We start from the raw sequence: 55,600 nt of genomic DNA on the forward strand, positions 1-55,600 counted from the left end.
GCGCTTCGCGCGCCCCGGAACGACGGAGGGAGGAAATCGCGCTGCCGGTCAGGCTTCGGCGCATCCCGGAATGACGGCTGACCTTGCATGCAATGACGGCGACTACGCTCCCTGCCGCAGCCGGGCCAGCACCTTCAGCCCCGCGTAGCCATCCGCAGGCAGCAGTCCCGTTTTGGTCTGGAAATCCTTGACCGCCTTCATGGTGTCGTTGCCGACACGGCCATCGGTGCCGCCGGTGTCGAATCCGGCTTTGGTCAGGCGAGTCTGCACTTCCTGGATTTCCGCGAGCGTGAGTGCGCGTTCCGATCCGGGGAAGGGCTGCACGAATGGCCCGCCGCCGAGAATGCGATCGCCGAGATGCACGATGGCGAGCGCGTAGTTCATCGACGGGTTGTAGCTTTTCACCGCGTAGAAGTTCGGGCCCAGCAGGAACGACGGGCCGCCCTGCACGGGCACCCACAATTGCGCCATGTCGTTGGGGCGCGGAAACGGCTGGCCGTCGGCGCGGGTCACGCCTGAAGCCGCCCATTTCGCATAAGACTGGTTGCCGCTTTTGGATGCTGTCGCGCCTTTCACCTCGTAGCCCCAATGCTCGCCCCGGCGGTACTTGCCGCGGTTGACGAGATAGCGCGCGCTGGAGCCGAGGGCGTCGTCAGGGCGGCCAAACGGCGAGACCCGTCCATCGCCGTCATAGTCGAAGCCAACATTGAGCCAGACTTCCGGCATCCACTGGGTATGACCCATCGCGCCGGCCCATGAGCCGCGCATTTCCTCCGGCGTGCTCCAGTGCTTGTCGACGATGCGCAGCGCGTTGATCAGTTCGGTTTCCCAATAGGCCTTGCGGCGAGGCTCGTTCCACGCCAGCGCCACCAGCGACGGAAACACCGGGCGCATATGGTTCTGCTGCACCAGCGGATCGCCGTATGCGGTCTCGACCCCCCACAGCGCCAGCAGCGTACCGCGTTCGACGCCAAAATCCTTTTCAATGCGTGCGAACAGCGCGCTGTATTTCTGAAGCGCCACCTTTCCGGCGGCCAGACGCCAGTCCGAAACGCGGCGGTTGATATACTGCCAGAGCTGTTCGTTGAACTCCGGCTGCTTGCGCATTTTCGCGAACACGCTCATGTCGGGCTCGATGCGGCTCAGCACGCGAATGTAGGTGCCCTCTGAAATCCCGCGCGCCAGGGCGCGGGCGCGAAAGCCCTCGCGCCATTGATCGAAACCGGGAGGGGCCGCGAGCGCGCGGAGCGGACTGGCCATCAGCGCGCCGGCGCCAATTGCGGAGCCGAGCAGCGTTCGTCGTGTGAGGGAGATTGCGTCCGGAGAATCTTTCTGCGTCATGCGGCCAGTCTAGCGCGGCTTTGCTGATGGGGCCAAAGGCCAATCTGCCGCGGAACGTCCGGGCATGATCTTTTCCGAAAACTGGTTCCCACTTTGCGCTAACGCGGCCCTTCGGGTCGGATCATGCCTTAGCGGCCTTCGCCTTCCTTGACGGCATTTGCCGGAAGCTCCGCAGGCGGCAGGGCATGCGCCATCGCCGGTGCTTCGGGCGGCGGCTGGATATATTCGCGGCCACGCCCGCCGATCAGGCGCTCGTAGGACGAGATCAGCGTGACGTAGGGATTGACCCAGAGCCAGCCGTCGCGCGTGAACACCTGCACGTCGAAATGCAGATGGTTCGTCGTTCCGCCAGCGCGATCCTGATAGTTCGAGACCACGCCGATCTTTTCGCCTTCGGTGACCCGCCGTCCGTGAAGGACGCCGTCCGCATCGAGGCGGGCCGGGTTCATGTGCATGTAACGAAAACGGATGTGTTCATTGCGCGTGTTCACCAGCAGGAACGCAGCCTGTTGCCTGGGCGACCTGATCAGCACACCGTCGCGGACCGCGACAGTCGCATACAGATCGGGAACGCAGCGGTCGGCGCCATCGTTGCGCAGGTGACAGGACGAGGGGCGGATATCCTGTCCCTGATGACCCATGCCGTTCGCGCACTGTCCGACTTCGAAGTCGCGTGTCTCGCAAAAATTATCCTGCCAGGGATAGCTGTAGTTTTCCCTGGCTGATTCATCGAACACGAGCGGCTTGTCATTGCGCTTGCAGCGGTACTGGTCGCCCTTGGTTGGTGCAAATGAGACGCGGCCTGTGAGATTGCAGTCGCCCCAGTTCATGAATGATTGCGAATTGGCGAACGCCGGAGCCTTTTCAATCGGAAATCGGATCTGCGAGTAAACGGTAAAGTCCTGATAGCCGCCTTGCCCGCGATAGCCGCTGTTGGCGATGATCTCGCCCGGCGGCCGATAGGTGAAATTGCCATCGTATTCGATCGGACGCTCCGAGGCATATGAGGCGATGTTCGGGCGGGAATCGCGGGGCGTGCCGCCGGCCACCCGCAATGCCTTCAGGAATTGTTCGGCGACCGGCGAGGCCTCACGGCAGGAGAGGCGTCTGCTGCGCGCAACGCTGTCGAGACATTGAATGGAAACCACGTAGGGGACGCCGAAGCGCGTGAACGCGTAACGCACGTAGCCTTCGCGGATCACGCGACGCAGGTTCGGATATTGCGTGGCCAGTGATTTGACCGGCTCGCCTTTTCCAGCGAGCGGATCCCTGATGTCGTAGGTCAGCAGCGATGCGGTGATCTGGACCTCGACGGGCTCCAGATAGACTCGAGACGGCATGTTGTCGCCTGCGCCCCGGTCAAGCAGGAAGACGGCGTCGTAGCCTGCTGATCCGGCTTCGAACATGCTGGCGGCGCGAAACCCGGCTTGATACCGCGGGATGAGAAGATTGATCGCGCCGCTTTGGCGATCGGCCAGGTAGAGGGCGCTGTCGAACGGCAACAGCACCGGGACGGGGCTGATTTCAATTCCGGAGAAAATCGGCGATGTCACCGCATTGATCTGCGAGACCGCCGTGATGCGCCGCGCGTTGTATCGGGATAGCTGGTTCCGGGACGGGAAGTTGAAATTGCCCGCAGCCAGCGGCTGCGAATCGATTTCGGTTCGGAGCTGATTGACGGCGGCGGGCCAGTCCGGTGTGACGGCCGAAATCGCCGGTGTCCTGAATTCGGCGGCGCGAGCAGGCTGGGCGAGGAGGCACAGCGAGGCAACGGACAGGAAACAGCACCAGAGCTTCGCCGATGCCTTCCTTCTGCCGTTAGCTGCCCGCGCTGCCCTCAATATATCCTCGCGAGATATGCCCTTAGTCCTTGGCGCGCTCGACGTAAGAACCGTCTTCCGTCAGGACGACGATGCGCGTTCCCGTGCCGATGTGCGGCGGAACGCCGGTGCGGACGCCATTGGAAAGAATCGCGGGCTTGTAAGACGAGGACGCGGTCTGGCCCTTGGTCACCGGCTCGGTCTCGACGACCTCAAGCGTGACACGCTGCGGCAGCACAATCGCGACAGCGTTGCCCTCGAAGATCGAAAGCTTCACGGTCATGTTTTCCTGCAGATAGGGAGCCTGCGTGCCGACCACGTCCTTCGGAACCAGGAGCTGGTCGTAGTTCTCGTTGTTCATGAAATGGAAGCCGTCGCCGTCTTCGTAAAGATAATTGAAGTCACGGTCTTCGACGAACGCGCGCTCGACCTGATCGGTGGTCTTGTAGCGCTCGGAGACCTTGGTGCCGTCGCTGATTCGGCGCATTTCGATCTGGCTGACCGGGGTTCCCTTGCCGGGATGGATGTTCTCCGCGCTCAGAACGACATATAGCTTGCCGTCCTGCTCAATGATGTTGCCCTTGCGGATCGAACTGGCGATGACTTTCACAGATAGGTTTCCTAATGTTCAGGGCCGGTCGCGGCGCCGATACGGCGCTTCGGGGTCCGGCAAGGCAGTTTCGGGCCGCAACATAACGATTTGGACCGGTAAAGCCAGCATTTTGCTGCTGAATCGGGCTTTTCGCCCATGAGTATGGACCAGGATTTCTCGCCCTGGTGGACGCCTGGCCGCCATACGGACCGCAAGCCGTTTTTGCAGGCGCGGAGCGCGATTTCCCGTGCCTTGCGGGACTGGTTCGAGGACGAGGGATTCGTGGAGGTCGAAACCGGAATCCTGCAAAAATCGCCCGGGAACGAGACCCATCTTCATGCCCCGGCAGCCGATCTGACCTCGGCGTCCGGCGAGAAGTCCAGGTACTTCCTTCGGACGTCGCCCGAATTCGCCTGCAAGAAGCTGCTGGCGGCGGGGGAGAAGCAGATCGTGGAGTTCGCCCGGGTGTTCCGGGATCGCGAGCGCGGTCCGCTGCATCTGCCGGAATTCACCATGCTGGAATGGTACCGCGCCAATGAAGGCTATGAGGCGGTGATGGCCGACACCGTGGTCGTCATCGCGCATGCTGCCCAAACCACCGGGATCGGGACGTTCTCGTTCAGGGGAAAGGTGGTCGACCCGTTTGCCGAACCGGATCTGCTCACCGTCGCCGATGCGTTTGCGCGCTTTGCCTCCATCGATCTGCTTGCGACGATTCCGGAGGGACGAGCCGACCGCGAGGCGCTTGCAGCGGCAGCGGCGGGCTGCGTCCGTGTCACCGATGACGACACCTGGTCCGACATCTTCAGCAAGGTTCTGGTCGAACACGTCGAGCCAAATCTGGGGCAGGGCCGTTTGACCATTCTCTATGAGTATCCTGCGCCGGAATCCGCGCTGGCGCGCGCCAAGCCGTCGGACCCGCGCGTCGCGGAGCGATTTGAGGTTTATGCCTGTGGTGTGGAGCTGGCGAACGGCTTCGGCGAACTGATCGATGCGCAGGAGCAGCGATTGCGATTCACACAGGCGATGGATGAGAAGGAGCGGCGCTACGGCGAACGCTATCCGCTCGATGAGGAGTTTCTGGCCGCGATGACGCAGATGCCGGAGGCTTGCGGCGTGGCGCTGGGCTTCGATCGCCTGGTGATGCTGGCGAGCGGGGCAACCCGGATCGATCAGGTGGTGTGGACGCCGCGGGAAGGTGACGCATGACCCGGCGCGCTACCGCGACATTGCGAACTCCCGTCGAATTGCTCGGGCATGGCCTTGCGTTGCCCGAAAATCTTTCCGTGCTGGAAAAAGTTGCCGCGCGTTACGCGATCGCAGTGACACCCGATGTCGCCGCGCTGATTGACGCCTCGGACCCGAACGATCCCATCGCGCGCCAGTATGTTCCGTCCGCCGATGAACTGGTCAGGCACCCGAGCGAAAACGCCGATCCGATCGGCGATCATGCGCATTCGCCGGTCAGCGGCATCGTGCATCGCTATCCGGATCGGGTGCTGTTCAAGCTGGTGCATGTCTGCGCGGTCTACTGCCGGTTCTGCTTCCGCCGCGAAATGGTGGGGCCGGGGAAGGAGACCGCTCTTTCCGATGAGGTTTATTCAAAGGCGCTGGATTACATCCGTGCCCATCCGGAGGTCTGGGAGGTGATCCTGACCGGCGGTGATCCGCTGATGCTGTCGGCGCGGCGGCTGAAGGAAATCATGGCCGATCTCGCTGCCATCGATCACGTCAAGATCATCCGCCTTCACACCCGCGTGCCGGTCGCCGATCCGGCAAGGGTGACCGATGAGACAGTTGCTGCGCTGAGGGTGACGGGCGCGACGACATGGGTGGCGCTGCATGCCAATCATCCGCGTGAACTGACGGCGGATGCGCGCGCTGCCTGCGCGCGAATGATCGACGCCGGCATTCCGATGGTCAGCCAGTCGGTCCTGTTGCGCGGTGTGAACGACGATACGGCGACGCTGGAGGCGCTGATGCGGGGCTTTGTCGAATGCCGCATCAAGCCATATTACCTGCATCACGGCGATCTTGCGCCGGGAACGGCTCATCTTCGCACCACACTTGAAGAAGGGCAGAAGCTGATGCTGTCGCTGCGGGGGCGCGTGTCGGGTTTATGTCAGCCCGACTACGTCCTCGATATTCCCGGCGGTCACGGCAAGGCGCCGATAGGACCACAATACCTGTCACGGACAGATGAAGGCGGGCACGACCAGCGGTATCGTATCGCCGATTACTGCGGCGACGTTCACCTCTATCCGCCAGCGGAATAGAATCTCCGGCGATGACCGAGCCTGCCCCCCCGGCAATCGCGCCGTCGAAAACGCGGTGATGCTCGGCTTTTTCGTCGTGCTGGTGGCCGCAGGTATCTGGCTGCTAGTGATCCGGTTCTGACATTCGTATCATATCTTTCGCAGGCACTTTTACGAATGTCAGAACCAAAGGATCACTAGAATTATAATTTTCTAGTGTCCTTTCGTATCCGACGTTCGCTCGGAAGGCGCTGCAAAGTAAAGCGAACGTCGGATACGGGACACTAGGATCGATGGCGGACGTTCGCAAGACACAGGATTGTGCAGCGCAGGGCAGACGTAACTGCGGAACGATAGAAAACCCGGGCAGTTCCCGCTAGACTACGCGCACGCCGAGGAATCGTACTGGTGGAGGTGTGACATGAAAAAATCCATCCCAATTGCAATGATGGTTGTTCTGCTGAGCGCGTCAGGTGTACTGGCTCAGAGCAAGAGCGGCACGTCAGGTCCGTCCAATCCGTCAGCGACGACGAATTCAGGCAACATTCCCAACGCGCCGGTCGGACACCGTCAGCCGCGGGCCAGCGATGTTCCGTCCGCGCAGGAAAAAAACTATACGGAATCGGCCGAAGACAAGGCGCTCGATCGCAAGATCAGGAGCATTTGCAGAGGCTGCTGAACTCAGCAGCCCCAAAAAGCATCACGTATTTTTCGCGGCGAGCGCCATCCCGATCAGGGATGTGCCGCCGAAGACGAGATTGATGCCAACCAGCAGTCCGATCGCCCATGCGGCCGAGCCGGGAAGCCCGGCGATGATCAGCGCGGCGACCACCAGATCAACGATACCCGATACAAGCAGCCATCCCCAGCGCCCGGACAATTCCTGCCGGTGGGCGAGGGCATACATGATGGTGGTGATGCCCTCTGCGATGAAATAGGCGCTGACCACGAGAGTAAGTGTCAGCGTTCCTGCGATGGGCTGAACAATCAGGATGATGCCCGCGACAAGCGCAAGGACCGCGGACAGCAGCGACCACCAGAAGCCGGGCATGTCGCGTGTGGTGAGCGTCATATAAAGACCCACGGCGCCGCTGATCAAAAACAGCCAGCCAAGGAAGATCGTGACTGCGATGCTGGCGATAAGCGGGATCGCTATCGCCGCCATTCCCAAAATCACCAGCACGATGCCTTCGATCAGGAAGGCTTTCCAGTTCGCTTTGACGGCTTCCCTCATCTGCGATTGGAGCCGGGCGGCGTCTTGAGGCATCGTCATTGATGATCTCCATTTCCTGATCCGGCATTGCCGGTTCGCGTGAGACTAGTCCCGCGGCGGGCTGGTTGTTAAGAGCCTTTCGTTTCAATCAATTCAGAATAGCCACCGCGCGCGTCCAGCCAGCGGATGCGCGTTCGATTTTCACCGGGAAGCAGGACACGGTGAACCCTGTCGCGGGCAATTGTTCTAAATTGTGAAGTTTTTCGATGTGACAATAGCCGATGTGGCGGCCTGCCTTGTGGCCTTCCCAGATCAGGCTGGCATCCTTTGTCTCGGCGTATTTCTTCGCGGTGTAGACGAACGGCGCATCCCAGCTCCAGCCGTCGATGCCGGTGAGGCGCACGCCGCGTTCCAGCAGGTACATCGTCGCCTCGTAGCCCATCCCGCAGCCCGACGTGACGTAATCCTGCTGTCCGTACTTCACACCCGCGCTGGTGTTGACCACGACGATCTCAAGCGGCTTCAGGGTGTGCCCGATGCGTTTCAGTTCGTTCTCGACATCGGCCGCGGTGGCGACATAGCCGTCGGGGAGATGCCGGAAATCGAGTTTGACGCCGGGCTGAAAGCACCATTCCAGCGGCACCTCATCGATGGTCCACGAGCGTTCGCCGCGGTTCATGGTGGGATGAAAGTGATAGGGCGCGTCGAGATGCGTGCCGTTGTGCGTCGAGAGGTTGACCTGTTCGACGGCCCAGCCCTGACCGTCGGGGAGGTCTTCCTTTTTCAATCCGTCGAAGAATTGCAGCATGCGCGGCAATCCCTGCTGGTGATCGATGTACTGGATGGTCGGGTGACCGCCTGGGGGATCCGCAGGCACGTCGTTTTGCAGGGGGACGGAAATGTCGATCAGCTTGCGGGTCATGCGTCGGGCTCCGGCGTCCTAGCCCATTGCGGGCCGTAGGTCCAGAGAGTGTGCATGAAGTTTACGCACAGCGCTCAACATCTTGAGCTGAATTGGGGTGGCGCTCCCTAGCGGAATCGAACCGCTCTCTCCACCGTGAAAGGGTGGCGTCCTAACCGATAGACGAAGGGAGCTTTAAGCGCGTGAAATCAATATCTTAGTGTTGTTTTCCGCGGCTTCGGCCCTCAGCCCCAAGGGGTGATTTGGCCGACGCGGGGGAACGTATAATGACGTTTCGCCACTGCGGCAAGCCGCCAGATGCCCGTTGTTATGATCCCTGTGCAGACTGGCGGCCGCTGCGCAAAACATTTGATATTGCGAAATTCAGTTAGCTACGGAACCCTTCGTCGTGCCCGCCATTGTCTCGTTTAGGGAGGCTTCATTGGAGGCTGTGATGGCTGACCATTGGCAACAAATCCATACAAGTCCGGCAGACCATATCGGTACCCCGGGTCTCGAGGACGCCGCCTATGTCGCTAGCTGGGCGCTGAGCTGCGCTGCGGTATTGGGAGTCGTCCTGCTGGTTTGGCATTTCCACATCTGACCGCTTCCCGCAGCCATCATCCGCCTGGCGCGCTGCATGCGCGTGCCTGAGCGTGAGTTAATATTTTGGATGAAGTTGCTCATCCATCAGATTGAGATCGATTTCCAAGGCTTTTTAATTTCGAAGGCTCTTTAATTCTTAGGCTTCTTGAAGTTGTTCTTTCGAGGTCGGGCGGGTGTAGTCTGTATCCGGGGCTCGTCGGCGGGATGGAATGCATTATGCTGCGCCTCCATGAGTCACCCGTCGCTCTCCCGTATCGTCAGCCGGTTCAAACGTGAGCCTTCGCGCACCGGCTCGCTCATCATCACATTCTATGGCGACGCCATTTTGCCGCGCGGCGGATCGGTGTGGCTTGGAACATTGCTCCAGTTCCTGGACATGCTGGGGACCGATGGCGGCGTGGTCCGGACGGCCGTGTCCCGTCTTGCCGCTGACGGCTGGCTGGATCGGGACAAGGTGGGGCGGAAGAGTTTCTACAAGCTTGCAAAAAGTGGCCGCGAGCGTTTCGAAACAGCCGTCGAGCACGTCTACAATCCGCATCCGTCGAATTGGGCGGGGCGCTTCGAGCTTCTGCTGATCGGCAACGGCGCCGACCGTGAGGCGTCGCGGGCGGCATTGAGCGAAGCTGGTTTCGGAAGTCCGATGCCGGGCGTGTGGGTCGCGCCGTCCGATGTTCCCGTGCCGTCGATCGCCGAAGGGGCGATCCGGCTGGAAGTGTCCGCCGACGACGTCATGGGGCGGCAACTGGCGGCCGCGAGCTGGTCGCTGGAGCGGACCGCGGAATCGTATCGCGAATTCATAAAGACCTTTGCGCCGCTCGAAGGCTGGATCAGTGACTCCGACAAGGGGTCTCCCGCGGACGCCATCCTCGCGCGGATACTTTTGATCCATCACTACCGGCGGGTGATCCTCCGCGATCCGCTGCTTCCGGCAGGGCTGTTGCCGCCCGCGTGGCCGGCCCTTGAGGCGCGCCAGCTTTGTGCCCGGCTTTATCAGGCCCTTCTGCCGGCTTCCGAATCCTGGCTGGACGCCCACGGAGAAAGCGCCACCGGGCCGCTGCGGTCCCCGGGCCCGGAACTCCGCCGCAGGTTCGCTGACGTGCAGCGCAACATGTTACAAAAATAGCTTGTCAGTGTAAATTTCTGTTATATATCTTCCGGTGACTCCCGGGAGAGAATGGCGATGTACACGCAGGCACTCAACACATCGGAAGCCGAAGTCGTTCACGTCGAGGACGCGGAACGCGCTGCGCACTTCCAGGCGCGCATTGATGCCGACGATCGCATCGAGCCGAATGACTGGATGCCTGCCGCGTATCGCAAGACATTGACGCGCCAGATTTCCCAGCATGCCCATTCGGAAATTGTCGGGATGCTGCCGGAAGGCAACTGGATCACCCGCGCGCCGACGCTGCGCCGCAAGGCCGCGCTGTTGGCCAAGGTTCAGGACGAGTGCGGTCACGGGCTCTATCTTTATGCGGCGGCGGAAACGCTCGGCTCGTCGCGCGAAGAGCTTGTCGATGCAATGCTGAGCGGCAAGGCGAAGTATTCCTCGATCTTCAATTATCCGACGCCGACCTGGGCCGACATCGGCGCCATCGGCTGGCTGGTCGATGGCGCGGCCATCATGAACCAGATACCGCTGTGCCGCTGTTCATACGGCCCCTATGCGCGCGCGATGATTCGCGTCTGCAAGGAGGAGTCGTTCCATCAGCGCCAGGGCTACGAGATCATGCTGACGCTGTCGCGCGGCACCGAAGAGCAGAAGGCCATGGCGCAGAACGCGCTGGACCGCTGGTGGTGGCCTTGCCTGATGATGTTCGGCCCGCCGGACAGCGTCAGCCAGCACAGCGATCAATCGACCCAGTGGAAGATCAAGCGCTTCTCGAACGACGACCTGCGCCAGAAGTTCGTCGATGCGACCGTCCCGCAGGCACACTATCTCGGTCTCACGATCCCGGACGCCGACCTGAAGTGGAACGAGGCGACGAAGCACTGGGAATACGGTGCGATCGACTGGGACGAATTCAAGCAGGTGCTTGCGGGCAACGGCCCGTGCAACCGTGATCGCATGGCCGCGCGCCGCAAGGCCCACGAGGAGGGCGCGTGGGTGCGTGAAGCCGCGGCCGCGTATGCGGAGAAACAACTGGCGCGCCGCACCGCGGTTGCCGCGTAGATCGGCTGGAGACTGTCATGACCACTCAGAACACGCAGCTTTGGGAAGTTTTCATCCGCAGCCGTAACGGCCTTGCGCACAAGCATGTCGGCTCGCTGCACGCTGCCGACGCGACTCTGGCGATACAGGCTGCCCGCGATATCTACACGCGCCGCGGCGAAGGACTGTCGATCTGGGTCGTGCCATCGAATGCGATCGTCGCGTCCGATCCGTCCGAGAAGGGCATGATGTTCGAGCCGGCGATATCCAAAATCTATCGCCATCCGACATTTTACGATGTGCCGGAAGAAGTCGGCCATATGTGATTTCCATTCACTCGTCGTTCCGGGGCGCGAGTGAAACGAGCGTGCCCGGAATCCATAACCATTGCTCGCACATGGATTCCGGGCCTGCGCCTTTCAGACGCATACCGGAATGACGTCGCGAGTATTGAACGAGTATTGAACATGGCCAGACCTTCCATCAAAGTCACCGAGAGCCCGCTCGTGCTTTACGCGCTGCGCAGGGCCGACGATGCGCTGATCCTCGGGCACCGTGTGTCTGAATGGTGCGGTCACGCTCCGATGATGGAAGAGGACATGGCGCTCGCCAATATGGGCCTCGATCTGATCGGGCAGGCGCGAGAACTCTATACATACGCAGCCAAGGTCGAAGGCGCGGGCAACGACGAGGACAAATACGCATACCTGCGCGACGTGCGGCAGTATCGCAACGTGCTGCTGGTCGAGCAGCCGAACGGCGACTTCGCCCGCACCATTGCGCGGCAGTTCCTTTATTCCGCGTTCGCCGATCCCTATTGGCGCGCGATGATGAAATCCAGGGATGCGACGCTGGCGGCGATTGCCGCGAAATCCGAGAAGGAAAGTGCCTACCATCTGCGGCACACTTCGGAATGGATGATTCGGCTCGGCGACGGCACGGAAGAAAGCCATCGGCGCGCGCAAACCGCGATCGACGATCTTTGGGCCTTCACCGGAGAGTTGTTTCATGCCGACCAGAGCGATGCGGGGTTGATCTCCTCCCGGATTGCGATCGACCCGGAAACGCTGCGCGGCGTCTGGATGGAGACCGTCTCCAATGTTCTGGGCGTGGCGACGCTGAAGCGTCCGTCGAGCGACTGGATGCAGAAGGGCGGCCGCTCCGGCAGCCACACCGAACATCTCGGGCATCTGCTCAGCGAACTGCAATCGATGCAGCGAACCTTTCCGGACGCGACATGGTAACCGGCAGCACCAGTACGCAGGATCTTCGCCAGACCGCCTGGAATGCGGCGGCGCAGGTGGTTGATCCGGAAATTCCGGTGCTGACCATCGCCGATCTCGGCGTGCTGCGCGACGTGACCGTGACCGACGGCGCGGTGGAGGTTGCGATCACACCGACCTATTCCGGCTGCCCCGCGATGAACATGATCGCGCTGGAAATCGAACTGGCGCTGGAGCGCGAAGGTATCCGCAATCCCAGGGTGCGCACGGTGCTGTCGCCGGCCTGGACCACGGACTGGATGAGCGAGCAGGGCCGCCGGAAACTGAAAGAGTACGGCATCGCGCCACCGCAGGCGGGCAGTGGACGCCGCGCGCTGTTTGGCGGGCAGGAAGTCGCCTGTCCGCAGTGCGGATCGGTGAATACCGAAGTTCTTTCCGAATTCGGCTCGACGTCGTGCAAGGCGCTATGGCGCTGCAAGGCGTGCCGTGAGCCGTTCGACTATTTCAAGTGCCATTAGGTGTGTTCCCGTAAAGCGGAAACCGGTTTCCGGATCAGATCACGCCCAGAAAATAGAGCCGTCAGCCATGTCGCACGTTCCAAAATTTCACCGTCTCGCCATTGACGATCTGCGCCGCGAGACCGCCGATGCGGTGTCGATGACGTTCGCCATTCCGGGCGACTTGGCGGACGATTATGCCTTCGCGCCGGGCCAGTACCTGACGCTGCGCACCACGATGGACGGTGAAGAGGTGCGGCGCTCGTATTCGATCTGCTCAAGCCCCGACGATCACGAGTTGCGCATCGCGGTCAAGAAAGTCGATGGCGGCGCGTTCTCAAGCTGGGCGCTGGACGAACTGAAATCCGGTGATGAACTCGATGTGATGACGCCCACCGGCCGTTTCGGTGTTGCGCATGCTCCCGGCGAAGCGCGCGTTCATGTCGGCTTTGCGGCTGGCTCCGGCATCACGCCGATCATGTCCATCGTTCGCGGCATTCTCGCGCGTGAACCGGGCAGCCGCTTTTTCCTGTTCTACGGCAACCGCACGGCCAACGGCATTCTGTTCCGTGAAGCTCTGGAAGAGCTCAAGGACCGATTCATGGGCCGCCTGTCGGTGTTTCATGTGCTGTCGCAGGAGGAGCAGGATTTGCCGATCCTGTACGGCCGGCTCGACCGTCAGAAGGTCGAGGTCTTGCTGCGTTCAATGGTGCCGGCGGCGGCGGTCGATCATGTTTTCGTTTGCGGCCCGGTCGCGATGAGCGAAGAGATCGAGGCGACCTGCATCGATCTCGGTATCCCCAAAGGTCGCGTCCACGTCGAGCGCTTTGTCTCGGAATTCGGCGGCAAGCCGCGGCCGAAGGTTCAGGTCGCGCCGGAGGCGCCGCCCAAGGCGATAGCGTCGCTGATCGTGGACGGCAAGCGCAAGGATGTGCCGATTGCCGATGGCGAGGTCATTCTCGACGCCGCGCTGCGCGCCGGCATGGACCTTCCGTATGCCTGCAAGGGCGGCATGTGCAGCACGTGCCGAGCCAAAATCGTCGAAGGCGAGACGCGCATGGACGTGAACTATTCGCTGGAGCCGTGGGAACTTGAAGCCGGATTCGTGCTGACGTGTCAGGCGCACCCGGTCTCAAGCCGCGTCGTCGTCGATTACGACCAGATGTAGCTACTTGCCTTCACGAAGCAGCGCGTAGGCAGTTTGCGCCATTGCGACGGGCCGCTCGTCATTGTCTGTTCGGATGACAATACTGCCATAAGCCATGGTCTTGCCTATCCGCACGGCCCGCGCCTCCGCCAGAACATCCGCGCGCATGGCGGGACGCATGAAGTGGATCGTCTGGTCCACCGTGGTCATCGGGAAATACTCACCGGCTGCCGAGCAGATCGCGAACACCATCGATGTATCGGCGAGACTCATCAGCGCCTGACCGCAGATAACTCCGTTGTCGCGGCATAGCTTGTCTGAGAAACGCATCCGCAGCACGGCGCTATCTCCCTCGATGCTTTCAATCGAAAGGTCGAGATCCCGCACCCATTGCGCGAAAACGGACGTCAGCAAGGCATCGGCGGCGGATTTGTCGAAAGATGGCATGTGATGTCCTGTAAGGAAACGAGTCAGGTCAGCGTCACCGGAAGTGACGTGAATCCGCGAAAGCGCACGCGCCGCGCCCGATGGGTGTGACCACTCGCTGCGAATTTCGGGAAGCGGGCCAGAAACCGGCCGATGGCGATCCGGCCTTCAAGGCGGGCAAGGGTGAGACCGACGCAGGCATGAGCACCGGACGCGAAAGCAAGATGACGATTGGGCGAGCGTCCGATATCGAGACGCTCCGGCTCTGCGAACACGTCGGGGTCGCGGTTCGCCGCGCCGATGCAGAGCGTAATCAGTGCCCCTTCCGGGATTGCGACGCCGTCGATCTCCATGTCCTGCGTGACGCGGCGGTTACCGAGCTGGTTTGAACTTTCATAGCGCAGGAATTCCTCGACCGCCGCCTTGATCAATGCGGGATCATCGATCAGGCGCTGACGTTGCTCCGGGAAGCGCAGCAGCAACTCCAAACCGTTCCCGATCAGATTGGTCGTCGTCTCATGGCCCGCGTTGAGAATGAAGATGCAATTCTGTAGAAGCTCGATTTCGCTGAGACGTTCGCCGGTCGCTTCGCCTTCGATCAGGCGCGTTAGAACGTCGCGTTCTGCGTCGCCCGGCCGTGCGCGCCGGTCGGCGATCAGGTGGCGCAGGTAGCCGAGAAACTCGCCGACCGCGCGTTCGCCGCGCGTCTGCACGTCCTCCGACAGGAACGGCTCCAGCGCACCGAGGATCGCCAGCGACCAGCCGCGCAGCGGCGCGCGGTCCTCGTGAGGAATGGCGAGCAGGTTGCCGATCACCTCGACCGGGATGGCGGAGGCGAAATCCTCGATCAGGTCAGCACGGCCACGCGCCTGCATATCGTCCAGCAGCCGGTCGACAAGGGCGATCAGGCCCGGCTCCATCCCGGCGATGGCGCGGGGATTGAGCGCGGCGGCGATCAGCCGCCGCACGCGCGTATGCAGCGGCGGGTCATTGAACACGAGGCTCGTGGTGTGATGCTGGAACAGCAGAGAACCGTCGCCGTACTTCGGCGCGAACTCGACCTTCTTGTCGGAGCTGAAGCGTGCCGTATCCTTGTAGATCGCTTCGAGATCGCGGTGACGCGTCAGGAACAGCGATCCGTCCGGCATCCGATGGATCGGGTCGGCGGATTGAAGTGCGCGATAGGTCGGGTAGGGATCGTCGTAAAACGAATCTGGAAGGTCCTTCAGCGAAAAGCCGCGCGCAATCGCAGCATCCTCGCTCGAAACCGGGCGAGGGATGCTCTGATTGTCTGTGCCGGTGTGAACCGTTGACGACACCTGACCGGCTCGGGGCTTAAAACACGACGTCGTTGATCTGCACCACGGCCTGCGCCTTGGTGAAATTAGGAATGTCGGAGAAGATTTCCTTGCCGTGAGCCTTTCCGGCGGACTTGAAGTCGTCCATCGACCCGAAGGTCAGCAGCGCGGTCATCTGGTAGTCGGGCGCGCTGCCGTCCGGCTTCGCCACGCCCTTGATGGCCTGCGCGCTCTTGAGCCCGAGTGGACCCCAGCGGTCTTTCAGAAGCGGCATGTGGGTCTTGAGATAGTAGTCGGTGTCGAATGCTTCGCCGGCCGGATACATCACTGTGACGAGGATCATTGGTTTCTCCTTTTCGTTGTTTTCATGATTTAGGTCTGGGGCCGCACAGCATTCATCGTCAGCAATTCATAAGTCGCCGCGGACTCGTCCTTGTCGGTCAGAATTTCGACATCCCAGCGCACCTCGCCGTACTGCTTGTTGCGCGGCGATTTCTCTTTCGCGGTAAGCCGCACCTTGATCGTCTCGCCGGGCTGTATCGGTTTGATGAAGCGCAGTGAATCGAGGCCGTAGTTGGCCAGCACCGGGCCCGGATCGGGATCGACGAACAATCCCGCGGCGAACGACAGCAGCAGATAGCCGTGCGCGACGCGGCCTGGGAAGAACGGATGACCCTTGGTCGCTTCCTCGTCCATGTGGGCATAGAACGTATCGCCGGTGAAATGCGCGAAATGCTCGATATCCTCCAGCGTGATGGTGCGCTCCTTCGAGTAGAAGGTTTGCCCGACATCCAGATCCTCGAAGTGGAAGCGGAACGGATGCCGGTCCTTCTCGATGACGGGTGCATTCCTGGTCCAGCTGCCGGTCACGCCGGTCAACATGCGAGGCGAGCCCTGGAGCGCGGTGCGCTGCATGTAATGATGGACGCTGCGCACGCCGCCGAGCTCCTCGCCGCCGCCGGCGCGGCCGGGACCGCCGTGAACCATCTGCGGCATCGGTGAGCCGTGACCGGTTTGCTCTTTGGCGCAGTCACGGTCGATCATCACCAGACGCCCGTGGAAGCTGCTGACGCCGAACACAAGATCGGAGGCCACCTTCGGATCGTGGGTGTAAACCGAAGCCACAAGACTTCCGCCGCCGCGGTTGGTGAGTGCAACGGCCTCCTCAAGATCGCTATAACCCATCACGGTGCTGACCGGGCCGAACGCCTCGATCGAATGGACCTTCGTCGCGCGAACAGGATCGGCGCAATGCAGCAGCAGCGGCGGAAGGAATGCGCCGCGCGTGACGTCCGCTCCCTGAATGTCGAAATTGTCGGGATCGCCGGCGACGAGTTGCGCTTCGGTGCGCAATGCCTTGACGTGGGCGAGCACGTCGCGGCGCTGGTCGAGACCGACCACCGGCCCCATGCGCACCGTCTCCAGTTCGGGATTGCCGATCGCAATCTTTGCCAGCCGTTCCCGCAGGGCCTCGATCACAGCTTCCACGCTTTCGGCCGGCGCAAGTGCGCGGCGGATCGCTGTGCATTTCTGTCCCGCCTTGACGGTCATCTCCTTGGCGACTTCCTTGACGAACAGATCGAATTCCGGCGTGCCGGGCTTCGCATCGGGTGCGAGAATGGCCGCGTTGAGCGAGTCCCGCTCGGCGACGAAGCGCACGGCTTCCCTGGCGATCACCGGATGACGTTGCAGCTTTTCCGACGTCTCGGCCGAGCCGGTGAACGACACCACGTCCTGACAGGTGAGATGATCGAACAGGTCGCCGGTGCCGCCGACAATGAACTGAAATGCGCCGTCAGGAAGAATGCCGGATTCCACGATCATGCGCGCGAGCGCGTGCGCCACATAGGACGTGACCGTTGCCGGCTTCGAGACGACGGGGACGCCCGCAAGCAGCGCAGGCGCCAGCTTTTCGAGCATGCCCCAGCAAGGGAAGTTGAAGGCGTTGATGTGAACGGCGACGCCGTGCAGCGACGTGATGATATGCTGCCCGGCAAATGTTCCTGCCTTGCCCATCGGCTCGACAGCGCCATCCAGCAGGAAGGTCGAGTTCGGAAGTTCGCGGCGGCCCTTGCCGGCGTAGACAAACAGCGTGCCGATGCCGCCGTCGACATCGATGAGGTTGTCCGTGCGCGTGGCTCCGGTCTGGAACGACAGCTTGTAGAACTGGTCCTTGCGCTCGGTGAGGTACTGCGCGAGTTTCTTCAGCATGTCGGCACGCTGATGGAAGGTCAGCCGCCTGAGATTCTTGCCGCCGGTATTGCGCGCGTAGCCAAGAATGCCGTGCATATCCAGTCCGCCGCTGGTTGCCTCGGCAACGACATCGCCGCTGACGGCGCTGCGCACCTCGATGAGATCGCGGCCCGGTGCGGCCCATTGTCCGTTGATATAGCTTTCGAGTTTCATGCGATCACTTCGAGGTTGGGTGCTATCGGGCACCGATGAATATTCATTCGGCGGCGGCAGTGCGCTTCGATGTCTTGGGGGAGGGCTTGAGCAGGCTCCGCGCTCCGTCGGAAATCAGCCTCGTGACAATCTCCGCATATTCGTCGCGGCTGACCGAGCCCGTGCTTTTGAACCAGAGGTAGTGCCAGTTCACCATGCCGAACAGCGACATCGTGACGGGCGTGAGCATCTTCGTGCCCTTGAGGTGCGGTGCGACGCCGGCCACCGCCGCCGAAAAGATTCGAACCAGGTCGCGCTCCATGCCCTTGAGTTTGGCCTGGCGCTCCGCGGGCAGAAACCGCATGCTGCTGATCTGCACGTTATGCTGTGAATCGGCGTCCCGGTAGGCCTCCAGCAGCGCGGCAACCAGGCCGCGCAACCTCGCCTCCGGCGCAGCGCCGGAATTATCCGCGGTTTCGACGACTTCGCGGAGTTCCTCGAGATGGAAGCGGATGACGTCGAACAGCAGCCCTTCCTTGTCCTTGTAGTAGTGATAGAGATTGGCCTTGGACACGCCGCAGGCCTCCGCGATCTTGCTCATCGAGGCACGGTCGTAACCGTGCGCCGAGAAAAGCTCCGCGGAGCGATCGAGGATCGCCTGTCGTTTGTCGTCGTAATCGTTGGCGCGGCTGCGTGCCATGAGACGCTCTATTCCCTGGTTCCTAGGCGAGCATGATCTTCGGAAAGCCGGTATCCATCTTTCCGGATCATGCTTTGGGTCTGCGATCGATGATGCGTTTGGCCTTGCCGACGGAGCGCTCGATGGCTCCGGGATCGAGGACCCGAACCTTCGCCGTGATGCCAATCGTGTCCTTTATCACCTGCTCCAATCGGCGGGCATCCTCTTTTCGGACGATGCTGTCGTTGGCTTCGGGGCGGGCTTCGACCTGGATCTCCATCTCGTCCATGCGGCCTTCGCGCGTGAGAATGATCTGATAGTGGACGGAGAGGGCGGGGATCGTGAGCAGCTTTTCCTCGATCTGGGTGGGGAACACGTTGACGCCGCGCACGATCATCATGTCGTCGGAGCGGCCGGTGACTTTCTCCATGCGCCGCAGCGAGCGGGCCGTTCCCGGCAACAGCCGCGTCAGGTCGCGCGTCCGGTAACGGATCACAGGCATGGCTTCCTTGGTCAGCGAGGTGAAGACAAGTTCGCCTTTCTCGCCATCCGGCAGCACTTCGCCGGTCACCGGATTGATGACTTCGGGATAGAAATGATCTTCCCAGATGTGGAGGCCATCCTTCGTTTCCACGCATTCGCTGGCGACGCCGGGGCCCATCACCTCGGACAGCCCATAGATGTCGACGGCGTGAAGATCGAACGCCTCCTCGATTTCCTCGCGCATCGCATTGGTCCATGGCTCCGCGCCGAAGATGCCGATGCGCAGCGATGACTTGCGCGGGTCAAGACCTTGTTTCCTGAACTCATCGAGGATCGCCAGCATGTAGGAGGGCGTCACCATGATGACTTCGGGCTTGAAGTCGTTGATGAGCTGAACCTGACGCTCGGTCATGCCGCCCGAAATCGGAATGACGGTGCAGCCGAGGCGCTCCGCGCCGTAATGCGCACCGAGGCCTCCGGTGAACAGTCCATATCCATACGCGATGTGGACCTTCATTCCGGCGCGGCCCCCCGCCGCGCGGATCGAGCGCGCGACGACGTCGCTCCAGGTCTCGATGTCGCGCTTGGTGTATCCGACGACGGTCGGCTTGCCGGTCGTGCCGGATGAAGCGTGGATGCGCGCGACCCTGGATTCAGGAACGGCGAACATGCCGAAGGGGTAGTTGTCGCGCAGGTCCGTCTTGATCGTGAACGGAAACTTCGCGAGATCCTCAAGGTTCTGGAACGAATCCGGGCGCACGCCCGCGGCGTCGAACTTGGCGCGATAATGCGGTACGTTCTCGTAGGCATGGCGCAACGACCATGCGAGGCGCTCGCGCTGAAGCGCGCGGATCTCGTCGCGGGACGCCACCTCATGAGGATCAAGCTCTGTCCGTTCGGGGGTCAGCCGATCGAGCTTGCGTAGCGGAATCTGAAGCAATGGTCTCTCCCAGTCCTATTTGGTTTCTTGCTGATCGCCTTCCGGCGCGAGCAGGTGGCCTGAAATGGTCCGCGAATGTCCGCGAAATTCCGCAACGATGACGTTTTTGCTGTCGCGAACGGTCACGTCATAGATGCCACCGCGGCCAGCGCGGGTGCGCTCAATCGCGTGCGCTGTCAGCGTCTCGCCCTCACGCACCGGCTGGAGGAACGTCACCGCGCATTGCTGCGCGACGGTGCGCTGGTCGTAGGTGTTGCAGGCGAAGGCGAATGTCGAGTCCGCCAGCGTAAAGATGAAACCGCCGTGGCAGATACCGTGACCGTTGGTCATGTCCTTGCGGACCGTCATGGAGAGAACAGCCTCACCGGGCGCAATCCGCTGGAGACTCATGCCGAGTCCCTTGCTCGCGCGATCGTCGAGCCACATTTCCTTTGCGCAGGCTTCGGCCAGCGCAAGCGCATTCTTGTCGCCGGGAACGCTTGCGTCCATCACAGGCTCCCCGTGAAATTTGGCGCACGCTTCTCCAGGAACGCGGTCACGCCCTCCGCGAAATCCGATCCGCGTCCGGCCTGACCCTGGAGGTCACGCTCAAGGTCGAGCTGCTCAGCGAGTGTGTTGGTTTCCGATGCGTCGAGCGCCTGTTTGGTCAGGGCGAGGGCGCCGGTCGGCTGTCTGGCGAGGTGGGTTGCGAGGCGGTGTGCCTCTGCCATGAGGTTGGCATCGTCAACGGTCTTCCAGATCATGCCCCAGGCTTCAGCCTGTTCGGCGGAGACCGGCTCGGCCAGCATTGCCAGCGCCCGCGCGCGCGCATTGCCTGCGAGGCGCGGCAGGAACCACGTGCCGCCGCAATCCGGCACCAGCGCGATTTTTGAGAACGCCTGAATGAATTTTGCGGAACGCGCCGCCAGAACGATGTCGCAAGCAAAAGCAATGTTGGCTCCGCCTCCCGCGGCGACGCCGTTGACCGCGCAGACGATCGGCAGCGGCAATTTTCGCAATCTGCGGATGAGGGGATTGTAGTTCTGTTCAAGAGTAACGGTGAGATCCGGTTTTTGTCCGGGCACGAAGGCAACTTCGGACAGGTCTTGCCCCGCGCAAAATCCGCGTCCCGCACCGGTGAGGATCAACGCGCGGCATTTCGTATCGGCCTCCGCATCGTTCAACGCCGCGTTCAGCGCGATGTGTACACTTTGGTTGAACGAGTTGAGGCTGTCGGGCCTGTTAAGCGTGATGACGCGGTATCCGTCACGGATCTCGGTCAAGACCAGATCTTTGTCCACACAGTCCTCCCGTCGGCTTCTTGGTCAGCCATTGGAAGGCAGATTACTATTGACCAACCGTTCGGTCAATTATATTGATGGCAAGAAGCGGCAATAGTTGCACTTGAAACCATTGCCGCTCTGTGGTTGGAAACATGCCGGGCAAGCTCTCAAAAAATCGAGCGCCCATCACCAGGGAGGGAACTGTGAAACCAGCATCAGCATTGGGATTTCTGTTGGCGGCCGGCGTTGCCGGTTTGGCGTTCAGCGGTTCGGCGCAAGCGCAGCAGACCGTGAAGATCGGTTCCGTCCTGTCGGTCACCGGCCCGGCGTCGTTTCTCGGTGAGCCTGAGGACAAGACGCTGCGGATGTATGTCGACAAGATCAACGCGGCCGGCGGCATCAACGGCAAGAAGGTCGAACTCATCATCTATGATGACGGCGGCGATGCCAACAAGGCGCGCACATTCGCAACCCGCCTGATCGAGGACGACAAGGTCGTCGCGATGGCGGGTGGTTCGACAACCGGAACGACCATGGCGATGATTCCCGTGTTCGAGGAAGCCCAGGTTCCGTTCATCTCATTTGGTGGTGCGGTCGAAATCATCGAGCCTGTCCGCAAGTACGTCTTCAAGACGCCGCACACTGACAAGATGGCGTGCGAGAAGATCTTCGAGAACCTGAAGCAGCGCAAGCTCACCAATATCGCGATGATCTCCGGCACCGATGGTTTCGGCGCATCGATGAAGGCCCAATGCACCAAGGTGGCGCCGAACTACGGCATCAAGATCGTCACCGAGGAAAGCTACGGTCCGCGCGACAGCGACATGACCGGCCAGCTCACCAAGATCAAGAACACCGCCGGCGTTCAGGCCATCGTCAATCCCGGTTTCGGGCAGGGCCCCGCGATCGTGACCCGTAACTATGCGCAACTGGGGATGACCGCGACGCCGCTCTATCAGAGCCATGGCGTCGCTTCCAAGAGTTTCATCGAACTCGCAGGTGCCGCGGCTGAAGGCATTCGCTTGCCGGCGGCCGCGCTGCTGGTCGGCGACAAGCTGCCGGATAACGATCCGCAGAAGAAGGTCGTTGTCGATTACAAGAAGACTTACGAAGACACCGCGAAGAGCCCGGTCTCGACTTTCGGCGGCCATGCCTATGACGGCCTGTCCATTCTCGTCGAAGCCATGAAGCGCGCGGGATCAAACGATCCGAAGAAAATTCGCGATGAAATCGAAAAGACCAAGGGCTTTGTCGGCACCGGCGGCATTGTGAACATGACGCCGACGGATCATCTCGGCCTCGATCTCTCAGCCTTCCGGATGCTGGAAATCAAGGGCGGCGACTGGTCCCTGATCAAGCCCGGCGCGTAAGCGGGCCATTCAAGACGCTCCCGGACAGGTCGGTTCGATCCGTTCGGGAGCGCAGCATCTTGTCTGAATCATTCGTTTCGCCGGAAACGGCAGCCATCGGCTGCCATTATTGCTCGTGGAGCCGGTATGCCGGAGTTTGTCCAGTTTCTTATTTCCGGACTGACCGTGGGCGCGGTCTATGCACTCGTCGCTCTCGGCTTCACGCTGGTCTACAACGCTTCCGATGTCGTCAATTTCGCCCAGGGTGAGTTCGTGATGCTGGGCGGGATGGTGACGGTGTTCGCCGCTGCCGCCGGGGTTCCGCTTCCGCTTGCCGCCGTTCTCGCGGTGTGCGTGGCTGTTGTCGTGGGGCTCTTGCTCTACTGGCTTGCCATTGAACCCGCGCGCGATGCATCGCCGGTCACGCTGATTATCATTACCATCGGCGCGTCGATCCTACTGCGCGGCGCGGCGCAAATCCTGTTCGACAAGCAGTTTCACAAACTTCCCAGCATCTCCGGCGACACGCCGATCAATCTGCTCGGGGCGACTATCCAGCCGCAAAGTTTCTGGGTGCTCGGCGGCACGGCTGTGATCGTGATTCTGCTTTATGTGTTTCTGGAGCGGACCGTGCTCGGCAAGGCAGTACTCGCGACTGCCGCGAACCGGCTGGCTGCGCGGCTTGTCGGCATCAACACTATGACCGTGATGGCGCTGGCGTTCGGAGGATCGGCGGCGATCGGAGCAGTCGCCGGCATTCTCATCACGCCGATCACGCTCACGAGCTACGATGTCGGTACAATGCTCGCGCTGAAAGGATTCGCGGCGGCGATGCTGGGCGGCATGGGCAATCCGCTCGGTGCGGTCGCGGGCGGCCTGTTGCTCGGTCTGCTGGAAGCTTTTGGAGTCGGCTACATCAGTTCGACTTACAAGGATGCTTTCGCCTTCATCGTCATTCTCCTTGTGCTGTTCGCCATGCCGCAAGGCCTGTTCGGCCGGCGGACCGTGGAAAGGGTCTGAGCGGTGTTGCAGAAGGCTGGCCATCGCTATCTGGTTCTGATCGCGCTCGCGGTCATTGTCGCGGTGTTGCCGCTGATATTTCCGTCGAGCTACTATTTTCGCGTGGCGTCGCTGGTGTGGGTGTCCGCGCTCGCTGCGATCGGCCTTAATGTCCTGATGGGATCGGCCGGGCAGGTCAGCCTCGGCCATGCCGGATTTTTCGGAATCGGCGCCTATGCCGTCGCCATCGGCCCTGCGCATTTCGGAGTTCCGCCATGGGCAGCGCTGCTGCTCGGCTGCGCCATCTCATCGGTGCTGGCCTATTTCGTCGGCCGCCCCATTCTGAAACTGAAAGGCCATTACCTCGCCATCGCAACGCTTGGCCTTGGGGTGCTTGTGGCGCTTGTCATCACCACGGAGAGCCGCTGGACCGGCGGCCCGGACGGCATGCCGGTGGCGAAGCTGGTGCTGTTCGGATGGCGGGTCAGCGGCTCGGACACCTGGTACTGGGTCTCGGGCGGGCTACTGATTCTGGGAACGTGGATTGCTCTCAACCTGAACGACACGCCGACAGGACGCGCCTTCCGTGCGTTGCATGACAGCGAGGTCGCCGCACGCGTGGCCGGCATCAATGTCGCCCGTTTCAAGTTGCAGGCGTTTGTGATCGCGGCCGCTTACTCGTCGGTCGCGGGTTCCGTCCTTGCGCTCATGAACGGCTTCATCAATCCCGATCAGGCCGGGTTCCTCCATTCCGTGGAGATGGTGACCATGGTGGTGTTGGGCGGGCTTGGCTCGGTGGTCGGCAGCATTGTCGGCGCCGCCGTGCTTATCACCTTGCCGCAGGTCCTCACCGTGTTTCAGGAATACGAACACCTGCTGCTTGGCTTCATTATCATTGTCTCGATGATTTTCATGCGCGACGGTATTGTACCGACGCTGTCCCGTATGCTGGCGAAGAGGACGCAGGCATGACGATCCTCGCGGCCAAGGATATCGGAATCTCGTTCGGCGGCGTCAAAGCCATCGACGGTGTCAGCTTCGCTGTCAGTCCGGGACAGATCCTGTCGATCATCGGACCGAATGGCGCGGGCAAGACCACGCTGTTCAATATCGTTTCCGGCGTCTACGAACGCGACCAGGGACAGGTCGAACTGTCGGGTGAGGACGTCACGGGTTTGACGCCCGACAAGCTTGCCGCGCGCGGCATGTCGCGAACCTTCCAGAACCTCCAGATATTCCAGCGTATGACGGCGGCCGAGAATGTCATGGTCGGCAGACATCTCCGGGAGCGATGCAATCTGCTCGCGGATTTGTTCCGGTTGCCGTCGGTCACGCGGCAAAACGCGGAGACGCGGGATGCCGCGCTGGGCTTGCTCGACGAGGTTGGGCTAAGGACCAGCGCGGATATTGCGGCGGGATCGTTGTCTTACGGCGCGTGCAAACGCCTTGAGATCGCCCGCGCGCTGGCGGCCGAGCCGCGCGTCCTGCTGCTTGATGAACCGGCAGCAGGCTGCAACGCGGTCGAGACTGAAGAGATCGATGGGCTCATTCGCCGGATTGCCGCCAAGGGCATAGCGGTCGTTCTTGTCGAACACGACATGAAGCTGGTGATGAAAATTTCCGACCACATTCTGGTGCTGAATCGTGGCAGGCCGATCGCAGAGGGGAAGCCGCGCGAGGTGCGCGACAATCCAGCCGTCCTTGAAGCCTATCTCGGCAAACATGGAGCGAGGGAGGCAGCCCGTGCTTGAAGTTGCCAACCTCCGTAGTGCTTATGGCCGGATCGAGGTGCTGCACGGCGTGAACCTTGCCGTGCGGGCAGGCGAGGTCGTCGCACTGATCGGCTCGAACGGTGCGGGGAAAACCACGCTGCTCCGGGCATTGTCCGGCGTTCAGCCTGTCACGGCCGGCGAGATCCGCTTTTTGGGCGAACGCATCGACCGCCTCAAGCCGCACCGGAGGGTTCAGCGCGGCATGACGCAGTCGCCCGAAGGCCGCCAGATCTTCGGGCCGTTGAGCGTCGAGGACAATCTTCGCCTTGGCGCTTACATGCGCCGGGACAACGCGATCGAGAATGACCGCGACCGCGTGTTCGGGATGTTTCCGGTTCTCGCGGAAAAGCGCCGTCAGCTCGCCGGAGGACTGTCTGGCGGTCAGCAACAGATGCTGGCGATCGGCCGCGCCTTGATGGGCAAGCCGAAGCTGCTGCTGCTGGACGAGCCCTCGCTGGGACTGTCGCCGACGCTTGTGGATCAGATCCTCGCCGCGATCGTATCGCTCCGGAAAGAGGGCGTGACCGTTCTGCTCGTTGAGCAGAACGCCAGCGCCGCGCTTGAGATATCCGACCGCGGCTATGTGCTGGAGACCGGCAAGGTCGCGCTGGAAGGCGACGGCGCGACGCTGCTCTCGGACCCGAAGGTGAAAGCCGCGTATCTCGGCGCCGCCTGAACCATTGCGATGTCAGCCGCGCGATGGTTCGACGCCGGTTTGCGCCGGCACTGATGTTGTCTCTGGTGCAACGCTCACTGGCCTGCGTCCAAACAACACATAAAGTGCCGGCAGAACAAACAGCGTCAGCAGCGTCGCGCTGATGAGACCGCCGATCACGACGGTTGCTATCGGCCTTTGGACTTCCGCGCCGGTTCCGGTCGCCAGCGCCATCGGTACAAAACCAAGTGACGCGACCAGCGCGGTCATGGCGACAGGCCGCAGCCGGGTGAGGGCACCCTCGAAAATCGCTTCCGCCTTATCCTGCCCCCTGGCCATCAATTGCTTGATGTGAGTCAGCATCACCAGCCCGTTGAGGACGGCGACGCCTGACAGGGCAATGAAGCCGACCGCGGCTGAGACCGAGAACGGTATTCCACGCAGCCAAAGCGCAATCACGCCGCCCGTCAGGGCAAGAGGAACGGCGCTGAAGACGATGAGCGCGTCCAGCGCGGTGCCGAGCGCGCCCGCCAGCAGCAGGAAGATGAGTACGAAGCACCCCGGCACGACGAACGAGAGTCTCTGGCGCGCGGCCGCGAGGTTCTCGAACTGGCCGCCCCAGGACAGCCAGTATCCGGGCGGCAAGGTTACCTGAGCTTCGATCTGTGCCCGGGCGTCGTTCACGACAGCGGCAATATCGCGGTCCCGCACATTGGCGGTGATGACGACCCGCCGCTTGCCGTTTTCGCGGCTGATCTGGTTGGGGCCTTCGCTGATCTTGAATGCCGCCAGTTGGCCGAGTGGAACGGTCAGCGGAGTCGCACCAGCTAATGGAAGCGATACCGGCAGGTTCTTGAGTGTATCGAGATCGCCGCGAATGCTTTCCGGGAGGCGGACTACAATCTCGAAACTCCGGTCGCCTTCAAACACAGCTCCGGCGCTTCGCCCGCCGATGGCCGTGCCGATCACATCCTGAACGGCGGCGAGGCTGAGACCTCGCCGGGCGATCTCCGCCTTGTTCACGCTGATATCCAGCACGGACAGGCCGCCAGCCTGCTCGATCTTGATATCGGTCGCGCCCTTTGTCTTTTGCAGGATGCCTGCGATCTGTCCCGCGCTGCGCAGCAGCGGCTCGAACTCATCGCCAAAGACCTTGATCGCCAGATCGCCGCGCACACCCGCCAGCAACTCGTTGAACCGCATCTGGATCGGCTGGGTGAATTCATAGGTGTTGCCGGGCAGTTCGCGCACGGCATCCGCGATCTGATCGAGCAGCTCGGCCTTGCTCAGCGCTGGATCGGGCCATCGGTCCTGCGGCATGAAGATGATGAAAGCATCAGACATGCTGGGCGGCATCGGATCGGAGGCGATCTCGGCCGTTCCGGTTTTGGAAAAGACGTAGGCCACCTGCGGAAACCGGCTGATGGCCTTCTCGATATCGAACTGCATCGTCTGCGATTGCGCGAGGCTGGTGCTGGGGATGCGCAGCGCGTTCAGGGCAAGGTTCTTTTCATCGAGCGTCGGGATGAATTCCTGACCGAGGCGGAAAAACAGCAGCAGCGCGCCCAGAAACAGAACAACGCCGGTCGCGATGGCGGCGAGGGGCTGGTTGATGGTGTGCTTCAGGAGAGGCGCGTATGAGGACTTGAGCCGGCGCACCGCAAGGTTGTCGCCTTCTTTCACCCGCCCCGTGACCGCGATTGCGATCAGCGCAGGGACGAAAGTCAGGGACAAGACGAAGGCGGAGACAAGTGCAAGGATAACCGTTAAGGCCATCGGCTCGAACATTTTTCCCTCAACGCCGCTGAAGGTGAGCAGCGGAATGTAAACCAGGATGATGATCGCCTGACCGTAGACAGTGGGCGTGATCATCTCCTCAGCCGCGGCTTTCACCGTGGCAAGACGCTCGGACACCGACAGCATCCGGCCAGCTTCGGTTTGCTTTTCGGCCAGGTGCCGCAGCGTGTTTTCCGTGATGATAACCGCGCCATCGACAATCAGGCCGAAGTCGAGCGCGCCGAGACTCATCAGGTTGGCGCTGATTTGGCCTTGCAGCATTCCTGTGGCCGTCATCAGCATGGCGAGCGGAATGACCAGCGCGGTAATCAGCGCGGCGCGGAAGTTGCCGAGCAGCAGAAACAATACGGCGATGACGAGCAGGGCGCCTTCACCGAGATTGCTGGCGACCGTGGTGATGGTCGCATCGACCAGTTGGGTGCGGTCAAGAACGGCCTCGACTGTGACACCGGCCGGAAGGCTGCGGCGGATATCCTGCATCTTCGCGTCGACCGCGGCGGCGACGGTGCGGCTGTTGCTGCCGATCAGCATCAGCGCTGTTCCGATCACCGCTTCGCGCCCGTCGCGGCTGGCGCTGCCGGTTCGGATTTCACCGCCGATTGCCGCTTCAGCAACGTCGCGAATCCGCACCGGGATCGCGCCGCGCGTGATAATTGTCACGTCGCCGATATCGGCAAGGCTCTCCAGACGTCCGCCTGCCCGAACGGAGATTCCTTCGCCGTTACGATCGATGGTGCTGGCGCCCCGGCTGATGTTGTTGGCTTCGATGGCGCGAACGACATCTCCGAACGAAAGCCCCAGCGAGATCAACTTCGCAGGATCTGGATTCACCTGGTACTGCTTGACGTAGCCGCCGATGGTATCGACGCCGGCTACACCCGGGACGCTCCTGACCTGCGGCCGGATGATCCAGTCCTGCACCGTGCGCAGATATGCGCCGCGCTCGATATCGGTTCTGAGACGTTCGCCCTCCGCTGTCAGAAACGTGCCGTCGCTCTGCCAGCCGGCCTTGCCGCCGCCTCCATCGGTTTTCGGCGCGAGCGAAACTGTCCACATGTAGATTTCGCCAAGGCCGGTTGAAACCGGCCCCATCCTGGGATCGGCGCCGGGCGGCAGGCTGGCGCGCAGTTCGATCAGCCGTTCGTTGATCTGTTGCCGCGCGAAGTAGATGTCGGTCTTTTCGCGGAAAATCGCCGTCACCTGCGAGAAGCCGTTGCGCGAGAGCGAGCGGGTACTTTCCAGTCCCGCGATGCCTGCCAGCGCGGTCTCGATCCGGAATGTGACCTGCTTTTCGATTTCCACCGGCGAAAGAGCGGGAGCGGTCGTGTTGATCTGCACCTGCTTGTTGGTGATGTCCGGCACGGCATCGACCGGCAAGTGCAAGAGCGACCATATGCCCAGCGCAACAAGACCGATACTGAACAGGACGACGATCCAGCGATGCCGAATGGACAGGTCGAGAATGCGACTGATCATGTTGGCTCGCCTATTGCGCGGGTGAGGCTTCGCCGCGGCCGAGATCGGCCTTCAGGACGAAGGTGTTGGCGGTTGCGATGGAATCGCCGGCGGTGAGGCCCGACGTCACCTCGAACCAGCGGCTGTCCTCGCGTCCCGTAACGATCTTGCGCGGCTCGAATCCATTCGGCGTGCGGACAAACACGGCGCTCTGACCGTTGACGCTCTGCACGGCGGTTTTCGGCACCAGCACGTCAGCCTTCACCTGCTGGAACGGAATTTCGGCGGTCACAAACATTCCCGGCCGCAGGATGTGCGCGGGATTGTCGACCGACGCCACGACGCGCGCCAGGCGAGTGTCCCTGTCGAGCAGCGGGCTCACGAACATGATAGTCGCGGGCAGGAGATCGCCCTGAGAACCGAAGCTGATCGTGATTTTCTGGCCCTCGCTGACCGCCGCAAGATCGGCGGCTGCCAGCGCGAGGTCGGCCCACACCACGCTTGAATCCACAATCACGAACAGCTCGCTTTCCTGGCCCTCGCGGCCCACCAGCGATCCGAGATCGACACGGCGCTCGGCGATCCGGCCGCTCATCGGCGCGCGCAGTTCCTGCAACCTGAGGCTCTCGACAGGCTGCTGAGGCAGCGCTGCGATCTGGTCGGCGGTCAGACCCAGCGCAAAGAGCTTCTGACGGGCAACGTCGAACTTGATCCGGATGTCCTCGAACGCGGTCTTTGCGCGCAGGAAGTCGTTTTCGCTGCTCACCTTGGACTCGAACAGGCTCTTTGACCGGGTGAACAGGGTGTCCTGAAGATCGAAGGCGACACGCGCCGCGAGGTACTGGCTCTTGGCGTCGGCCACCTCGCGGCTTTCGATGATGGCGAGAACGTCACCCTCGCGCACGGTGTCGCCCAGCCGCTTGCGGACTTCGGCGACGGTGCCAAGCAATCGGACCGAGACCTTGGCAATGCGGTCGCCGCTCGGCACGATCACGCCCGGCACGATAATACGCTTGCCCAGGAGTCCGCCTCGCGCTTCCTGGACCGCGAAGTTTCCCGCCGCGACTTGCCGCTCGCTCAGCTTTATGCCGGTTTCGTCATGCTGTGCCGGCTGTCCCTGAACAGCCGGTCCTTCGTGTGCATAGGCTGGCTCGAAGCAAAGCGCCGCGTTCACGCATGCCGCGGTTGCCGCAACGAGCAATTGGAGTCTGGTCATCGTTATGTTCCCGCGCACGATCGAGGTCGTGCCATCGCCATGTCTGCGAAATGATGTGAACAGGCCTTTGCGCAGTCAGGAGGCTGCGATCAGCCGAACGGGCCTTGGCGGCCGCGTTGGTGTTCAGGCGCGGGGTGGTTTGAAAAGGGGCAGGCCGGCCAGAGAGGCCAGCGTTTGCTCGCATCCGGCCGGCGGCGCTTGATGGCTCATGTCGGCAGGAAGAGACACGACAAAGGCAGGTTGTCCCGTGACGTGGTTCAGGCAATGGCCGCAATGGCCAGGCATCTTGTGGTCGGGAGTGTCCGGCGGCGCTGTTCCATCGAAATCCATTGCAACGACCGTGGTGTTCGAGCCGGCAATGGCCGGATCACAGCTTCCGCAATGAATCAGCGACGCCAGCAGGCCGAAGACGAGCGCGACGACAAGCGACAGACGGCGGCGCTGTCCGCTGCGTCCGGCACGAAGCCCTGCGTTGATGTCGGCACCGTTGGTCATGCCGTATCAGTAGATTCCCTGTCGGGCCTTTTCAAGGCCGGTTAGACCGCGCCTTGCGGGGCGAGGGTGCATGCCGTGACCGGGCTGGTCACGATCTGGATCGTGGTGTGCTGGATACCGAAGGTGTCGTTCAGATGAATCGTGGCCTGAACCAGAAAGGCGTCGCCCGGATGTCCTGAGGGCATCACCAGATGACAGGTCAATGCGGACTCGGTCGTGCTCATCGGCCAGATGTGCAGGTCGCAAACTTGGGTTACGCCCGGGCGCTGTTCGAGGTATTGACGAACCGCGACAGGATCGATGCCCGAGGGGACCGCGCCGAGCGACATCGCGGTGCTGTCGCGCAGAAGGCCCCATGTGCCCCATACGATGATCGCAACGATCGCAAGGCTCGTGACCGCATCCAGCCACACCCAGCCCGAGAACATGATGACCAGCGCGGCGACAACCACGCCGGCCGATACGGCGGCGTCCGCGGCCATGTGCAGGTAGGCGCCTCTTATATTGATATCGCTCTTGCGGCCGGACGCGAACAGCAATGCGGTGAATCCATTGATGCCGATCCCGATGGCCGCGACGATCATCACGGTCATCTCGGCCACGGGTTCGGGATTGAACAATCGCAGCACCGCTTGCCAGCCGATCGCGCCGACGGCGATCAGCAGGAAGACCGCGTTGAACAGCGCCGCGAGGATCGACGAGCCGCGCAGGCCATAGGTGTAACGCACGGACGGCGGCCGCTTCGACAGAATGACCGCGATCCACGCGACGATCAGCCCCAGCACGTCGGACAGGTTATGTCCGGCGTCGGCGATCAGCGCCGTCGAGTTGCTGGCGTAGCCATAGATGGCTTCGACGATGATGAAGATCGTGTTGAGCGCAATTCCGGCCGCAAAGGCAGAGCCGAAATTCGCAGGCGCTTGAGCGTGCCCGGCATGTCCGTGACCATGTTCGTGGTCATGTCCCTGATGCTGACGATCAGCATGGTCGTGTGCAGGGTGATGCGAATGGGTCATGCGGTTCTCATGCACCCCCCAAAGGTTTTCTCTCAGGGGTCAGTTGCTGCATGCGATATGCGTCATCCGGAAACCGGATACTATCACATTTGAAAAATTATGCGGTGACGGCCAGCCGTTACTGAAACGGCTTCACGCCAGCGACGGCGCGTGATCGTGCAACCGTGGCCGTGATATTCTCGGCAAGCAGGCGGGCGAGGCAGGAATAGCCCCAATCGTTCAGATGCAGCCCGTCCGCGGTGATGAACCGGTCGAACGCAATGGCCTGATCCTCATGCCAGTGCCGCATCGCCACGAAGCGCCTGAACAAGGGAACGTGGGTCTGCTTGGCGACATAGGCAATCAGCCCGACCATCTCGCTCGCGCCGGGCTTGGCGTTGACGCGCGGCGCGAATTGCGGATCGATCAGCAGCACATCCGCGCCGGTTTTTCTGATGCGCGCAATTCCGGCCTGCATCACACCGGCTGTCGCGGGAATGTTGCCGTCGCGAAGCACCGTATTGGTGCCGAGTTGCCAGATCACCAGATCCGGCCTGGGTTCGAGAACAGCGTCCATCCGCGCCATCATCGCGGCGGCTTCTTCGCCGTTAATGCCGCGATTAATCACGGTGATCGGTGTCTCGGGAAATCTCTGGCGCAGTTCGCGCTCGAGGCGGCTGGGATAGGAATACGCGGGTGAGCTAGCGCCTGCGCCGCCCGTGGACGATGAGCCAACAGCGACAATGGTCACGGGCTCGTGGGCATCCAGCTTTTTCGCCAGACGGGTGATCGGTGCGTCGAGTTGCGCGAGTGCTTTGGACTGCACGCAGGGCTGCGTCTTGAAGACGCTGTTGAGATCGTCGGAGACGGGCACGCTGGTGCCGGTCGTTGCCTGTTCGGCATGAGATGCGACGGGGGACACCGCGAGAGCAGACAGGCCGAGCGCTAATGCACTGACCATCGCCGCGATTGTCGAAGCGGTTTTTGAACCGTGAATAAGGCGAGGCATCAATGACAGACCCTGGCGTGGCGGCCATCCGAGGGCCTGCATCGTTTAAGACCTAGCGAAAATTGCTGTCATATTCAATGCGCGGATCGGAGGGAGGGGCCTCATGCTTAACTGAAATCCCTCATCAAATTCGCCTTTTGAGCGGGTGATTTTGATTGTTGCGTCGCACAAATTCATGAGAGGCGCACGGGAGGTCACATGAGGCGCAGGGTCAAATCGCCTTGCCGATCAGCGCGCTGCACCCGTTCCAGATGATCTGAATGCCGATGCAAAACAGGATGAAGGCTGAAAGCCGCATCAAAACGTCTGTGCCGCGGGTACCGAGAAACCCGATGATACGGTCGGCGAAGCGGTAGCTCACGAAGATCGTGATGGCGATGGCGGCAAGGCCTGCAACGGCGGCGCCTCCGAGAATGGCCAGTTGCGTGAGGTCCGCGGTCGGTGTCGGGCGCTGGCTGCCTAACGTGACAGCGACGGAAATCGATCCGGGGCCGACCGTCAGCGGCATGGTCAGTGGGTAGAATGCATCGATCGCGGGACCCGTATCAACCTTTGCGCGATCCGCGTCGGGCTCCTCGGGCGCGTGCAGCAAGCGCCATCCGAAGGCCGCCACCACCAGGCCACCGGCCACCCGGACCACGGGGAGCGTAATCCCGAAGAATTCGAGAACATGCGAGCCGATGAACAGCGATCCGAGCAAGAGGAAGAAACTGTTTCTCGCCACGTTTTGCGCAAGAACGCTGCGCTCGGCCGTGGTGCGCCCACGGGTCATGCGCAGGAACAGCGGCGCGCTGCCAACCGGATTGACGATCGGAAACAGCGCGGCATAGACCAGCAGGAATGCGTTGACCACGTTTTGCAAGATGCCCGCCTGACAGTGTTCACCCGGTCCGCGATTTCGAACAGAGATCGCGGATTCTTGCAACTGAAGATGAGGCTGAATGCACGCCGGACGGGACCTTCGCCATGAAACGCTCGTCTCGGGCAGCCGGTCTTGCTACCGTATTGCCGGAAGCAACCACGGTCGATTCATGCCGCGCAGACATATCCTGATTTTAGTTACGGTCCTGGCGGGCCTGTCGTCGGCGCTGCATGCCGAGCCGGCCCCGATCGTCTGCACGATCCTGCCGGGCGCGGAAGCGGCCAGCGTGACGCTGACCAATCCGCTGAAATACACCGCGTCGTGCCAGGCGAACTGCAAATTCTCGACAGCGGTGTATGACGACAACCCGCAGATCATTTGCGTAAAGCCGGTGCCCGCCGGCAAGCAGATCGAGATGTGCATTCTGAAAGCTGCGGGCAACAAGCTCGTCAAGCTTGTCGAAGCGACGGCCGATTGCAGAAAACCCTGAACCGAAACTACGCTGACGCATGCGCTTTGACGTGAAAGCCCTGCTTTGCGCAGGGGCTTTCTGTCGAAGTCAGAGGCTATCGGAAAAGCCAGAGCAGAATGATCACGGGTATCGGCACGCCCGGCAGCCACAACAAGATTCCGCGTCCCATTTTTCCTCCATGCATTGATCATCATGTCATGGAGAACGTGGCTGCGATGCTCCTGTTCCGAAAGTATTCAGGCGCTCACCAATGCCCGGTGTTCGGCATTGAACTCCATGGCTCCTTCGGCGCGAGGGCATCGCCCTTCTGCAAAAGTTCGATGGAATGCAGATCGGGTGAGCGGATGAAGGCCATCTGGCCGTCGCGCGGCGGGCGGTTGATGGTGATGCCGAGCTTCATCAGCCGGTCGCAGGTCGCGTAGATGTCGTCGACCTCATAGGCGAGATGGCCGAAGTAGCGATCCTCGCCGTAGGCTTCTTCATCCCAATTGTAGGTGAGTTCGACCAGCGGCGCGCCGCGTCCCTTGACCTGCTTGAGCAGACCCTCGTCTTCGTCCGCGCACAGGAAGACCAGCGTAAATCGGCCTTTCTCGCTTTCGGTCCGGCGGACTTCCTTCAGCCCGAGTGCATCGCTGTAGAACTTGAGCGCGACATCGAGATTACGGACGCGCAGCATGGTGTGCAGGTAACGCATGTTTCTTATCCTTCTTCGGGCATCGCCGGTGCGTCGTTAAAATCGCGACGATCAGATAGCAGCAAAACGGCCCGGAGGGCAGATGTTGTTGAAGGAACCTTTATGCTGCGTCGCCGTTATCTCCCAGAGTTGATGATGAAGAAGGAGGCATTCTTGGAAGATGTGGTCGATCGGATTATCCATACGTTCGGTATGATGCGTAACCTGGACGAGGACGAACTGAAGGAAGCCCGCGAAAGCGTCGACACCTATATCGAAACACTTTCTTCTGCCGGCGAGACCGATCCGCAACGTCTGATGTTGTGCGGTTTGACATATCTGCGCAATCGCCTGGAAGAACCTTCCGCAAAATTTACCGGCTGAGCCCTGGCGCCTCGCCACGGCGCGCCGCCGTATGACAGTGGATAAGAAACCGCGTCGTCTGGCGAGGCGCAGGCCTTCTTGGTACCTCCGTGCCCCAGTCAAACGGGGAAGATCATGCAAAAAGTAGATTTGGATTCGATGTCGATCGACGATCTGGCGAAGCTGCGCGATCAGGCGGGCGAGAAGCTTGCCGACAAGATCGCCGCGCGTCAGCGCGAACTCGCCGCGGAGATGGAAAAGCTCGCCGCTTTGGGCAAGACGGCCAAGGTCAGCGCTCCCAAGAAGGATATGAGGGAGATCAAGGAAGCCCTGAAGCCTCAGGAAGCTTCCAAGCCTCAGGAAGCGCCTAAAGCACAGGCGCCCAAGGCGGACAAGGCAGCCTGAGTTTTGCGACAAGTTTGAAAAGGAATGGGGGCTTCGCGCCCCCATTTTTGTTGGGTTATACTGAGACGATGATTGCATCCGATCTTCGCAGTGGAATCGATATGCTTGGCGATTTGATCGCCGAGGCGCGGACGATTGTGCCGTTCACCGGCGCGGGCATTTCCACCGAAAGCGGCATTCCCGATTTCCGCTCGCCCGGCGGCCTGTGGACCCGCAATCGCCCGATCCCGTTCGGCGAGTTCGTCGCCAGCCAGGAGGCGAGGGACGAAGCCTGGCGCCGCCGCTTCGCGATGGAGCCGAGCTTCGCAGCGGCCCGGCCCAGCCGCGGGCACCGGGCGCTGGCGTCGCTCTACAAGGCCGGGAAGGTTCCCGCGATCGTGACGCAGAACATCGATAACCTGCATCAGGCGTCGGGATTTTCCGCCGAGCATGTCGTCGAGCTGCACGGCAATACCACCTACGCGCGTTGCATCGGATGTGGCCAACGATTCGAGATTCCGTGGGTCAAGGAACGTTTCGAAGAGGCCGGCATTGCGCCTTCATGCACCACCTGCGGCGAACCGGTGAAATCGGCGACGATTTCGTTCGGCCAGTCGATGCCGGAAGATGAAATGCGCCGCGCAACGGAACTTGCGCAGCACTGCGATCTCTTCCTGGCGGTTGGATCTTCGCTCGTGGTGTGGCCCGCGGCCGGCTTTCCCGTTCTGGCGCGGAATTGCGGGGCCAAACTCGTGATCATCAACAACGAACCGACCGATCAGGACGACATCGCCGATCTGGTGATCCGTCACGATATAGGCGAGACGCTTGGGCCGTTCGTCGGCAACTAGCCTGCCTGATTGATTCGTAATCCTTCAAGGTTGTTCATAGGTCGTCGCTGATTTCTTTTTTGTCTTTCAGCCCTGTTCCGGAGTGTTATCGTTAAATCAAGGATTCGCCTTGGTTCATTTTGATTCGCCACGATGAGACAGCGCGAAGCTTCCTTGCATAACGTACTTGGTCATGTCGTTGACTGACTGAAGATTTGTTTGAGGTCCGGGGGTCATGGGTTCGGACGGATTTGAGTCCAAGAAGGCAGGCGGTCAACCGATTGGGGGACCCGACGGGTTTGCTCCGGGCGAACTGGCTGCCACTGCCGAGCGGAATCTGGCCGCTGAATCCTTCGCGGCCGCGGATGGCGCGGCCGTCAATCTCGTTGAGATTTCCGGCGTTATCAAATGGTTCGATGCCTCGAAGGGCTATGGCTTCATTGTCCCGGACAATGGCTGGCCTGACGTGCTGCTGCACGTCACGGTTCTGCGGCGCGATGGCTACCAGACGGCTTATGAGGGTGCGCGGCTGGTTTGCGAATGCGTGCAGCGCCAGAAGGGCTATCAGGCCTTCCGCATCGTCTCGATGGACGAGTCGACGGCGATCCATCCGGCACAGATGCTTCCGGCCCGGACTCACGTCAGCGTCACTCCGACCAGCGGACTGGAGCGGGCGCAGGTCAAATGGTTCAACCGGCTTCGCGGTTTCGGTTTCCTGACCTGCGGCGAGGGTACACCGGACATCTTCGTGCATATGGAAACCCTGCGCCGCTATGGCATGACCGAGCTGCGCCCCGGCCAGTATGTGCTGGTCCGGTTCGGGCCCGGTTCCAAGGGCATGATGGCGGCTGAGATCCAGCCGGAGACCGGCGCACCCGGACTGTCGTCGCACTGACCTGACCTCAACCACATCCGCGTGAACTTTAGTGAGGGCCAGACCTGTGTCTGGCCTTTGCCATGATTGCCGCGCTAGTGTCCTGTATCCGACGGTTGCCTCATGTTGCGGCGACTTCTGAGCAAACGTCGGATACGAAAGGACACTAGCAAACCATAATCCTAGTGATCCTTTGGTTCTGACATTCGAAAAAGTGCCTGCGGACGATACTTAACGAATGTCAGAACCGGATCACTAGGGTGCCGTTGTCGTTGGTTCAGGACATTGCTTGCGAATGCTGTTTGGTCATCTGCCGAAATTCCCAAATCTGAAATCGGATATCCGGATCGTCTTCGCGGCGGTCATGGCTTTGCTTGCGGCGACCGTGACCAACGCTGGCGCCGCGGAAGTGCAGCCGCTCGAGATCGTCACCAAGTCCGGCGTGCATGTCTTCACGGTCGAGGTCGCCAAAACCGAGCAGGAGCGCGCCACCGGCCTGATGTACCGCAAGGAACTGGCCGAGGGGCGGGGCATGCTGTTCGATTTCTCACCCGAGCAGCCGGTTTCGATGTGGATGAAGAACACCTTCATTCCGCTCGACATGATTTTCATCCGGAGCGATGGCCGGATTCTGCGGATCGCGGAAAACACCGAACCTCACTCCGAAAAGATCATTCCATCGGGCGGGCTGGCGAAAGGCGTGCTTGAGGTGATTGGCGGGACTGCCCGGAAATACGGGATTCAGGCCGGTGACCGCGTGGCGCATCCACTGTTCGGAACCCGCTGAGCCAGCCCACGTTGGGGCCAGGCTGGTTCTAAAACGAGGTAACAACCGCCTGTCAGAATCGCGTCAAAATCGCTTATAGAAAGCTGAGCAAATTCAATTGGTTGGATGGTCGGGGCAGGAGGATTCGAACCTCCGACCTGCGGTACCCAAAACCGCCGCGCTACCAGGCTACGCTATACCCCGAGAGGCTCAGTCGATACACGCTTCGCATGGCTCCAGCAAGGCAGAAGGCCGGGTCGCGGGCGGCTAAACTGCCCGCAGCGCGGCCGCGCCCGGCTTTGGGATCAGGCCCCGGGGGCTGCGGAAGCCTGAGGTGCTGGCGCTTTGGAGGGGGCCGTCCGTGCCGACGGCTTGTCCTGCTTCTTTGACCAGTTTCCGTAATAGGCGACGGCAGTCAGGATCGCGACTCCACCGATGCTGACGCCGAGTTGCGCCCAGACGGTGCCCCAGCTCAGCATCAGGATGAAGTGCGCGACGAAGGAGAGGAATATGCCGACGCAGAACACCTGAAGCGACTGCTGTCCGCATTTGATCAGAGGATCGAGCCACTTCGACTCGAGCAAACTCCAGTCCTTGGGCACAAAGCGTGTGATAAAGAACGCGATCACCACGAAATGGATCACGCGATACGGTGCCAGGAACGTCTTGTCGTTCGGATTGAAGGCGTCATAGAGCCACTTCGGAAACAGCGCTCCGAAGGGCTCGAAACGGCCGGCCATTGTCATGATCAACGCAAAGACGAGATAGAGGGACCCCGCGACCAGCAGCCATCGCGACGTGATCACCGAACGGGATTCGATCGCGCCGCCCAGTGCGAACCATGCGCCGAACACGAACAGCAGTTGCCAGGTGTACGGGTTGAAATACCAGGAGCCGACCGGATAAGCCGAGAAGTTCCAGCCGAATTGACGGGCTGCGAAATACAGCACCAGCGAAGCGATCATCACCAGGTCGGGCTTGCGCAGCATCAGCCACAGCACCGGCGGGAAGAAGCCCATGAGGATGATGTAGAGCGGGAGCACGTCGAGATTGACGGGTTTGAAGCGCAGGATCAGTCCCTGAGTCAGGGTCTGGATCGGATTTTCGACCAAGCCCGCGACGTTGAACTCGTTGAGGATGTCCGGATCGGCGTAACGCAGCGCGACCCAGCCGATCGCCGCGATATAAATCACAAACAGAATGACGTGCGCGACATAGAGCTGCCAGACGCGCTTCCACAACCGCGTCGAGCCGACGATAAAGCCGCGATCGAGCATCATCTTGGCGTAGACGAACGACGCTGTGTAACCGGAGATGAAGACGAACAGGTCGGCCGCGTCACTGAACCCGTAGTTGCGCGGGGTGACCCAGTTGATGACGTTGTTGGGAATGTGGTCGAGAAAAATCCACCAGTTAGCGATACCGCGGAAGAAATCGAGCCGGAGATCGCGGCCCTTCTCTGGGAGTGTTGCCTGAATTTCCATGAGTACCGTTTCGTGATGAGATCGAACCAAATAACGCCAGCGGAACGCCTACCCGACCCAAGCGGTCCGACATTGTCACCGCGTTTCGAACCGACTATACCAGAACCCGCCGTAGAAAGTCTCGTTCCGGGCAGGCATGCTCACAGTATCTAGATGTTGGCCGGCATCCGAATCTCATGCTTTTTACCTATGCGTTCGATGCCATAACGATCAGGCTCAGGGACCCGCTAGCTCCATGACCGCAAGAATCTTCAAACCTGCCAAAAATGCGATGCAGTCCGGGGCTGCCAAGACGAAGGCGTGGCAACTGGATTATGAGCCCGAACAGCCGCGGGTGATCGAGCCGCTGATGGGCTGGACCAGCTCCGGGGACATGAAGCAGCAGGTGACCCTGCGTTTTGATACCAAGGAAGACGCTGTCGCCTATTGCGAGCGGGAAGGCATCGCGTATCAGGTGCTTGAGCCGAAGGAATTGCAGCCGCGCGTGAAGGCCTATGCGGACAATTTCGCCTTCCGCCGCGTCGAGCCGTGGACGCACTAGGCCTGACGCCTTGCGTTGAACGCTTGGGACTTCGTCTTGTGAATTTGCCCCGGCAAATGTCGGGGACATGACATTTCCCGATGCCGCTTTGTCCTATTGAGGGCGTCTGACCCTCCGCAAGTCTCTCCGCAAAAGTTGTGGTTGCATTCAGCCGCCAAGCAGTGACACCTTGCGGGTCGAAGCCGTCCGGAAAGGACGGAAACTAGTGTCCTGAATCCGAAGTTCGCCTTATTCTACAGCGTCTTCCGGAGCGAACTTCGGATTCAACAGGACACTAGAAATTATAAATTCTAGTGTGGTTTTGGTTCGCTAGTCCGCAAATGGACGTGCTGCGAAAACGTTGCGGACTTGCGAACCACCACACTAGCAAGATCAAAACATTACGCGGCGGGAAACAATGGCACTTCGTTCCGGACTCGATCCCAAATCGGCCGATTTCACCCGCAATGCGGAAGTCATGCGGACCCTGGTCGCGGACCTCCGGGACAAGCTTTCGCAGGTGGCGGGCGGCGGCGGAGAGGCCTCGCGCGCGAAGCATACGTCCCGTGGCAAGATGCTGGCGCGAGACCGCGTTGACCTGCTGATCGATCCGGGCACGGCTTTCCTCGAGTTCTCGCCGATGGCGGCTTACGGCCTCTACGGCGGCGGCGTGCATTCCGCCAGCATCGTGACCGGCATCGGCCGGGTCTCGGGCCGCGAATGCGTGATCGTCGCCAACGACGCCACCATTAGCGGCGGCACTTACTATCCGATGACGGTGAAGAAGCATCTGCGCGCGCAGGACATTGCGCGGCAGAACAATCTGCCATGCATCTATATGGTCGATTCCGGCGGCGCATTCCTGCCGCAGCAGGATGAGATCTTCCCCGACGAGAAGCACTTCGGCCGCATCTTCTACAATCAGGCCAACATGTCGGCGCAGGGCATTCCGCAGATCGCCATCGTGATGGGATCATGCACCGCCGGCGGCGCTTACGTTCCGGCTATGTCGGACGAAAGCATCATCGTCCGCAATCAGGGCACCATCTTCCTTGGCGGTCCGCCGCTGGTGAAGGCTGCGACCGGTGAGGTCGTGACGGCGGAAGAACTTGGCGGCGCCGATGTTCACAGCCGCCACTCCGGCGTGACCGACCACTACGCGCAGAACGACAGCCATGCCATCGGCATCGCGCGCCGCATCGTCGGCAATCTCAATCCGGCGACATCGTCAGCGACCGGATTGCGTGAGCCGCGCGACCCGCTGTTCGAGCGCGAGGACATCTACGGTGTGGTGCCTGCCGACGCGCGGAAGCCGTTCGATGTGCGCGAGATCATCGCGCGGATCGTCGATGGCTCGGAGTTCGAGGAGTTCAAGAAACTCTACGGTACGACGCTGGTCTGCGGCTTCGCCCATATCTGGGGCTATCCGGTCGGCATCATCGCCAACAACGGCATCCTGTTCAGCGAGAGTTCGCTGAAAGGCGCGCATTTCATCGAACTTTGCTGTCAGCGCGGCATTCCGCTGCTGTTCCTGCAGAACATCACCGGCTTCATGGTCGGCAAGAAATATGAAGCAGGCGGTATCGCACGCGACGGCGCGAAGCTTGTGACGGCGGTGGCGACGGCCTCGGTGCCGAAGTTCACCGTGGTGATCGGCGGCTCCTACGGCGCGGGCAACTACGGCATGTGCGGCCGCGCATACAGTCCGCGCTTTCTCTGGATGTGGCCGAACGCACGCATCTCCGTAATGGGCGGCGAGCAGGCGTCGATGGTGCTGAGCCAACTGCGCCGCGACAATATCGAGGCCAAGGGCGGCACGTGGTCGGCGAAGGAAGAAGATGCCTTCCGCAGCCCGATCCGCGAACAGTACGAAACTCAGGGCCATCCGTACTACGCGACGGCGCGGCTGTGGGACGACGGCGTGATCGATCCCGCCGACACGCGCCTGGTGCTAGGGCTCGGACTATCCGCCGCCGCTAACGCTCCGATCGAGCCGCCGAAGTTCGGCGTGTTCAGAATGTGATGCGGAGCCTGGCGATGACCGATCTTGTCCGCATCGAGCGCGATCAGGACGTGGCGCGTGTCACGCTGAACCGCCCGGAACTGAACAATGCGCTCAACAGGGAACTGATCGAGGGACTGCGTTCCGCATTTGAGAGCGTCGCCGGCGATCGCTCTATCGCAACGCTGGTGCTGGCGGGCGAGGGCAAGAGCCTCTGCGCCGGTGCCGACATCAGTGCGATGCGCGAGGCAGGCTCTTATACGCGCGAGGAGAACATCAACGACGCGCTGCCGCTGGTGCGGATGTTGTCCGCGCTCGACCGCATGCCGCAGACCACCGTGGCGCGGGTACAAGGCCCGATCTATGGCGGCGGCGTCGGCGTGGTTGCGGCCTGCGACATTGCCATCGGATCTTCGGAGGCGACGTTCTGCCTGTCCGAAGTGCGTCTCGGGATCGTGCCGGGCATGATCAGTCCCTACGTGCTGCGCGCCATCGGCGAACGCACCGCGCGGCGCTACTTCCAGACCGCGGAAGTGTTCGGCGCGGCGGAAGCGATGCGGATCGGATTGCTGCACGAAGTCGTCGCGCCCGATGCGCTGGACGAGCGCATTGCGAAGATGCTCAAGCAATTGAAGGCCGCAGCGCCGGGCGCGCGCAGCATCGCCAAGAAGCTTGCGGGCGACATCGCCGGGCGTGCCATCGACGAGGCCCTGATGACCGAGACCGCGCAACTGATCGCCGATGTGCGGGCCAGGCCGGAAGCCCGAGAGGGCCTCTCCGCATTTCTTGAAAAGCGCAAACCGTCGTGGACCTGATCCGATGAACGCCAAAGCCGTCACCAAGTCCGCAGCGCTGTATCGCCGGTTCGGCACTTTGCTGATCGCCAATCGCGGCGAAATCGCCTGCCGTGTCATCAGGACCGCGCGCGCCATGGGGCTGCGCACCGTCGCAGTCTATTCGGAAGCGGACGCCGATGCGCTTCACGTCGCCATGGCGGACGATGCCGTGTTGCTCGGGCCCGCGCGGGCACGCGACAGCTATCTCAACATCGACCGCATCATCGAGGCTGCGAAGACAACCGGCGCGGAAGCAGTCCATCCGGGTTACGGGTTTCTGTCGGAAAACGCCGGGTTCGCGCGGCGCTGCGCGGCCGAAGGCATCGTGTTCGTCGGCCCGACCGCCGAGATGATGGAGGCGATGGGCTCGAAGTCCGGCTCCAAGGCGCTGATGGAAAAGGCCGGCGTGCCTCTGGTGCCCGGCTATCACGGCGAAGCCCAGGACGAGAAAACATTAGCCGATGCCGCCAACAAGATCGGCTTTCCCGTGCTCGCCAAGGCGTCAGCGGGCGGCGGCGGACGCGGCATGCGCATTGTCCGCAGCGCGGATGAACTGGCGGCGGCGATTGTCAGCGCCAAGCGCGAGGCACTTGCCGCGTTCGGCGATGACCGGATGCTGATCGAGAAGTTCGTCCAGAATCCGCGCCACATCGAGGTGCAGATCATCGGCGACAGTCATGGCAATCTGTTGTCGCTGTTCGAGCGCGAATGCACCTTGCAGCGCCGCCACCAGAAAGTGATCGAGGAAGCGCCATCGCCGACGCTCAATCCCGCGCAGCGTGAGGCTGTGTGCGAGGCTGCCCGCAAGGCGGCTGGCGCGGTGAATTACGTCGGCGCGGGTACCATCGAATTCGTCTCCGACGGAAAGGAGACGTTCTTCATTGAAATGAACACCCGGCTTCAGGTCGAGCATCCGGTGACCGAACTGATCACCGGCGTCGATCTGGTCGAATTGCAGTTGCGGGTGGCGTTCGGTGAAAAGCTGCCGCTGACGCAGGACCAGATCAGGCTGAACGGTCATGCCATCGAGGCGCGCGTCTACGCCGAGAATCCGAGCAAGAACTTCATGCCCTCGGTTGGGCGCATCCGCACCTGGCATACGCCGGAGGAAGTGGACGGTCTGCGCATCGACGCAGGCTATGGTGAGGGCAAGACCGTCTCGCCGAACTACGATGCCATGCTCGCGAAGGTCATCGCCTGGGCGCCGACGCGCGATTTGGCGATCTCGCGGCTCAATCGCGGACTAATCGAAACCGACGTTCGCGGCATCGTCACCAACATCCCGTTCCTGTCCGCGCTCATCACCCATCCGGACGTTCGCGCCAATACCATCGACACCAGCTTCATCGAACGCGAGCTTGCGAAGCTCACTCCGGCTGAAGCGGAACTGACCGATCTTGAGCTTGGCGCGGCTGTTGCCGCGATCCTGCAAAGCGAGGCGGCCGCAGCACGCAGCGACGTGAAGTCGCCATGGCACGCATCCGCTGGCTGGGCCGCGGTCGCTGCGCGTCGTCGCCGGTTTATGTTCCGGCAGGCGGATGGCACCGAGCGCAAAGTATCGATGCGCTATGGGCAGGGGCCCTCGACGCTGGCGATCGATGGACGGATTATCGCGTTCGCAAGTTCTGTATCGCCACGCGGCGGCATAGATCTTGTGCTTGACGGCGTGAAGCATCATGTGACGGGTTTGCTCGATGGTCACGAGGTCTACATCCGAACCCGTAACGGACGGTTCGAGGTTCACTGGGTCGATCCATTCGGCACCGAGGACGAAGAACAGGCGGGCGCCGACCGCGTTGTGGCGCCGCTGCCGGGCACCGTGGTTGCGATCCTCGTGGAGGAGGGCGCGGAGGTCGAGAAGGGCGCTGCGATCCTGACACTGGAAGTGATGAAGATGGAACAAACCTTGCGCGCGCCGTTCGCAGGCACGGTGAAGCAGTTGAAGTGCAAGGTCGGCGATATCGTGCAGGAAGGCGTCGAACTCGCCGAAATCGAACCGAAAGCGTAAGCGTATGAGCGATCAGGTCCGCATTGTTGAAGTCGGCCCCCGCGACGGGCTGCAAAACGAGAAGACGCCGGTCTCGGCGGAGGCGCGGATCACGTTTATCGAAAACCTCGTCAAGGCAGGCCTTCACACCATCGAGGTCGGCAGCTTCGTGTCGCCGAAGGCCATTCCGCAGATGGTCAACTCGGATCAGGTGCTGCGCACCGTTAACCACCATCCCGGTTACGAATTCCATGTTCTCGTCCCCAACGAGAAGGGCTACGAGGCCGCGAAGGTTGCGGGCGCAAAGGTGATCGCGGTGTTCGCATCGGCCTCGGAAGGATTCTCGAAAGCCAATATCAACTGCACCGTCGCGGAATCGATCCAGCGCTTTGTTCCAGTGATCGAGCGCGCCAAGGCCGACGGCATCAAGGTGCGCGGCTATGTCTCCTGCGTACTTGGCTGCCCCTACGACGGTGAGGTGAAGCCCTCCGCGGTTGTCGATGTGACGAAGAAGCTTTGGGATCTCGGCTGCTACGAGGTCTCGCTGGGTGACACTATCGGCGTCGGCACGCCCTCAAAGGCGCGGCAGTTGCTGCGCGCGGTCGCAGGCGAGGTGCCGATGCGACATCTCGGCATGCATTTCCATGACACCTATGGTCAGGCGCTTGCCAATCTCTATGCCGGTCTGGAGGAGGGGGCTCGCGTGATCGATTCCGCTGCTGGCGGTCTCGGCGGCTGTCCTTATGCGCCGGGTGCGACCGGCAATGTCGCCACCGAGGATGTTGTCTATATGCTGGAAGGCATGGGCGTTCAGACCGGCGTGGACATGACGCAGCTTGTTGCCGCGACCAACGACATTGCCAAAATCCTCGGCAAGCTGCCGGTGAGCCGCGTTGCATCCGCGCTTAACGCCAAGGCGCGCGGTTAGAATATTCTGATCGTCATCCTGAGGTGCGAGCTCTTGCGAGCCTCGAAGGGTGACAGTATGTGGAGCCCGTCGCCCTTCGAGGCCTCCGCTCCGCTTCGGCACCTCAGGGTGACGGGACCGCGCGAGAGTCGCCCCGGTGTCCTTCGTCTTACTGATGAACGGTCAGGACCGGATTCATCACCAGACCGAAGCTGCGCAGAATGCCCAGAATCTCCCGGTGCCCGAAAGCCTGACAGGCTGACGCGAAACCGGCGCGCTTGGGGGCCTGTTGAAGCAGCGAGAACGCCGCGTAAGCCTGCATCAATCCGGTCTGCTTGTAGTTGCAGTTGCCGTGGATCACGCAATGCGCTCGGCCGAGCGGTCCTGACGCATAGACAGAATCGAGCGAGATATTGACCCGCGGATTCTCGCGCGGCGGCATGCCGGCCTGGATCGAGGCAGCGATGTTCGCCAGCGCCGCCTGCTGCTGATCGGGCGGCAGCGGCTTGATCTGCTCCTCGAACATCTTCTGCGTCGCGACGAAGCCTTCCATCACCTCGCGCGCGAACACTCCGCCCATGGCCTTGCAATTCGAGACGCGTGGATCGTCCTTGAACCACACCGGATGCGAGGTGCCGGCCCATGGCGTCACCAGCGCGGGCGCGTGCTGCCCCGGCACGTTGACGTCGAGATGCGTATTCTGCGGCCACTCGACGAACTTGTTCTGTTCGAGGTGATACCACTTCGCCTGGAGGATCGCGAAGATCGTCTGCGTCGATGCGTAGGTCGGGAAACCCTTCCACAGCACCAGGATATCGAGCGAGTCCAGTCCTGGCGTCTCAAGGCAGATGTTCGCGGCGATCTCGCCCGTGGTGTACATCTGCGCGATGCCGGGCGACAGCAGCAGGCCCTTGCTCGCGAACTGCGCGCCCCACCTCTCCTTGCAACTGAGTACCCAATCCTGCTCGCCGGTCGTGTCAGTGTAGTGTGTGCCCGCCGCGAGGCAGGCTTCGACCACTTCCGGGCCGAACTGGCTGAAAGGTCCGACCATGTTGCTGACCACCTTCGCGCCCTTGAACAGCTCGGTCAGCGCCTTGACGGTGTGCTCGACCTGCACGACTTCGTATTCAGCGGTTTCGATACCGGGAACCTTGTCCAGCACCTGCTGCACACGCGCTTTGTCGCGGCCGGCGGCGATGAAGGGGACGTTCAACTCACGCAGGTATTCGCAAACAAGGCGGCCGGTGTAACCGGTGACGCCGTAAACGACGACGGGCTTTTTCGTTGTCATGATGTCTGTTCCTTTGATCTGTTTGCGGAGTCACATGCCCATTCCGCCGTCGACCGGCAGTCCAGCGCCGGTGATGAAGCGGGCGGCGTCGGAACACAGGAAGACGGTTGCGTCCGCCATGTCTGGAATTTCGCCGAGACGGCCGAGCGGCGTCTGGCCGACGACGTCGCCGATGGCTGCTTCTCCGCTCGGGTAAAGCCCCGCCGCGACAACGTCGCCCGCGAGTTGCATGCCCATGTCGGTCGGCACCAGTCCCGGATAGATGCAGTTCACGCGCACGCCGTAGCCGAGCTTGCCCGACTCCATCGCACCGACGCGGGTCATGCGGTCGACAGCTGACTTGGTCGCGGAGTAACCGGCGATGCCGGGGAATGCGATGGTGGCGGCGACCGATGCGATGTTGACGATCGCGCCGCCTTTGCCAGCCGCGCCGCCCGGGCGCATGGCACGGAATGCGTGCTTCATGCCGAGCGCGGTGCCGACGATGTTGACATTGCACATGCGCTGCAGGTCGTCGGCCTTGGCGTCCACCAGCAGCGACGTGATCTCGATGCCGGCGTTGTTGACGAGGATGTCGAAGCCGCCCAGCCTGGAGATCGTCGCCGCCACGGCGGCGGCCCAGCTTGCGTCGTCGGTGACATCGAGGGGGACGAAGTCCGCTTTGGCGCCGCCAGCGGAGAGCGACTTTGCCGTTTGCTGGCCGAGATCCGTCAGCACGTCGCCGATCACGACCGAGGCTCCGGCTTTTGTCAGGGCTTCGGCCATGCCGGCGCCGAGACCGCGCGCGCCGCCGGTCACCAGCGCCTTGCGTCCGGTCAGATTGAATACGCTCATGTGGTTTCCTCCAGGGTTGTCTTTTGTTGAGCAGGCAAGCGGGTGCCATCCGTCAGCGGAGATCGCTGCCGTTCAGTTGTTCTGTAGTGAGAAGAGCCCGTCGCGACGGCGGCGATTGCTGCCGCCGTTCGTTACGCTTCGCGCGTTGCCGCGGCGAGATCCGGCAATGTTTTCGGGAGCGGGAGAAGGCCGATGTTCAGACCGGCGACAGGACCGATGGACCGTTTGCAGGTGCCTGCAAGCCGCATTTTATCCTCCCTGATGTTTTCCTCTTGTCCCTCTTGGCGGGGAGCATCGCGATCAGAGGCTCGTCTTTGACAATTGTCAAGAAAATTTATACAATCGTCAAGAAAATGCTGGTCAAGTGTCCAATCGGACTTTTCCTGTGTTGCGTGGTTCACAGAAGCGGCCTCGCGAAGATTCTAGACAGGCGCACATGAGAGCTTGATCTGAAGCGATCCGGTGTTATCCCTGAAACGGGGATTTGAAAGGCTGAGGAACAATGGCTGCGGCCACGATCGAAAAAGTTGACCGCATCAACGGGCAGCGGGTCGACAAATTTGCTGAGCGGCGCGCGGAACTCGCCCAGGCTGCGCTCCAGACGCTGTCTGAACTCGGATATGCAAAGACCAGTCTGCGTGAGATCGCGCAGAACTCGATCTTTTCGCATGGCGTGCTGCACTACTATTTCAAGGACAAGGTCGATCTGATGACGTGCTGCGTCCGCCAATACAAGGCGGTCTGCGTGACGCGTTATGACGAGGTTGTCGCCGGTGCGGAAACCCATGAGGAACTCCTCGAGGGATTTCTGTCCGCTTTGAGCGAGACCGTCCGCAACGACGCGCAGATGCACCGGCTCTGGTACGACCTGCGTTCGCAGTCGCTGTTCGAGGAAGAGTTCCGGGCCGACGTACTGGAAATCGACAAGAGCCTGGAGAACATGATCTGGCGGATCATGAGCCGGTTTGCGGAACTGACCGGTGAGCCCCAGCAACTGACGCCGGCGGTGCTTTACGCCGTTTTCGACGGGCTGTTTCAGCAGTGCCTGCTCAAGCATCTGGCCGGAGATGCGCACGCCATCGCACAGATGCAGGCCGACGTCCGCGCAGTCCTTTCGCGGTTCGCGAAGAAGCCTGCGACCCCGGTCAAAGCCGGTGCGGTCAAGGGCAAGGCGGCTGTTCGCAGGCAGAAAACCCCGCGTTCAGGAAAGCGCACGACGGCAAGCAGCCGCGCGCGCGCCTAACGGACCGACTCCGGCCCCATCACCAGATCCGGCAGCCATGTCGGCGCGTGCCTTCGTGGCGGTTGGAAAGTTCCGGGAAGCCGCAGGTGTGAAAATTATCGCCCGTCCGCGGTAACGAAGCCCGTTTCTCAACGAAGACCCTGAAGCGACCTTCGTCGCACCAGAAAACGGATTGAGAGGACGAACTTAAATGGCACGCACCACACGTTTCGCGCTCGGCGCCACCGCTGCAATTCTTTCGCTTGGCCTGGCGTTCGCGCCGGCGGCCTTCGCCCAGGACAAGATGTCCAAGGATGGCATGAAGAAGGAAGACGCGATGTCGAAGGACGGCATGAAGAAGGACACCATGTCGAAGGATGGCATGAAGAAAGACGGCATGGCCAAGGACGGCATGAAAAAAGACGAGATGAAGAAGTAAATCTTCATCCCGTCTTTTTGCTTTTCAGCAGGCTCGCCCGATGAGGGTGAGCCTGCTGAACTATGAATTCGTCACGAGACGATGTTGCGATACTACTTCTTTGCCTTGCGCGCAGCGTAGCGCGCATCACGTGCAGCCTTCTGCTTGGCCTTGAGATCCGCTTCGGCGGCTTCCTTTTCGGCCTGGAGACGGCGTGCCTCTGCCTCCGCCTGTGCAGCGAGTTCGGCTTCGCGCGCCAGCTTTTCAGCCCGGGCGGCTTCGCGCAGCTTCTGCGCCTCCGCGCGGGCGGCGGCCTGTGCCTGCCGTTCGGCGGCCTTCTTCAGAACCTCAGGATCGTCAGGTCCCGGCTTGGCCTTGAATTTCTCGAGAATGTTCTTCCTGGCGTTCTGCGCGGCGGCCTGCCGGTCCGCAAAACTCGGCTCCTTAAAACCCATATGGTCGATATCTTTCTGTGTTCAGCGTTTCGCTGGGCGGCTTGTATCAGATTTTTGGCACGTGTTTGGAATTTGCCGCCTGAACCAAATAGGACAGCAAAACTGTCCAAAATGGTACCGGGATGAGGAAAAGTACTGGCTGTGGCCTTCAGGTGACAGACTTTAGCCGCCGACCATGATGGTATTCGAGGACGGTTCGGCTCGCCATCATTTTGAGCTTCTTTTTCTTTGGAGCATTACATGCGCAATTTCTTGATCGCGGCCGCAGCCGTCACGGTACTTTCGGCAGGCACTGCCTCCGCCGCGGACATGGCACCCCGGCCTTATGTCAAGGCACCTCCAATCGTACAGGTTTACAGCTGGACCGGTTTCTACATCGGCGGCAACGTCGGTGGGCAATGGCTGGATTCCAGCTACGACGCCAGCTACCCGACTTTGGCCCTGTTGGGATCGCGCGGTCTGCGTGACACGAGCGTGATCGGCGGCGGCCAGATTGGCTACAACTGGCAATTCTCCCCGAACTGGCTGCTCGGTATCGAAGGCGACATCAGCTACGCCGATCACAATACGGGTGCAGTGATGATTCAGGCCGGGCCTCCGGCTGACCACATCGATGGCAATGCACGTTTGAGAACGCAAGGCGCGATCCGTGGACGCCTGGGCTGGACCTCAAATGCATGGTTGCTGTACGCGGTCGGCGGTGTCGCATTTGGTCAAACGGAAACAACCCTGAGCATCGTGCGTGATGGCGTCGGCGCCGACTCACGTACCAATTCGGATACCCGGGTCGGCTGGACGGTTGGTGCCGGCGTCGAATACATGATGACGCCGAACTGGATCGTGGGCGTTGAGTATCGCTACACCGACCTCGGCCGCGCCGATGTCTCGGTTCCTGCGGGAGCCTTCCCGGCAGGGCATGGGATCGCATTCGGCAGCGCCGATTATCGCACCAACGACGTCAGGGGCCGCATCAGCTACAAGTTTGGTGGACCGGTCGTCGCCAAGTACTGATTGATGATGCACTGAAGACTACGGACGACACTTACCTTTTTACTTTCTCCAGTTTTCAGACTTAAGCCCGGCCTCGTGCCGGGCTTTTTGCATGGTGCTGGTGGCGATCCCGGTGGAATTCGAATCTGAAACCCGCGGAGCAGAAAATCTGGGGATTCCATGCGAATTGAGTGCATTGCTGGCCGGGTTTCGCGCTAATTCCAGCTTTATCGGCCGCAAACGACGTAAAGTCTGCTGGCACGAATCACTGGGAGCCAACATGGCAACGCAACTGACTAAATCGCAGCTGATCGAGAAGATCGCTTCGGAAAACGAAATCGCAAAGAAGGACGTCAAAGGCGTCCTCGAAACCCTCGCCACCATCGGCTACAAGGAACTCAAGAAGACGGGTGTCTTCCTGGTGCCGGGTTTCGCGAAATTCGTTGTGATCAAGAAGCCGGCCACCAAGGCGCGCAAGGGCACCAACCCCTTCACCGGCGAGCCGATGACCTTCAAGGCGAAGCCAGCCCGCAAGATCGTTCGGGCGCGGCCGGTCAAGGCCGCAAAGGACGCGGTTTAACCGCAAGTGTCCAAAGCCCGCCGGGTCGCACCGGCGGGTTTTTCGCAATGCGGCCGAGGAGATTGTTTCCGGCTGCGGCTGCAAGCGCGCATTTCATTGAAATATTGGCGATCCCGGCAGGATTCGAACCTGCAACCCGCGGAGTAGAAATCCGCTACTCTATCCAGTTGAGCTACGGGACCGTTGCGGCTCTCATACCACCGCGAACGTGAAAAAACCGCCACCCGGCGATGAAATTTCTGAACCTTTCCGGTGGTTCGGCCGACAGACAGGCGGGGCGTACCCGAGGGCCCGCGTTGCCTTTGGCATCTCCGACCTAAAGTCCTGTGTTTGCCGGGTCAATGGCTTGGTGCGCTCATTCGCAACGCATGTGCGCGGCCGTCGCGCGGAATCTTTTGACCCGATATCGGTACGACCATGAGTCCGTCACGATTCGCGCATTGTCTGTATTCAAGGCGACCCACGTTCGCCCGCAGGGAGTTTTCATCATGATTGGTCTGGTCCGCGCCATTTCGGTTTGCGCCACGCTCGCGCTTGGTCTGGTTTCAGCCCATGCCGCCGACAAGGCATTCAAGCGGGACGATCTGGCTGACTCGGCGATCCGGCTCGAGGCCCAGATCAAGACCGAGGCCGGGATCATCAACAAGACGGCGGCGACGCTGAAGTCCGACACGGATGCTGCCTTCAAGCGCAGCGACCTGCGCGGCGCGCTGGTCCTGCTGGGGCAGACGGCCGCCGTGGCGCCCGAGGACAGCGGCAACTGGCTGCGGCTGGCCAGGACGGTCTTCCAGATCCGCCCCTCCGACAATCGCGAGCGCACCTTTTTCCATGAGCGCGCGTCCACGGCGGCCTATATCGCCTATCAGCGCGCCGCGAACGCGGGCGAGGAAGCCGACGCGCTGGCCGTGCTGGGCAGCGCACTGGCGGAGCGGAAGCTCTGGCGTCCGGCGCTCGATGCGCTGCGCCTGTCACTCGACCAGAAGGAGGTCGCGGACGTCCGCGGCCAGTACGAAAAGCTGCGCGACGAGAAGGGCTTCCGGCTGCTGGATTACAGCGTGGATTCGGACTCGGCCTCGCCGCGCGCCTGCTTCCAGTTCTCCGAAGACCTCGCCAAGCGGACGGACTTCAATCCCTTCGTGGCGCTGGGAGGCACCGACAGCCCGGCGCTGACCTCCGAAGAAAAGCAGCTGTGCGTTGAGGGCCTCAAGCACGGCGAGCGCTACACCATCAATCTGCGCGCGGGTCTGCCGTCGACCGTGAAGGAGACGCTGCCGAAGTCCGCCGAGTTCAACATCTATGTGCGCGACCGCAAGCCGTTCGTCCGCTTTACCGGCCGCGCCTATGTGCTGCCGCGCACCGGCCAGAAGGGCATCCCGCTGGTCAGCGTCAACACGCCGTCGGTGTCGGTGAACATCTTCCGCATCGGCGACCGCAACCTGATCAACTCGGTCCTGGGCAGCGATTTCCAGCGCAGCCTGTCGAGCTATGAGTTGTCCGATCTCGGCAACGAGAAGGGTGTCAAGGTCTGGACCGGCGAGGTCGCCACCGCGCAGACCCTGAACGCCGATGTCGTCACCGCATTCCCGATCGATCAGGCTGTCGGCGATATGCAGCCGGGCGTCTACGTGATGACGGCTGCGGCCAAGGGGCCGGGATCGTCTTCGGGCGACGACGATTCAAGCTCACTGGCAACGCAATGGTTCATCGTTTCGGATCTCGGCCTGACGGCGTACTCCGGCAACGACGGCGTCCATGTGTTTGTCAATTCGCTGGCATCGACCGAGCCCACGTCCAATGCGGAAGTTCGGCTGGTCTCGCGCAGCAATGAAGTGCTCGCCACCCGCAAGACCGACAGCGCGGGTCACGTGCTGTTCGAAGCTGGACTGGCGCGCGGTGAGGGCGGCCTGTCGCCCGCGCTGCTGTCCGTCTCCGGCGACAAAGGCGACTACGCGTTCCTGAGCCTCAAGTCCAACGCGTTCGACCTGACCGATCGTGGCGTTTCCGGTCGCACGGTGCCAGCGGGACCGGACGCCTTCGTCTATGCCGAGCGTGGCGTCTACCGCTCCGGCGAGACGGTCTACCTCACAGCGCTGTTGCGCGACGGCAAGGGCAATGGCGTGACCGGCACGCCGCTGACGCTGGTGGTCGAGCGCCCGGATGGCGTGGAATTCCGCCGCTCGGTGGTGCCCGATCAGGGCGCTGGCGGCCGCAGCCTGACTTTGCCGCTCAATTCAGCCGTGCCGACCGGCACATGGCGGGTCCGGGCGTTCACAGATCCGAAGGCGCCGTCGGTGGGTGAAACCACCTTCATGGTTGAGGATTATGTTGCTGATCGCATCGAGTTTTCCTTAATTTCCAAAGCAAAAGAGATAACGGCTGAAGTTCCAGCGGAACTTGAAATCGATGGCCGCTTCCTCTACGGCGCTCCCGCGTCCGGCCTCGCCCTCGAAGGCGACATGCTGGTCGCCACAGCTTCGGATCGTCCGGGCTTTGCAGGCTACAAGTTCGGCGTGGCGGACGAGGAAACGTCCAGCAACGAACGCACGCCGCTGGAAAATCTCCCGGAGGCGGACGCCAACGGCAAGGCGACCTTCAAGGTCAGCTTGCCCAAGCCGCCGTCATCGACCCGTCCGCAGGAAGCGCAGATCTTCGTGCGCATGGTGGAAACCGGCGGCCGCGCGGTCGAGCGCAAGCTGACGATTCCGGTCGCGCCCAATGAGGCGATGATCGGCGTGAAGCCGCTGTTCGCCGACAGGAATGTCGCCGAGGGCAACCCCGCCAACTTCGACGTTGTGTTCGCAGCGCCCGACGGCAAATCGCTGGCGCGTAGCGATCTGCGCTACGAACTGCTCAAGCTTGAGTCCCGGTACCAGTGGTATCGGCAGGGCTCATCCTGGGATTACGAGCCGGTGAAGTCCACCAAGCGTGTGGCCGATGGAGCTATCGCCCTGGCGGCCGACAAGCCCGCGCGCATCACCGTGTCGCCGCAGCCCGGCCGCTATCGTCTCGACGTGAAGACCGGCGACAACGATGGCCCGATCACCTCGGTGCAGTTCGATGTTGGCTGGTATTCCGACGGCAGCGCAGACACGCCGGACCTGCTGGAAACCTCTATCGACAAGCCGGAATACAAGTCCGGCGACACCATGGTGGTGTCGGTCAACGCCCGTACCGCAGGCAAGCTGACGATTAATGTGCTGGGCGATCGCCTGCTGACCACGCAATCCACCGACATCAAGGAAGGCCAAAACAAGATCAACATCGCTGTCGGCAAGGACTGGGGCACGGGCGCTTATATTGTCGCCACGCTGCGCCGCCCGCTCGATGCCGCTGCTCGGCGGATGCCGGGCCGGGCCATCGGCCTGAAATGGTTCGGCATCGACAAGGCCGACCGCACGCTCAAAGTGAGTTTGACGCCGCCTGCGCTGGTGCGTCCGGGCACGGTGCTCAAGCTGCCAGTGAAGATTGAGGGGTTAAGCCGCGGTGAAGACGCGAAAATCGTGGTGGCTGCTGTCGACGTCGGCATTCTCAACCTGACCAATTACAAGCCGCCCGCGCCGGATGACTACTATCTCGGCCAGCGCCGCATGACGTCCGAAATCCGCGACCTCTATGGGCAACTGATCGATGGCATGCAGGGCACGCGCGGGCAGATCCGCACCGGCGGTGACGGCGCTGCCGCAGAACTAAGCGGCAGCCCGCCGACGCAGAAGCCGCTGGCGCTGTATTCGGGCATTGTCACGGTCAGCGCCAACGGCACGGCGGAAGTCGCCTTCGACATTCCGGAGTTCGCCGGCACCGCGCGCATCATGGCGGTCGCATGGACCGCGACCAAGGTGGGCCGCGCCAACACCGACGTCACCGTTCGCGATCCCGTGGTGTTGACGG

General features: G+C 61.6%; 54 protein-coding genes and 3 tRNA genes (1 of these 57 cut by a window edge). 30 read left to right on the forward strand and 27 right to left on the reverse strand.

Annotated elements, in window-relative coordinates:
* Nucleotides 1–102: 102 nt before the first annotated feature.
* The 3 genes from AC1Q6J_RS16425 to efp all read right to left on the reverse strand — a co-directional run bounded on the left by AC1Q6J_RS16425 (nucleotide 103) and on the right by efp (nucleotide 3,771).
* Nucleotides 103–1,341: a lytic murein transglycosylase gene (locus AC1Q6J_RS16425; RefSeq protein WP_492280286.1), complete on the reverse strand. Its 1,239-nt coding sequence runs from the start codon at nucleotides 1,339–1,341 to the stop codon at nucleotides 103–105.
* 128 nt (nucleotides 1,342–1,469) lie between these two features.
* On the reverse strand, nucleotides 1,470–3,182 hold the full coding sequence (locus AC1Q6J_RS16430) for a M23 family peptidase (protein WP_492280287.1): 1,713 nt from the start codon (nucleotides 3,180–3,182) through the stop codon (nucleotides 1,470–1,472).
* A gap of 22 nt (nucleotides 3,183–3,204) precedes the next feature.
* The gene (efp, locus tag AC1Q6J_RS16435; protein WP_492280288.1) at nucleotides 3,205–3,771 is read right to left on the reverse strand and encodes an elongation factor P; all 567 of its coding nucleotides are present in this window, start codon (nucleotides 3,769–3,771) and stop codon (nucleotides 3,205–3,207) included.
* Between the two features lie 138 nt (nucleotides 3,772–3,909).
* Here efp and epmA point away from each other — a divergent pair, with 138 nt between their 5' ends.
* From epmA to AC1Q6J_RS16450, 3 genes are all read left to right on the forward strand, one after another.
* Nucleotides 3,910–4,962 (forward strand): EF-P lysine aminoacylase EpmA, encoded by a 1,053-nt coding sequence (gene epmA / locus AC1Q6J_RS16440; protein ID WP_492280289.1) that lies wholly within the window; start codon nucleotides 3,910–3,912, stop codon nucleotides 4,960–4,962.
* Nucleotides 4,959–6,029, forward strand: coding sequence for a lysine-2,3-aminomutase-like protein (locus AC1Q6J_RS16445; protein WP_492280290.1), 1,071 nt, complete (start codon nucleotides 4,959–4,961; stop codon nucleotides 6,027–6,029). The genes epmA and AC1Q6J_RS16445 overlap by 4 nt, the downstream gene beginning before the upstream one ends.
* A 400-nt stretch (nucleotides 6,030–6,429) precedes the next feature.
* Nucleotides 6,430–6,687, forward strand: coding sequence for a hypothetical protein (locus AC1Q6J_RS16450; RefSeq protein WP_492280291.1), 258 nt, complete (start codon nucleotides 6,430–6,432; stop codon nucleotides 6,685–6,687).
* Between the two features lie 21 nt (nucleotides 6,688–6,708).
* Here the strand turns inward: AC1Q6J_RS16450 and AC1Q6J_RS16455 are convergent, their stop codons facing one another.
* From AC1Q6J_RS16455 to AC1Q6J_RS16465, 3 genes are all read right to left on the reverse strand, one after another.
* Entirely contained in the window at nucleotides 6,709–7,281 is a 573-nt protein-coding gene (locus tag AC1Q6J_RS16455; RefSeq protein WP_492280292.1) for an HdeD family acid-resistance protein, read from the reverse strand.
* 88 nt (nucleotides 7,282–7,369) lie between these two features.
* Nucleotides 7,370–8,143, reverse strand: a complete 774-nt coding sequence (locus tag AC1Q6J_RS16460; protein WP_492280293.1) for a cyclase family protein — start codon at nucleotides 8,141–8,143, stop codon at nucleotides 7,370–7,372.
* A gap of 98 nt (nucleotides 8,144–8,241) precedes the next feature.
* A tRNA-Glu gene (locus tag AC1Q6J_RS16465) sits at nucleotides 8,242–8,316 on the reverse strand.
* A gap of 641 nt (nucleotides 8,317–8,957) precedes the next feature.
* Here AC1Q6J_RS16465 and paaX point away from each other — a divergent pair.
* The 6 genes from paaX (at nucleotide 8,958) to paaE (ending at nucleotide 13,768) form a co-directional block, all read left to right on the forward strand.
* Nucleotides 8,958–9,851, forward strand: coding sequence for a phenylacetic acid degradation operon negative regulatory protein PaaX (gene paaX, locus AC1Q6J_RS16470; RefSeq protein WP_492280294.1), 894 nt, complete (start codon nucleotides 8,958–8,960; stop codon nucleotides 9,849–9,851).
* 57 nt (nucleotides 9,852–9,908) lie between these two features.
* Entirely contained in the window at nucleotides 9,909–10,901 is a 993-nt protein-coding gene (gene paaA / locus AC1Q6J_RS16475) for a 1,2-phenylacetyl-CoA epoxidase subunit PaaA (protein ID WP_492280295.1), read from the forward strand.
* A 17-nt stretch (nucleotides 10,902–10,918) separates the two neighbouring features.
* The gene (gene paaB, locus AC1Q6J_RS16480) at nucleotides 10,919–11,206 is read left to right on the forward strand and encodes a 1,2-phenylacetyl-CoA epoxidase subunit PaaB (RefSeq protein WP_492280296.1); all 288 of its coding nucleotides are present in this window, start codon (nucleotides 10,919–10,921) and stop codon (nucleotides 11,204–11,206) included.
* Between the two features lie 141 nt (nucleotides 11,207–11,347).
* Nucleotides 11,348–12,124, forward strand: a complete 777-nt coding sequence (gene paaC / locus AC1Q6J_RS16485) for a 1,2-phenylacetyl-CoA epoxidase subunit PaaC (RefSeq protein ID WP_492280297.1) — start codon at nucleotides 11,348–11,350, stop codon at nucleotides 12,122–12,124.
* The gene (gene paaD / locus AC1Q6J_RS16490; RefSeq protein WP_492280298.1) at nucleotides 12,118–12,621 is read left to right on the forward strand and encodes a 1,2-phenylacetyl-CoA epoxidase subunit PaaD; all 504 of its coding nucleotides are present in this window, start codon (nucleotides 12,118–12,120) and stop codon (nucleotides 12,619–12,621) included. The genes paaC and paaD overlap by 7 nt, the downstream gene beginning before the upstream one ends.
* A gap of 67 nt (nucleotides 12,622–12,688) precedes the next feature.
* Nucleotides 12,689–13,768 (forward strand): 1,2-phenylacetyl-CoA epoxidase subunit PaaE, encoded by a 1,080-nt coding sequence (gene paaE, locus AC1Q6J_RS16495; protein ID WP_492280299.1) that lies wholly within the window; start codon nucleotides 12,689–12,691, stop codon nucleotides 13,766–13,768.
* Here the strand turns inward: paaE and AC1Q6J_RS16500 are convergent, their stop codons facing one another.
* The 8 genes from AC1Q6J_RS16500 to paaG form a co-directional block, all read right to left on the reverse strand.
* Nucleotides 13,769–14,194, reverse strand: a complete 426-nt coding sequence (locus tag AC1Q6J_RS16500) for a PaaI family thioesterase (RefSeq protein ID WP_492280300.1) — start codon at nucleotides 14,192–14,194, stop codon at nucleotides 13,769–13,771.
* Nucleotides 14,195–14,217: 23 nt separating this feature from the next.
* Complete coding sequence (locus tag AC1Q6J_RS16505) at nucleotides 14,218–15,453, reverse strand: cytochrome P450 (protein WP_492280385.1); 1,236 nt, start codon at nucleotides 15,451–15,453, stop codon at nucleotides 14,218–14,220.
* 55 nt (nucleotides 15,454–15,508) lie between these two features.
* Entirely contained in the window at nucleotides 15,509–15,814 is a 306-nt protein-coding gene (locus tag AC1Q6J_RS16510) for an EthD family reductase (RefSeq protein WP_492280301.1), read from the reverse strand.
* 29 nt (nucleotides 15,815–15,843) lie between these two features.
* Nucleotides 15,844–17,877: a phenylacetic acid degradation bifunctional protein PaaZ gene (gene paaZ / locus AC1Q6J_RS16515; protein WP_492280302.1), complete on the reverse strand. Its 2,034-nt coding sequence runs from the start codon at nucleotides 17,875–17,877 to the stop codon at nucleotides 15,844–15,846.
* A 43-nt stretch (nucleotides 17,878–17,920) separates the two neighbouring features.
* Nucleotides 17,921–18,556 carry a TetR/AcrR family transcriptional regulator gene (locus AC1Q6J_RS16520; protein ID WP_492280303.1) on the reverse strand — a complete coding sequence of 212 codons (636 nt, stop codon included), beginning with the start codon at nucleotides 18,554–18,556 and terminating at the stop codon, nucleotides 17,921–17,923.
* Between the two features lie 67 nt (nucleotides 18,557–18,623).
* A complete protein-coding gene (gene paaK / locus AC1Q6J_RS16525) occupies nucleotides 18,624–19,958 on the reverse strand; it encodes a phenylacetate--CoA ligase PaaK (protein WP_492280304.1) in 1,335 nt (444 codons plus the stop codon).
* A gap of 15 nt (nucleotides 19,959–19,973) precedes the next feature.
* Complete coding sequence (paaI, locus tag AC1Q6J_RS16530; protein WP_492280305.1) at nucleotides 19,974–20,447, reverse strand: hydroxyphenylacetyl-CoA thioesterase PaaI; 474 nt, start codon at nucleotides 20,445–20,447, stop codon at nucleotides 19,974–19,976.
* Nucleotides 20,447–21,238 (reverse strand): 2-(1,2-epoxy-1,2-dihydrophenyl)acetyl-CoA isomerase PaaG, encoded by a 792-nt coding sequence (gene paaG, locus AC1Q6J_RS16535; RefSeq protein ID WP_492280306.1) that lies wholly within the window; start codon nucleotides 21,236–21,238, stop codon nucleotides 20,447–20,449. Before paaG ends, paaI begins: the two co-directional genes overlap by 1 nt.
* A gap of 185 nt (nucleotides 21,239–21,423) precedes the next feature.
* On the opposite strand from paaG, the gene AC1Q6J_RS16540 reads away from it, so the two are divergent.
* The 5 genes from AC1Q6J_RS16540 (at nucleotide 21,424) to AC1Q6J_RS16560 (ending at nucleotide 26,016) form a co-directional block, all read left to right on the forward strand.
* Entirely contained in the window at nucleotides 21,424–22,590 is a 1,167-nt protein-coding gene (locus AC1Q6J_RS16540; RefSeq protein WP_492280307.1) for an ABC transporter substrate-binding protein, read from the forward strand.
* 126 nt (nucleotides 22,591–22,716) lie between these two features.
* On the forward strand, nucleotides 22,717–23,589 hold the full coding sequence (locus AC1Q6J_RS16545) for a branched-chain amino acid ABC transporter permease (protein WP_492280308.1): 873 nt from the start codon (nucleotides 22,717–22,719) through the stop codon (nucleotides 23,587–23,589).
* 3 nt (nucleotides 23,590–23,592) lie between these two features.
* Nucleotides 23,593–24,540: a branched-chain amino acid ABC transporter permease gene (locus AC1Q6J_RS16550; protein WP_492280309.1), complete on the forward strand. Its 948-nt coding sequence runs from the start codon at nucleotides 23,593–23,595 to the stop codon at nucleotides 24,538–24,540.
* Nucleotides 24,537–25,319: an ABC transporter ATP-binding protein gene (locus AC1Q6J_RS16555; RefSeq protein WP_492280310.1), complete on the forward strand. Its 783-nt coding sequence runs from the start codon at nucleotides 24,537–24,539 to the stop codon at nucleotides 25,317–25,319. The genes AC1Q6J_RS16550 and AC1Q6J_RS16555 overlap by 4 nt, the downstream gene beginning before the upstream one ends.
* Entirely contained in the window at nucleotides 25,312–26,016 is a 705-nt protein-coding gene (locus AC1Q6J_RS16560; protein WP_492280311.1) for an ABC transporter ATP-binding protein, read from the forward strand. Before AC1Q6J_RS16555 ends, AC1Q6J_RS16560 begins: the two co-directional genes overlap by 8 nt.
* A 12-nt stretch (nucleotides 26,017–26,028) precedes the next feature.
* Here AC1Q6J_RS16560 and AC1Q6J_RS16565 read toward each other — a convergent pair whose 3' ends face one another.
* From AC1Q6J_RS16565 to AC1Q6J_RS16590, 6 genes are all read right to left on the reverse strand, one after another.
* Nucleotides 26,029–29,268, reverse strand: coding sequence for an efflux RND transporter permease subunit (locus AC1Q6J_RS16565; protein ID WP_492280312.1), 3,240 nt, complete (start codon nucleotides 29,266–29,268; stop codon nucleotides 26,029–26,031).
* A 10-nt stretch (nucleotides 29,269–29,278) separates the two neighbouring features.
* Nucleotides 29,279–30,463 (reverse strand): efflux RND transporter periplasmic adaptor subunit, encoded by a 1,185-nt coding sequence (locus AC1Q6J_RS16570; protein WP_492280313.1) that lies wholly within the window; start codon nucleotides 30,461–30,463, stop codon nucleotides 29,279–29,281.
* Between the two features lie 123 nt (nucleotides 30,464–30,586).
* Nucleotides 30,587–30,958 (reverse strand): ferrichrome ABC transporter substrate-binding protein, encoded by a 372-nt coding sequence (locus AC1Q6J_RS16575; RefSeq protein ID WP_492280314.1) that lies wholly within the window; start codon nucleotides 30,956–30,958, stop codon nucleotides 30,587–30,589.
* Nucleotides 30,959–30,999: 41 nt separating this feature from the next.
* On the reverse strand, nucleotides 31,000–31,974 hold the full coding sequence (locus AC1Q6J_RS16580) for a cation diffusion facilitator family transporter (RefSeq protein ID WP_492280315.1): 975 nt from the start codon (nucleotides 31,972–31,974) through the stop codon (nucleotides 31,000–31,002).
* 118 nt (nucleotides 31,975–32,092) lie between these two features.
* Nucleotides 32,093–32,962: an SGNH/GDSL hydrolase family protein gene (locus AC1Q6J_RS16585; protein ID WP_492280316.1), complete on the reverse strand. Its 870-nt coding sequence runs from the start codon at nucleotides 32,960–32,962 to the stop codon at nucleotides 32,093–32,095.
* Between the two features lie 211 nt (nucleotides 32,963–33,173).
* A complete protein-coding gene (locus AC1Q6J_RS16590) occupies nucleotides 33,174–33,824 on the reverse strand; it encodes a MarC family protein (protein WP_492280317.1) in 651 nt (216 codons plus the stop codon).
* 169 nt (nucleotides 33,825–33,993) lie between these two features.
* Between AC1Q6J_RS16590 and AC1Q6J_RS16595 the strand changes: the two genes are divergently transcribed.
* The gene (locus AC1Q6J_RS16595) at nucleotides 33,994–34,314 is read left to right on the forward strand and encodes a hypothetical protein (protein ID WP_492280318.1); all 321 of its coding nucleotides are present in this window, start codon (nucleotides 33,994–33,996) and stop codon (nucleotides 34,312–34,314) included.
* A gap of 226 nt (nucleotides 34,315–34,540) precedes the next feature.
* Here AC1Q6J_RS16595 and AC1Q6J_RS16600 read toward each other — a convergent pair whose 3' ends face one another.
* Nucleotides 34,541–34,990: a VOC family protein gene (locus tag AC1Q6J_RS16600; protein WP_492280319.1), complete on the reverse strand. Its 450-nt coding sequence runs from the start codon at nucleotides 34,988–34,990 to the stop codon at nucleotides 34,541–34,543.
* A 102-nt stretch (nucleotides 34,991–35,092) separates the two neighbouring features.
* Between AC1Q6J_RS16600 and AC1Q6J_RS16605 the strand changes: the two genes are divergently transcribed.
* From AC1Q6J_RS16605 to AC1Q6J_RS16625, 5 genes are all read left to right on the forward strand, one after another.
* Nucleotides 35,093–35,353: a hypothetical protein gene (locus AC1Q6J_RS16605; protein WP_492280320.1), complete on the forward strand. Its 261-nt coding sequence runs from the start codon at nucleotides 35,093–35,095 to the stop codon at nucleotides 35,351–35,353.
* Nucleotides 35,354–35,467: 114 nt separating this feature from the next.
* Entirely contained in the window at nucleotides 35,468–35,737 is a 270-nt protein-coding gene (locus tag AC1Q6J_RS16610) for a hypothetical protein (RefSeq protein ID WP_492280321.1), read from the forward strand.
* 68 nt (nucleotides 35,738–35,805) lie between these two features.
* Nucleotides 35,806–36,567, forward strand: coding sequence for an SIR2 family NAD-dependent protein deacylase (locus tag AC1Q6J_RS16615; RefSeq protein WP_492280322.1), 762 nt, complete (start codon nucleotides 35,806–35,808; stop codon nucleotides 36,565–36,567).
* A 214-nt stretch (nucleotides 36,568–36,781) separates the two neighbouring features.
* Complete coding sequence (locus AC1Q6J_RS16620) at nucleotides 36,782–37,441, forward strand: cold-shock protein (protein WP_492280323.1); 660 nt, start codon at nucleotides 36,782–36,784, stop codon at nucleotides 37,439–37,441.
* A gap of 274 nt (nucleotides 37,442–37,715) precedes the next feature.
* Nucleotides 37,716–38,207 (forward strand): DUF192 domain-containing protein, encoded by a 492-nt coding sequence (locus AC1Q6J_RS16625; RefSeq protein ID WP_492280324.1) that lies wholly within the window; start codon nucleotides 37,716–37,718, stop codon nucleotides 38,205–38,207.
* A gap of 106 nt (nucleotides 38,208–38,313) precedes the next feature.
* On the opposite strand, the gene AC1Q6J_RS16630 is transcribed toward AC1Q6J_RS16625, so the two are convergent.
* Together AC1Q6J_RS16630 and AC1Q6J_RS16635 are read right to left on the reverse strand one after the other, a co-directional pair.
* A tRNA-Pro gene (locus AC1Q6J_RS16630) sits at nucleotides 38,314–38,390 on the reverse strand.
* A 101-nt stretch (nucleotides 38,391–38,491) separates the two neighbouring features.
* A complete protein-coding gene (locus tag AC1Q6J_RS16635; RefSeq protein ID WP_492280325.1) occupies nucleotides 38,492–39,670 on the reverse strand; it encodes an OpgC domain-containing protein in 1,179 nt (392 codons plus the stop codon).
* A gap of 235 nt (nucleotides 39,671–39,905) precedes the next feature.
* On the opposite strand from AC1Q6J_RS16635, the gene AC1Q6J_RS16640 reads away from it, so the two are divergent.
* From AC1Q6J_RS16640 to AC1Q6J_RS16660, 5 genes are all read left to right on the forward strand, one after another.
* The gene (locus tag AC1Q6J_RS16640; RefSeq protein WP_492280326.1) at nucleotides 39,906–40,211 is read left to right on the forward strand and encodes an ETC complex I subunit; all 306 of its coding nucleotides are present in this window, start codon (nucleotides 39,906–39,908) and stop codon (nucleotides 40,209–40,211) included.
* 397 nt (nucleotides 40,212–40,608) lie between these two features.
* A complete protein-coding gene (locus tag AC1Q6J_RS16645) occupies nucleotides 40,609–42,213 on the forward strand; it encodes a carboxyl transferase domain-containing protein (RefSeq protein WP_492280327.1) in 1,605 nt (534 codons plus the stop codon).
* Nucleotides 42,214–42,227: 14 nt separating this feature from the next.
* A complete protein-coding gene (locus tag AC1Q6J_RS16650; RefSeq protein ID WP_492280328.1) occupies nucleotides 42,228–43,007 on the forward strand; it encodes an enoyl-CoA hydratase/isomerase family protein in 780 nt (259 codons plus the stop codon).
* 4 nt (nucleotides 43,008–43,011) lie between these two features.
* Nucleotides 43,012–45,036 carry an acetyl/propionyl/methylcrotonyl-CoA carboxylase subunit alpha gene (locus tag AC1Q6J_RS16655; protein ID WP_492280329.1) on the forward strand — a complete coding sequence of 675 codons (2,025 nt, stop codon included), beginning with the start codon at nucleotides 43,012–43,014 and terminating at the stop codon, nucleotides 45,034–45,036.
* A 4-nt stretch (nucleotides 45,037–45,040) separates the two neighbouring features.
* Nucleotides 45,041–45,943: a hydroxymethylglutaryl-CoA lyase gene (locus tag AC1Q6J_RS16660; protein WP_492280330.1), complete on the forward strand. Its 903-nt coding sequence runs from the start codon at nucleotides 45,041–45,043 to the stop codon at nucleotides 45,941–45,943.
* Between the two features lie 148 nt (nucleotides 45,944–46,091).
* Here the strand turns inward: AC1Q6J_RS16660 and AC1Q6J_RS16665 are convergent, their stop codons facing one another.
* Nucleotides 46,092–47,213, reverse strand: coding sequence for a DUF5938 domain-containing protein (locus tag AC1Q6J_RS16665; RefSeq protein WP_492280331.1), 1,122 nt, complete (start codon nucleotides 47,211–47,213; stop codon nucleotides 46,092–46,094).
* Between the two features lie 30 nt (nucleotides 47,214–47,243).
* On the reverse strand, nucleotides 47,244–48,047 hold the full coding sequence (locus tag AC1Q6J_RS16670) for an SDR family NAD(P)-dependent oxidoreductase (protein ID WP_492280332.1): 804 nt from the start codon (nucleotides 48,045–48,047) through the stop codon (nucleotides 47,244–47,246).
* Nucleotides 48,048–48,549: 502 nt separating this feature from the next.
* On the opposite strand from AC1Q6J_RS16670, the gene AC1Q6J_RS16675 reads away from it, so the two are divergent.
* Together AC1Q6J_RS16675 and AC1Q6J_RS16680 are read left to right on the forward strand one after the other, a co-directional pair.
* Nucleotides 48,550–49,290, forward strand: a complete 741-nt coding sequence (locus AC1Q6J_RS16675; protein ID WP_492280333.1) for a TetR/AcrR family transcriptional regulator — start codon at nucleotides 48,550–48,552, stop codon at nucleotides 49,288–49,290.
* Nucleotides 49,291–49,480: 190 nt separating this feature from the next.
* A complete protein-coding gene (locus AC1Q6J_RS16680; RefSeq protein ID WP_492280334.1) occupies nucleotides 49,481–49,708 on the forward strand; it encodes a pentapeptide MXKDX repeat protein in 228 nt (75 codons plus the stop codon).
* A gap of 92 nt (nucleotides 49,709–49,800) precedes the next feature.
* Here the strand turns inward: AC1Q6J_RS16680 and AC1Q6J_RS16685 are convergent, their stop codons facing one another.
* Nucleotides 49,801–50,142, reverse strand: a complete 342-nt coding sequence (locus AC1Q6J_RS16685; protein WP_492280335.1) for a DUF6481 family protein — start codon at nucleotides 50,140–50,142, stop codon at nucleotides 49,801–49,803.
* 240 nt (nucleotides 50,143–50,382) lie between these two features.
* Between AC1Q6J_RS16685 and AC1Q6J_RS16690 the strand changes: the two genes are divergently transcribed.
* Nucleotides 50,383–51,153, forward strand: coding sequence for an outer membrane protein (locus tag AC1Q6J_RS16690; protein ID WP_492280336.1), 771 nt, complete (start codon nucleotides 50,383–50,385; stop codon nucleotides 51,151–51,153).
* A 259-nt stretch (nucleotides 51,154–51,412) separates the two neighbouring features.
* A complete protein-coding gene (locus AC1Q6J_RS16695) occupies nucleotides 51,413–51,712 on the forward strand; it encodes an HU family DNA-binding protein (RefSeq protein WP_492280337.1) in 300 nt (99 codons plus the stop codon).
* 105 nt (nucleotides 51,713–51,817) lie between these two features.
* Here the strand turns inward: AC1Q6J_RS16695 and AC1Q6J_RS16700 are convergent.
* Nucleotides 51,818–51,894 (reverse strand) — tRNA-Arg (locus AC1Q6J_RS16700).
* A gap of 306 nt (nucleotides 51,895–52,200) precedes the next feature.
* Between AC1Q6J_RS16700 and AC1Q6J_RS16705 the strand changes: the two genes are divergently transcribed.
* Nucleotides 52,201–55,600: the 5' portion of an alpha-2-macroglobulin family protein gene (locus tag AC1Q6J_RS16705; protein WP_492280338.1), read on the forward strand. 1,826 nt of this gene lie beyond the right edge of the window; 3,400 of the gene's 5,226 nt are visible here — the first part of the coding sequence; the start codon lies at nucleotides 52,201–52,203; the stop codon falls past the right edge of the window.

Source organism: Afipia sp. MLSD5-FHT05B12 (assembly GCF_058793355.1).

What these genes read in the sequence shown, in the direction of transcription:
- AC1Q6J_RS16425 (WP_492280286.1), bottom strand. Translation starts at nt 1,341, where the DNA reads ATGACGCAGAAAGATTCTCCGGACGCAATCTCCCTCACACGACGAACG.
- epmA (WP_492280289.1), top strand. Translation starts at nt 3,910, where the DNA reads ATGAGTATGGACCAGGATTTCTCGCCCTGGTGGACGCCTGGCCGCCAT.
- AC1Q6J_RS16445 (WP_492280290.1), top strand. Translation starts at nt 4,959, where the DNA reads ATGACCCGGCGCGCTACCGCGACATTGCGAACTCCCGTCGAATTGCTC.
- AC1Q6J_RS16450 (WP_492280291.1), top strand. Translation starts at nt 6,430, where the DNA reads ATGAAAAAATCCATCCCAATTGCAATGATGGTTGTTCTGCTGAGCGCG.
- AC1Q6J_RS16455 (WP_492280292.1), bottom strand. Translation starts at nt 7,281, where the DNA reads ATGACGATGCCTCAAGACGCCGCCCGGCTCCAATCGCAGATGAGGGAA.
- AC1Q6J_RS16460 (WP_492280293.1), bottom strand. Translation starts at nt 8,143, where the DNA reads ATGACCCGCAAGCTGATCGACATTTCCGTCCCCCTGCAAAACGACGTG.
- paaX (WP_492280294.1), top strand. Translation starts at nt 8,958, where the DNA reads ATGAGTCACCCGTCGCTCTCCCGTATCGTCAGCCGGTTCAAACGTGAG.
- paaA (WP_492280295.1), top strand. Translation starts at nt 9,909, where the DNA reads ATGTACACGCAGGCACTCAACACATCGGAAGCCGAAGTCGTTCACGTC.
- paaB (WP_492280296.1), top strand. Translation starts at nt 10,919, where the DNA reads ATGACCACTCAGAACACGCAGCTTTGGGAAGTTTTCATCCGCAGCCGT.
- paaC (WP_492280297.1), top strand. Translation starts at nt 11,348, where the DNA reads ATGGCCAGACCTTCCATCAAAGTCACCGAGAGCCCGCTCGTGCTTTAC.
- paaD (WP_492280298.1), top strand. Translation starts at nt 12,118, where the DNA reads ATGGTAACCGGCAGCACCAGTACGCAGGATCTTCGCCAGACCGCCTGG.
- paaE (WP_492280299.1), top strand. Translation starts at nt 12,689, where the DNA reads ATGTCGCACGTTCCAAAATTTCACCGTCTCGCCATTGACGATCTGCGC.
- AC1Q6J_RS16500 (WP_492280300.1), bottom strand. Translation starts at nt 14,194, where the DNA reads ATGCCATCTTTCGACAAATCCGCCGCCGATGCCTTGCTGACGTCCGTT.
- AC1Q6J_RS16510 (WP_492280301.1), bottom strand. Translation starts at nt 15,814, where the DNA reads ATGATCCTCGTCACAGTGATGTATCCGGCCGGCGAAGCATTCGACACC.
- paaZ (WP_492280302.1), bottom strand. Translation starts at nt 17,877, where the DNA reads ATGAAACTCGAAAGCTATATCAACGGACAATGGGCCGCACCGGGCCGC.
- AC1Q6J_RS16520 (WP_492280303.1), bottom strand. Translation starts at nt 18,556, where the DNA reads ATGGCACGCAGCCGCGCCAACGATTACGACGACAAACGACAGGCGATC.
- paaI (WP_492280305.1), bottom strand. Translation starts at nt 20,447, where the DNA reads ATGGACGCAAGCGTTCCCGGCGACAAGAATGCGCTTGCGCTGGCCGAA.
- AC1Q6J_RS16545 (WP_492280308.1), top strand. Translation starts at nt 22,717, where the DNA reads ATGCCGGAGTTTGTCCAGTTTCTTATTTCCGGACTGACCGTGGGCGCG.
- AC1Q6J_RS16555 (WP_492280310.1), top strand. Translation starts at nt 24,537, where the DNA reads ATGACGATCCTCGCGGCCAAGGATATCGGAATCTCGTTCGGCGGCGTC.
- AC1Q6J_RS16565 (WP_492280312.1), bottom strand. Translation starts at nt 29,268, where the DNA reads ATGATCAGTCGCATTCTCGACCTGTCCATTCGGCATCGCTGGATCGTC.
- AC1Q6J_RS16570 (WP_492280313.1), bottom strand. Translation starts at nt 30,463, where the DNA reads ATGACCAGACTCCAATTGCTCGTTGCGGCAACCGCGGCATGCGTGAAC.
- AC1Q6J_RS16575 (WP_492280314.1), bottom strand. Translation starts at nt 30,958, where the DNA reads ATGACCAACGGTGCCGACATCAACGCAGGGCTTCGTGCCGGACGCAGC.
- AC1Q6J_RS16580 (WP_492280315.1), bottom strand. Translation starts at nt 31,974, where the DNA reads ATGACCCATTCGCATCACCCTGCACACGACCATGCTGATCGTCAGCAT.
- AC1Q6J_RS16585 (WP_492280316.1), bottom strand. Translation starts at nt 32,962, where the DNA reads ATGCCTCGCCTTATTCACGGTTCAAAAACCGCTTCGACAATCGCGGCG.
- AC1Q6J_RS16595 (WP_492280318.1), top strand. Translation starts at nt 33,994, where the DNA reads ATGCCGCGCAGACATATCCTGATTTTAGTTACGGTCCTGGCGGGCCTG.
- AC1Q6J_RS16600 (WP_492280319.1), bottom strand. Translation starts at nt 34,990, where the DNA reads ATGCGTTACCTGCACACCATGCTGCGCGTCCGTAATCTCGATGTCGCG.
- AC1Q6J_RS16605 (WP_492280320.1), top strand. Translation starts at nt 35,093, where the DNA reads ATGCTGCGTCGCCGTTATCTCCCAGAGTTGATGATGAAGAAGGAGGCA.
- AC1Q6J_RS16610 (WP_492280321.1), top strand. Translation starts at nt 35,468, where the DNA reads ATGCAAAAAGTAGATTTGGATTCGATGTCGATCGACGATCTGGCGAAG.
- AC1Q6J_RS16615 (WP_492280322.1), top strand. Translation starts at nt 35,806, where the DNA reads ATGATTGCATCCGATCTTCGCAGTGGAATCGATATGCTTGGCGATTTG.
- AC1Q6J_RS16620 (WP_492280323.1), top strand. Translation starts at nt 36,782, where the DNA reads ATGGGTTCGGACGGATTTGAGTCCAAGAAGGCAGGCGGTCAACCGATT.
- AC1Q6J_RS16625 (WP_492280324.1), top strand. Translation starts at nt 37,716, where the DNA reads ATGCTGTTTGGTCATCTGCCGAAATTCCCAAATCTGAAATCGGATATC.
- AC1Q6J_RS16635 (WP_492280325.1), bottom strand. Translation starts at nt 39,670, where the DNA reads ATGGAAATTCAGGCAACACTCCCAGAGAAGGGCCGCGATCTCCGGCTC.
- AC1Q6J_RS16640 (WP_492280326.1), top strand. Translation starts at nt 39,906, where the DNA reads ATGACCGCAAGAATCTTCAAACCTGCCAAAAATGCGATGCAGTCCGGG.
- AC1Q6J_RS16645 (WP_492280327.1), top strand. Translation starts at nt 40,609, where the DNA reads ATGGCACTTCGTTCCGGACTCGATCCCAAATCGGCCGATTTCACCCGC.
- AC1Q6J_RS16650 (WP_492280328.1), top strand. Translation starts at nt 42,228, where the DNA reads ATGACCGATCTTGTCCGCATCGAGCGCGATCAGGACGTGGCGCGTGTC.
- AC1Q6J_RS16655 (WP_492280329.1), top strand. Translation starts at nt 43,012, where the DNA reads ATGAACGCCAAAGCCGTCACCAAGTCCGCAGCGCTGTATCGCCGGTTC.
- AC1Q6J_RS16660 (WP_492280330.1), top strand. Translation starts at nt 45,041, where the DNA reads ATGAGCGATCAGGTCCGCATTGTTGAAGTCGGCCCCCGCGACGGGCTG.
- AC1Q6J_RS16665 (WP_492280331.1), bottom strand. Translation starts at nt 47,213, where the DNA reads ATGACAACGAAAAAGCCCGTCGTCGTTTACGGCGTCACCGGTTACACC.
- AC1Q6J_RS16670 (WP_492280332.1), bottom strand. Translation starts at nt 48,047, where the DNA reads ATGAGCGTATTCAATCTGACCGGACGCAAGGCGCTGGTGACCGGCGGC.
- AC1Q6J_RS16675 (WP_492280333.1), top strand. Translation starts at nt 48,550, where the DNA reads ATGGCTGCGGCCACGATCGAAAAAGTTGACCGCATCAACGGGCAGCGG.
- AC1Q6J_RS16680 (WP_492280334.1), top strand. Translation starts at nt 49,481, where the DNA reads ATGGCACGCACCACACGTTTCGCGCTCGGCGCCACCGCTGCAATTCTT.
- AC1Q6J_RS16685 (WP_492280335.1), bottom strand. Translation starts at nt 50,142, where the DNA reads ATGGGTTTTAAGGAGCCGAGTTTTGCGGACCGGCAGGCCGCCGCGCAG.
- AC1Q6J_RS16690 (WP_492280336.1), top strand. Translation starts at nt 50,383, where the DNA reads ATGCGCAATTTCTTGATCGCGGCCGCAGCCGTCACGGTACTTTCGGCA.
- AC1Q6J_RS16695 (WP_492280337.1), top strand. Translation starts at nt 51,413, where the DNA reads ATGGCAACGCAACTGACTAAATCGCAGCTGATCGAGAAGATCGCTTCG.